The sequence below is a fragment of the Metallosphaera sp. D4-4 genome (assembly GCF_046245145.1).
Classification (GTDB): domain Archaea; phylum Thermoproteota; class Thermoprotei_A; order Sulfolobales; family Sulfolobaceae; genus Metallosphaera; species Metallosphaera sedula.
Window position 1 is genome coordinate 611,398 of record NZ_CP176412.1, and the last position, 53,727, is coordinate 665,124.

Genomic DNA, 53,727 nt, shown 5'->3' on the forward strand with positions numbered 1-53,727 from the left:
TTGACGTTTGGAGGTCTCATTGTTGCCGGTTCCTTGGCAAGATATGTTATATCCAGGAAGGGAAAAAAGAGGCTCGGCCAACGTAAGCTCACCAAGAAAAAGTTGAGATAGCCGAACTTATTTTAGTTATTTATGCTTAACTACTAAATGAAGTTCTAATTCAGGTGAATCAATAAGCTACGTGAGAAGTTGTAGAAAGTACACTACAGTGCAAGCTAATAATTACAATAATTCATCGAAAAATAAAATGGACCGGCCGGGATTTGAACCCGGGGACCTCTCGGTATCCTGCCCGTGGGTTGCAAGCCGAGCGCTCTTCCAGGCTGAGCTACCGGCCCACATACTTCATCTAACCGTTTGACTAAAAATGTTATCGCCAGTAACGACCAAGGACATTCCTATCTATTCTCGTGGGTTCTTCATCTTTATAACAGGTAGTTACGTTACTTACTGCATGAGAATTGCCATTAATACTCAAACTCCCCCAATCCGTTTCAACTTCACCTACAAGGAACTCTTGGAGAGATACGGAGAAGTTCTAATCCCACTGGACCTGAGCTCACTTTCTGACCAAGATTATCAGATCTCAGTAGGCGGAGTAGCTAGGATGATGATGTCCCTAGTCAAAACCTCAGGATTTGAGAGGAGCAGGTGGGTAGCCTTAGGACCTGGATACCCTCCTCAGGCTGTGCTGGAAGGAATAGATATTCACTTCATCGATTTACCTCCAACTCTTCTATCCAGTTACACTAGATTCAAGGAAGGATTATACAATGAAGCCCATGGCATGTACAACTATAATATCGTTGGCTCAGACTACATAGCTTATGCCTCCTACAACTGGCATTCTGCCCTTAAACTCCTGGAATTCTATTCTGATACAGACGTATATCTGATAAATGATTTCCAGCAGTTACTCGTGGGAGGGATAATTGGCCCATCAGCTCCTGCAGTCCTGTGGTACCATATTCCCTTTGTGCCAGAGAGGTTAAGTGATAGGGTCAGAGAGTTCCTAGTTAGGGCATTTGAGGGTTTCGATCTGATCATATCCAGTACAAAACGTGACCTAGAGGGCTTAGTCAGATCAGGTGCCAAGGTGAAAGCGAGACAAATATATCCCTTCATAGATCCCTCAGCTTACTCCCACGTAAGCAAGAGCGAAGTCGAATCTGTTTCAGAGAAATTTGGGATCAAAGAGGATGATAAGGTAGTCCTGTTAGTGGGAAGAATGGACCCGATAAAGAGTCAGGACATAGCGATTAAGGCTATCAAAAACACCAACTTGAAGCTGGTGGTGGCAGGGAACGGAAGTTTCACCAGTAAGAGCCTTGGCCATGATAAGGCTAGTATTTGGGCAAGAAAGCTAAGGGACTTAGTGGTGGAGCTAGGAGTTCAGGATAAGGTCATTTTCACAGGATATGTGAGCGACCATGAACTAATGGCTTTATATCAAAGAAGCGACGTGGTCACTTTGACCTCAAGAAGCGAGGGGTTTGGGTTAACAATATGTGAAGCGTGGAATTACAAGAAGCCAGTGGTAGTAAGTGAGGGAGCCGGCGTAAGTGAGTTGATCATAAATGGGGTGAATGGTTACACTTTTTCGCCTGATAAACCAGATCAAATGTCATGGGCTTTGATGGAAGCGGTAAAGAATTACGACAAGTTAGGTCAAAGAGGTTATGAGACATTGCCACAATGTTCCGTGCAAACAGCGTCAGGAAAAGTAAAGGAAGCATTAGAGGAGGCTCAAAGAGGTTACATTCATAGCAAGTAAGGGGACTAAATAATTAGAGAGAAAACAGGAATTTATTGAATTGGAAGCCCTTACATCTGTCTTTCTAATTCTAAGATACTAACCTGGCATTAACTCTCGTCAAATCCACATAAACCTTGATCTCACACCTTACAATTCCAAGGTTCATAACAAGGTAAATGGTCCAATTCTGCACACCCAGTTCATCTATGATCCGTCATATCGTAAACTAATATTATTGAAATTACGTGGACCCTAAGAAGTTAACAGTGATACAACTTTTGGCCTTACTCTATCTTAGTAGAGCTTTAAATGGTATATTGTCAAATGTATAATTGAAATGTTCGATTCAATTCTCGTACCATTCGATGGATCTGAACACTCAAAGAGGGCTCTTCAGGTTGCCATAGACATTGCGAAGAGGTATGGTAGTGTGATATATGTTATAGAAGTAGTAGATGAGGCCATATTCTACGGCTCCGGCGTCTTACCTCCTTTGAATGCCGTAAAGGCCATGGAGAAAAAGGCAAAAGACGACTTAGATTATGCGTTAAAGGAGATAACAAATGCGGGACTGAAGGGTGTAGGTGAGGCATTGGAAGGGGATCCGGCTAGCGTTATACTTGGTTATGTTCAGAAGAACGATATAAAGCTGATAGTGATGGGAAGCAGGGGACTATCTACGATGAAAAGAGTCCTGTTGGGGAGTGTCTCTACCAGGGTTGTCCAGGAGTCTAAAGTCCCAGTCTTAGTAGTTAGATGATTTCACGGTGAGTAATTTTTACGCAAAATATTTCTAAATGAAGAATGCCGGGCATCACATTAAAACTTATTTATAACCTCAACCTACATAATTTATTCTAATGTTCGAGACTCTTCTTCAAATAGCTGATGAACTGAATAAGGGAAATGTAACTAAGGCTGGTAAAATGATTTTAGAATTAACGAAAGAGGAGGAAGATGAGAAAATACTTAGGGTTTCTTCTGAAATAGAGAAAATACTCAGGGATCTAAATTCAAGAGAGTCGGTTCTAGATGAATTTGAAGATGAAGATTTGGAATTAAGGAGAATAGAAATGGAAATGGACGATCTGAGAAAGAGAAAGTTGAAAGTGCTATCAATTTACATTCTTAGAAAACTTAGCAAGGGAAACATGATCATTGAAAACATGATAAGGAAATCTCCAATAGCTCAACAGCCCCAAACTTATATGTGAGGAGCCGCGGCCGGGATTTGAACCCGGGGCCTCTGCCTGCCCGGGTTGGTTACCAGGGCAGCGCTCCAGCCAGGCTGAGCTACCGCGGCACAGATAAGTAGAGCATGGAGTAGTTCAAAAATTTTATTCATGACTATAGCCTCGCGATTATGACCTGGTTGTCTTGCGATAGGAAGCGAGAGATAGAAAGGGGGAAGAACTAGATTTTTCCATTCACAAGGGTAGAGAATTAGAACGAGAATAATCCCTTACCCAACAGAGCCTAAACTTCTCGAACTCCGCTACATGACTACACTCGATATAGGACAACACGGCTTGGCTAAACTATTATTAGTAACGTTATTCTCCCCCTATTATATAGCTTTCAAAATATTACGATGGATGTAGAAAACGTAGGCCTAATAAGGAAAATAGTTAACGAGCTTATCTCGAGGCTCCCAGAGGACTGTGCGGAAATTGCTAACGAGCATTTCAATTTCATGTTAGAGGAGATAAAGGAGAAGGGAGTAGAGAAAGCGACCAGGGATTGGTATATAGGCGATTCTGAGGATTTAGAGTACAGCTTAAACCAGTAAAGGATTTACGTCAAGTTAGTTTTTCGGTCAGATCTTATGTGAGTGTTAGTTAAGTGCAGAGAAGCAATATTTCTTTTCATTTTTGTACTTTTTAAATATTATATTCAGTTGATGAGATGAAGAAAATGTTTCCAAATGACAGTATAGGTGTGAAACAAGGGTAAGATATCCCTCATTTTATTGAGGGTACTTTGATTAAGCTACCCTCAAGTTCCAGAAGTTTCCTTTTCAGCTCTACACCCCTGGAATAACCACCTAAGCCGTTTTCAGCTACAACCCTATGGCAAGGAATTAGTAGTAAAATTGGATTCTTCGACAGTGCAACCCCCACTGCCCTAGGTGAAGTTCCTACAGCATCCGCTATATCCTTATAAGTAACTACTTCACCCCATTTCACTTTCCTCACCTCCTTGTAAACCCTCATCCTGAAGCTGTTCGTGTTAAGCCTGATTGGTATATCGTCGAAGTCAGTCCTCTTACCCTGGAAATAATTGTCAAGTTTTTTGAAGAGACCTACAAAACTATTGTTATCCACTAGGCTTTCTTCGGCGCACTTACAAAAATCCAGCATAACTATCTTTTCATCTTCCGAAACCAAGGTAATAGGGCCAAAGGGGCTCATGTATGTCCCATATCTTATCATTTATCCAATCCTCTTAATCAGAGTATTTTCAGCGTCCCTGTTCCGGATTTCTAGGGAGAGCTCATCCACAAATCTGGAAAGAGGAACTCCCTTTATCTCCACGTTTCCTCTGGTCCTAATGGTTACCTTTTCCTCAGAGGCCTCTTTCCTACCAACGATGACAAGGTAAGGAACACCGTCATCATAACCTCTCTTTATCCTCTTGGAAAGCGTTTCCCCGCTCGGATCGATTTCCGTTCTGATACCTCTCTGCACTAGCACATCCATAACCCTCTTAGCGTAATCTAGGTTGTCCTCACTTATGGGTAGAACCCTTACCTGAACGGGAGATAACCAGGTGGGTAACTTTCCACGGAAATGTTCAAGAAGTATGGCTATCATTCTGTCGAGCGAGCCGTATATGGCCCTGTGAACCATGACCGGCCTCTTCTTGCTTCCATCCTCATCCACGTACTCCAGTTTGAATCTTTCAGGCAGATTGAAATCTACCTGAATAGTGGACAATTGCCACCATCTGTTTAAGCTGTCCCTTATGTCAAAATCTATTTTGGGTCCATAAAACGCCCCCTCCTTCTCCTTCACGACATAGGGAACGTTAAGTTCCTTTAGTACATCTAGCAATGCCTTAGTCGCCTTCTCCCACTGTTCGTCGCTTCCTATACTTTCATCTGGTCTTGTGCTCAGATTTATCCGAACGTCCTCTCCCTTAAACCCGAACTTACCAAGGACGTCAAGAGTCTTCCTAACTAGATTCTTTACCTCGTCCTTCAGCTGATCCTCCCTTAAAAAGATATGACCGTCATCCTGCGTGAATCCCCTTGTTCTAAGTAAGCCGTAAAGCTCCCCCTTCTTCTCCCATCTATAAACGTTGCCGAATTCGGAGAACCTTATGGGAAGATCCCTGTAACTCCTAACTCTAGACTTATAGATTAGTATGTGAGCGGGACAATTCATGGGTTTTATTCCTAGTTCGTCATCATCCTTTTGGAAGATCAACATCTTGTCCCTGTAAGTATCGTAATGACCGCTTATCTTCCAAAGAATAGTCCTAAACACGTGAGATGTGTAGACCTCTTGATATCCCATGGAAGCGTTAATCTCCCTCATGTAGTTTATCATCTCATTTCTAATTAGCTGGCCCTTGGGATGGAACAGGACTAGACCTGGACCAGATTCCTCGTGGAAACTGAAGAGATCCATCCTCTCCCCTATAATACGATGATCAGTCTCGGAGGCCTTCTCCAACCACTGAAGATAATCGTCCATTTGTTCCTTGGTCTCAAAGGCAATACCCCTAATCCTCACCAACTGAACGCCGGCTGAGGGATGATGCACTGAGATGTTAAGAACCTTAAAATATCTTGGCTCTCCAGAGGGTGTCACGTCCCCTTGAAGAAGTATTTGTTTTCCGTTATAGGTTACCTTTCCGTCCTTGATCTCGTACTTGTGATCTTTCCACTGAGCAAACTTCTCAGACTCCTGAAGGGAAAGAGCCGAATCTGACTGAACATCAATGTAAAAATCTCTCTCTCCTAGGCCTATCTCCACTGGAGTGAGCCCAGCCTCATACATGTTTAATGCCATTACTATTGCTCCCTTTAGCCACAATCCTCTATAGGACTCCATGTTAGCCCTAAATAGGCTAAAAGGGTAAAAATCTTATAGTTTAGCATGAAGAGGCTGCTCATTATAGCGAGCGGAGGGGGACATACAGGATTTGCCAAGGCCATCGCAGAGTATTTACCCTTTAAGGTTGACTTCGTGATTCCTGAGGGCGATGGAAACTCTAGGAAGCTCTTGAGTCCTCATGCTGAGAAGATATATGAGGTTAGTAAGCCTAGGGATCCGAAGAGCCCAAACACTTCCTTGGTAACAAAGGGGTTTAGGGCGCTCTCGCAATCAATTTCCCTTCCAAGCTATGACGTGGTCATTGCCACTGGCTCGAATCATTCAGTGATACCTTCTCTATTTCAAAGATTGAGGGGTTCCACTCTCTTTACGCTAGAAAGCCAGGATAGGATCGTGACCAAGGGAAAGGCAGTGTCCGTGTTATCGCACTTCTCCAAGGGAGTTTTCCTTCACTGGAAGGAGCAATCCACGCTTTACAAGAACGGGATAGTGGTGGGGCCCATTCTTCAAAGGAGAAAATATGATCCAGTGGACGAGGGTTTCATCCTAGTCACCGCGGGGACCGAAGGTTTCAAAGCCCTTTTCGACAGGATTTCTAGTCTAGGGCTAGCAAATCTGGTAATGCAGACTGGAAAGATATCCCCTGAGCCATACGCGAAAAGTGGCATAAGGGCATTCAGTTTTGATCCAGATATTGAGAGATTTATCTCAGGAGCTTCCCTGGTAATAACTCATCAGGGTAAAACAGCCATGGAGTCAGCCGTGCTCTATGGGAAACCCACAATCATAGTCTTTAACAAGAGCCTCACCAGGGCTGCTACCCATGAGGATGTGAAACTATACTCCGAAATAATAGGTGCAGAATTTCTAGACGATCCATCCACTTGGGAAGACGAGGAATTGCTTAAGGCCATTCAGAAGCGTAAAAAGCCCAACTATTACGAACCTGGGACAGAGAGGTTAGTGAAGGTGATCATGGATTATCTTGAATGAACTCGTTAAGCTCTTTGAGGAGAATAAGGAAGTCATAAGACACACAGGCTGGGTTATTACCGATCCCAAATCCTATGAGTGGTGGGATGGCTTCGATTCAGCCGATAAGATTGTGATCTCAGCCTTTCTTGTCCAATTGACCAAGTGGGAATCAGTGAAGAGGGTAATTGGGGCACTCGAGGAACACGGACTTGCCAAGGTGGACTCCATAGCAGAGCTGGATCTCCCGACTTTAGAGAGCTATTTCAGACCCATCAATTTCTACAGGACTAAGGCTAGAAGGGTTCTGAACTTCGCTAAATTTGTTAAGGAAATGGGTGGTCTAGACAAAGTCCTATTGCTTGAGAGGAGGCCTCTACTTCTGACCCAGGAGGGCGTCGGTGAGGAGACCGCTGATTCCATCCTTCTCTTCGCGGGTCACCAACTTGTATTCCCAAACACTGAATATTCTAGGAGGGTACTAGGGAGGGTAACTGGGCAGGAAATGAGGAAACGTGACTTACCCAACTTCGTCTACCATAATGTTCAACAGGACCTATACTTGTATAAGATTTTGCATGCTGGTTTAGGTGCTGTTGGAAAAGCTTTTTGTTTACTAACCAAGCCTAAGTGTGATAGATGCTTTCTTAAACAAGTATGCGAATATAATTATAGATAACCATGAAGCTTTACGAGTATGAGGGAAAGAGGCTTTTTTCGCTCGTTAACATCCCAGTGCCTCGCGGACAGGTGGTGAAGTCCCCTGTTCACGTTCAAGGGAAGGTGGTGGTTAAGTCACAACTACTTGAGGGCGGTAGGGGAAAGAGGGGGCTTGTTAGGGTAACTGAGGACAGTTACGGTACGATTCAAGAACTCATGAAGGAAGGTATAAACACATTCTTGATAGAGGAATTTGTCCCGCACACCAGGGAAATATACCTTTCAGCTGTGATGGATCGAGAGACTGGGAACCCGATGATAGTGGCATCCCCGTTTGGTGGGATAAACATTGAGGAGAGTAAGGACGTCAAGACTTTTGTTATCCCCATAGATAGAAAATTAATGAGGTACGATGTGGATGCGATCGAGAAATATGTTGGGTATAGGGGTCTCGGAGGGGTCATAGAAGGTTTACTTAGGCTAATCTTAGAGTACGATGCTGAATTGGCTGAGATTAATCCGCTCGCTATCACCGAGAAAGGTCCTCTGGCTCTCGACTCCAAGGTAATCCTAGATGATAACGCACTGTATAGACACGAAGAACTGTTAAAGGAACTACAAAGGGAGAAAGTTCCAGCGGATTCCTACGTCGAACTGGAGGGAGACGTGGGTATAGTGGGTAATGGCGCGGGTCTAACAATGGCAACCATGGATCTCGTGAAACTAATGGGGGGAAATCCGGCTGATTTCCTAGATGTAGGAGGTGGTGCGGATACTGAAAAAGTTGCGTCTGCAGTAATCAGAGTTGGAAGTAACCCCAAGGTGAAAAAGATAGTGATTAACATTTTCGGTGGAATAACTAGGTGTGATGAGGTAGCTAAGGGGATAGTGGAGGCCTATCGTAAGATAAACAAGCCCATTTACGTCAGGTTAACTGGCACGAATGAGGATGAAGGGAAGAAAATACTCCAAAGTCAAGGGATAAGAGTTTACGAAGATGCATTAACCGCAATAGGTGATGCCCTACGTTCATAAATTCACAGACTAGGGTTCTTGTTCAAGGAATCACAGGGAAGGAAGGAAGCTTCCATACCTCAATGATGCTGAAGTATGGAACGAAGATTGTAGCTGGAGTCACTCCGGGGAAAGGAGGAACCCAGGTGAACGGAGTTCCGGTCTATGACACTGTCAAGGAAGCTATTAAGGAGCATGAGATAGATGCGTCCATAATCTTCGTTCCTGCACGTTTCGCCAGTGAGGCCGTGTATGAGGCAGTAGATGCTGGGATAAAGTTGGTCACGGTTATCACAGAACACATACCCGTCGTTGACGTGGCTAAATTTGTTAGGTATGCTAGGGCTAGGGGTACTAGGATAATTGGACCTAACTGCCCAGGGCTCATAGTACCTGGTGAGTCATTGCTAGGAATATTGCCAGCGAAATATTTCAGAAAAGGTACAGTGGGTATAGTGTCCAGGTCTGGTACCCTAACCTACGAGGTATCCCATCTTGTCGGTGACCTGGGTCAATCCACGGTCATAGGAATAGGGGGAGATCCCATAATTGGGACTCAGCTTCAGGAGGTCGTTCAAGAGTTCGACAAGGACAATAACACTGAGGCCATCGTGATCATAGGAGAGATAGGGGGAACGATGGAGGAAAGGGTGGCACAACTGAAGAAGGAAGGAAAGATCGAGAAACCCATAGTGGGTTACATCGCCGGACTTACTGCTCCGAAGGAGAAAAGGATGGGTCATGCGGGGGCAGTGGTCTACATGGGGATGGGAACATTTGAAAGCAAGATAGAGGCATTCAAGAAAGCCGATATACCCGTGGCTAAGACACCGTATGAAATAAGAGATATCTTGACCAAAATAGTGAGGAAATGAGCTCAGCTGGTTCTAGGTTTTATTGTTATTGTTCCTGTGTCCTCGTCCACCTGTAGCATGTATCTTTTTCCGAATTTTTCTACCATTGACTTTGGAATATATAGGTTTAGAGGAAGAGTGTAGTACTCGTATTCATAAACCTTTCCTCTAACCTGTTTCTTTCCCACGAGCCTCTTTGCCTCGACCTCTCTTTCTTTCATAAGATAATAGTAAGGTCTCATTTTTTAAAACCTTTCTTTAAGCAGTTCCTTCTTTAGTTCCAAAGTAAAAGTAAAGCTAGTATAATCTAAATGTCTTGTTAAGCATATGGAACACAAGCTCGTTTTCTAGAACCGATGGGGTGATTCTGAAGACTGAGGCCTCAAAGGAGCCGTCCGAGAACCTTATCTTGAGATAGTAGATGAACCCATTTGCCGAGAAGATAGCTAGATAGACGCAGTCGTTATACTCGCAATTTGGGCCTATTGTGAGCTTTGCCCTTTCCCCATTAACTATGGTGAACATTGTCTGTAAGGACCAATCGGAGACATTGATCACCTCAAGCGAATCCACGATAAGTTTATACACCAGTCCTATCTGCGATATCTCAAAATCCTTTTGTGAGGGAGTGATCTCCTCTTTTCTTGCCCTGGAGAGGACCTCGGTTAACTCCTCTTCCGTGAGCGAGAGAACTAGTTGTTTGTCCTCGATGTAAAAATGAACTAGTCCGTCAATGGGTGGTGACACATGGATGGAGTTAACCCTAAAGGACTCTAGAACTCCGTTAAATCTAACACTATTTCCCTCAAGATCTACGACAACCTTTTCATTCTTTTCCATCACTAATTAGATTTATACGCGGTTGTATAAAATCGTATTATAAGACACGATGGGAATGGCCATATCAAGTCTACGCTAATCTTAAAAGTTCCATGAAGGGATATGCTAGATGAACCCCGTACACATCCTCGCAAAGAAGGGAGATGTCGCAGAGAAGGTTTTAGTTGTAGGAGATCCCGGAAGGGCGGAGCTACTCTCTTCATTGTTGGAGTCCCCCAAACTGGTTAACAAGAACAGGGGCTTCCTAGTATATACTGGTCTGTACCGTGATACTAGGGTAAGCGTTGCAACCCACGGTATAGGAGGACCATCAATGGCCATAGTTTTTGAGGAGTTACATATGCTAGGGGGCAATACATTCGTTAGGCTAGGGACGGTCGGAGCGCTTAGGCCCGAAATAGGCCTCGGGGAGTATATTATCCCAACAGGAGCGTCGTACAATCCAGGAGGACTTTTCTTCCAGTATGTGGGAGATCTCACATCAGTATCGGCGACGCCTGATCACGACCTTGTGTCTAGGCTCATTACTCAATTCTCCTCAGCTGGATATAGATTCCATGTTGGAAATATTTTCAGTAGTGATGCGTTTTATGCTGAAGATGAGCACTTCGTGAAGAAGTGGTCAGAAAGGGGGAACATTGGCGTAGAGATGGAATGTGCCACCCTCTTCTTTCTGAGTAGATTGAGGGGAACCAGGTCTGCCGCGGTGGTGGTAGTAAGCGATAACCTAGCTACTGGAGGTAACTGGATTTCCAAGGAGGACCTCGAAAGAAGCGTTATCAACGGTGCAAAATCGATTTTAACCGTATTTTCGGAAATGAAATAATGAAATTAATAAGAGATCCAGTTCACGGTTACATAGAGGTACCAGATAGGCTACTTCCCATCGTATCAAATCCCCTTTTTCAGCGTCTAAGATACGTGAAGCAGACTGCCTTAGCTTACATGGTGTACCCCGGGATGAACCATACGCGTTTTGAGCATAGCCTCGGGGTCATGCACCTTTCCCTTGAGTTCCTAAAGTACATCCGGGAAAATTCCTCCCTCGAGTTAGACCAGGAGGTCATGGAACTGATAGCTGTAACTGCGATGCTCCATGACGTGGGTCACCTTCCCTTCTCCCACACCTTCGAGAACGCCCTTCAGGTCGCGAGGCAGGTTTATGGCGTAGATGTGTTTGAGAAAGATAAGAAAACCCACGTAATTCTAGGTACTCAACTGATTGAGAAGGGTCTCGCATCTGACCTGGAGAAGAATTTCAAGACATTTGAGGACCCCGTCAAGTTCGTCACTAGAGTGCTGATGGAGACACCGCGTAACAGGGAAGAGAAATTAGCTCATCTAATAATTTCCAATTTCATCGACGCAGATAGGAGCGATTACCTTCTCAGGGATTCATATTATGCAGGCGTGGAATATGGACAGTTCGACATCGAGAGGATGAAGAGATTTCTATATTTTGAGAATGACATGTTGGTTGTTCTAGGCAAAGTCTTGCCTATAGTGGAGCAATTTCTCCTTGCAAGGATGTACATGTTTCAGAACGTGTATTTCCACAGTGTTGTTGGAATGTATAACGCTATTCTTTCACAGGCTATAGCCCAGTTACTTAGGGATGGGATCATAGAGATGCCAGTGGAAGTGGAGGATTTTTTAGTATTCGATGATAATTTTGTGATTTCCAAGCTACAACATGTTAGGCGTGAGTTACGCGATGCCATAATGTATAGGCAAGGTTTCAAGAGGATCAAGATGGAACCCAGTCCTAACTGCATTGGGAAATTGGAGTCGATAAAACAGGAGATACATGAGGATATGAGATCGTCGGGTGGTCTCCTCATTTATCACGAATTCAACGATGTTCCATATAGGGAGGAGAAGGATGAGGCTGTTTATATACTCACCCCTCATGGAGTGGAAAGGTTGAAAAGGGTATCTCCCTTGATTGGTTCACTGAGCGAAATAAGGAAAGTGGTCGTGGGATATCACGTGAGCAGAGACGATCTGGGAAGAAAGTATGAGAAGATACTGAGCGAATGTAAGGACTAGATATATGCCTTGGGTTAACAGAACTCTAGGGAGCTAGATCAGATAGGGACCTTTGCCTACCCTGCTTACAATGGTCTTCGTGCTCCCGACTTCGTTTAAAAATTTCAAGACCTCATCCACGTCCTTTTCCAGTACGAATATATGAGGATTAGGCCCAGCGTCAAAGGTATATGCAGCCTTACCGAACTCAACCACCCATTCCATCACCCTGAACGATTTCTCGTTAAGATAGTTCATGGGAGGCCATGAATCTAGGATTACTGCATGCATACTGTTGCTGTGTCTCATTGTTAGTTGAAAGAACTTACTAGCATTCCTAGTTCTAATAGCGTCAATGACTTCGTTGAATGTTTCCTCTATGAATTGAAGTCTGCATCTCATTAGAGCAGAACTAGTAGCAGTGTTCTCCATTCCCGTTCTCGAGGACATCTTCTTTTTCTCCTCTCCGAAAATAGGTATAATATCCACAAGATCTGGCCAATGATCAGGAGGGAAAATTTCCTCGCAGAAAGAATCATCTCCACTCTCTAGCTCACCCCTATTCCACTTTACAAATCCGCCGAACATACTCCTGCAAGCACTCCCTGATCCAACTCTGGCAATCTTGGAAAGTTCTCGATTACTTAATCCAAGTCCCAAGGCTGCATTTGAGGCATAGGTCAGAGCTGCAATTCCTGCCGCTGATGACGCTAATCCAGCTGAGCTGGGAAAATTGGTTGTGGACTCTACCCTTGCAAATAACTCTTTTCCGTATAGGTCCCTGAACCTCCTTAAGACTCTTCCAGCGTACTCCCTTACCTCGTTTTCGCTTAACCTTTTACCGTTTATGATTACCTCATCCTTATCAAGGGACTCATCAAATGTTACCCTGGATCTAACCCACAGCGAGTCCAGTGATATGGAAAGGGAGGAGTTTAAGGGTAGGTTTAGTTCCCTATCTCTTTTTCCCCAGTACTTTACTATGGCAATGTTGGATGGCGCTACTGCCTCAGCTTCTAGCTTCAATTTTCACACCTTCATCTTGTTTCACATTAATGGTTCTAATGCTCATCCTCTCCCAAGTCTCCTTGACTCTCGCAAGGTTCTCCCCTAGAGCTAGTATGAGATCTCCTCCACCTGCCCCGGGCATCAGGGATATCAAGGCGCCGTTTTTCTCGGCTAGGCTCATGAGCTTTCTGTCCTCTTCTGTTTCAATTTCCACTCCTACCACCTCTTTCGAAAGCAGGTTTAAGTTCTGTCTAGCCAGCTTTATGTGTGGAACTGCAGCGTCAATTTTCCCTAACCTCAACAGCTTTATTGCGATTTCATTATCTATCTCAATCTCACTCATTAGTTCCTTAAACCTTGGATTGTTCTTGGTATCCTCAAACCTCCTTACTAGATTCACTGTGCTGGCACTCCTTCCCGTAAAACCTAGAAGTATCTGTATGTTTTGTGGGATATCTAGCCTTTCCACCACAGAATCAACCTTGTTGATGTCATTGTATCTCCTGTATATCACGCTACCGTAGGTCGCCGCAGCTATATCGAAACCGCTACCAATTCCCTTCTGTCGTCTATAGTTCGCCCTCTGTGAAAGTTTGTACACTAGGTCCACATCAAACTTTCCAGTTACGGCGTAACTGAGGCAAGCCGTCAATGCCACTGTCCCTGCAGACGAGCTCCCTAACCCAGTTTTCTTCCCATCTATCTGAAATGCAGGATCATTTATGAGATATACCCTCAAGCGGGGAATATCGTAGATTGTTCTAACCTCGTTGAGCACACTGTCTATGAGTTCGTTCTGGCCTTCGGAGAAGTCACCATACGACGTTATAAATTCTAGTCTTTCCGACTCCTCACATCTACACCTGACCCTCTTGTCAATTGCAATGACATGCGATATCCCACCAAATACCACCGAGTAGCTCCCGATCCACAGGACCTTCCCCGGAGCACTTGCTTCAAAGCTTTGCATCACGTGTAGTAGCTTGCTTAGGCGATAAAACTATTCCAGTTACACTTTCCGCGTTTTAGGATAAGTACCTTCCTCGGGAAATAGCTAATTTCTTTATTCAAGATTATAGAATTTTCACATGGACTTTCTTGACAAGAAGCACAGGACAGTTCTGGTGGCAATAGCTAAGGAGGGTTATGGAGGAGTATCCATTGATCAACTCTTTACCACGCTATCTCCATTTCTTAGTAGGGACTCCATCGTGAAACTTATTGAGGATTTATACTTCTCCCAGTACGTTTTGGTCGTGAGGGATTCAGGCGAAATAAGGTATATAGCGAGTAAGAACGTCAGGAACGCAATGATTTCGCTGGAGTTCCAGAGGTATAGGTTAACCAAATTTCTCGAATCGCTTAAATCCCTCGGTTCAACTCAAGAGAGACCGAAGCCTGAGGAGATATCTAACCTTGTGGAAAAGGGGCTTAGAATAGTGTCCACAGGTTACATTCAGCTTCTTTCCGAAGTCCCTGAGCTCACCATTCCTGAGTACACCGAGATGATGGAGCTTCTAAGCAAGGAGTTATTCGGGAAACTGATTCAGACACTTGAGAAGGAGACGTCGAATGATGAACTAGAGAAATTAGTGGAGTTGATCGGTAAATATCGTGGAGAGAAAGACGCAGAGGTAATAAAGAACCTAATGTCCTTAACAGCGAAACAGAATCAATCCCAATCAGGATCATCGAAGACGTAAGAGATTCTTAGGTCGAGCTTGTTTCTGTCAAATAGATAGCAATTTTGATCGAAGATTAGAACAAGTCTAAAAATTTCAATGCAGTTTTTCCCATAAATATCCTTTTTGGATAACGAGTCTAACCCCTTCTTGTACTGAAACTGGCCAATCAAGATCTACTAGTCCTTTTGGAATTTTACATTTTGTTAGCCTGTCCAATCATGATGTGTAATGGAAATACTTAAAAAGAACAAAGGTAATATTCATTCATGAGATCACGAAGGACTTCTATAGAAATAATTGCCGATATTCTCGAGGTTGTTAGTAGTGGTAGTGGTAGTAAGTCCTCAATCATGAAGAATGCAAATCTGAGCGAAGGGCTAACAGAGAAATATCTATCCATACTAAAGGATAAGGGACTGATTAAACAGAAAGATAGTTCATTTGTGCTTACCGAGAAGGGACAGCAGATCCTTTCTAACTTCAGGGAAATCAGAAAACTTGAGCTGAGATTGGATGAACTCTTAAATTCAACGCTGAACGAATTATCTTAGATGGCTACAACATTTGTCCAGGAGGCGCTTTTATTTTCGCTAATAATCCTGTTGGAATTAACGCTTTCATACTACGGTCTTCAAAGACTTGTGAGGAAACTAGAACCGGCATCGCAGAAGGTTGAAGATCTGTTTCTACTATACACCTTCAAGCAAATTGTTAGTTTCGTTTCAGATAACGACCTGGTTCAACAGAGCCTAATTGGGTCACTGATTGGGATGAATGATAGGGATCTACTGGATTTCATGAGAACCAAAATTGGAGATATAAGAAGCCAGCTTAGTGAAATTGGGGACAGCATCAACAGGTTCGAGAAGGCCCGTAGGACAATTTCGAGAATATTGACAATGTCTCTTCAGGTAAGGGTCATGATTATGATCAGCATACTTGGCTTGGCCCTTGTGATCTTGTTGCCCTATGACGCCGAACTGATGGACCTAGGACTGATCTACGGAATCGAATTAGTTGCGCTCTATTACACCTTTCTATCAATCTTCCTGTATATATCCCTGTCAAGGGATTACTCTAACGTCTTAAAGTCCATAGAGAGTCTTGAGACCTCTAAATAAGCTAGGAGATCTAGAATTTTCCTCATGTAGACCTTGACGAAGTAATATACCTTGTAATTTCTAAAAACGTTCTCATCCTCCTGGAGAATGTTGATGTAGGTATCTGGATCATACCTCTTAACATTAAGATTTCTACCATCTATGGATAGAGAGTTAGGGCACTCCCTCTTCGAGACAATGAGTATTTCATTGCCATTTATTCCAGCAAGCATAACATCCCATTTACCTACCATCTCAATAGCCTGAAGCACTACCTCTTTGTCACTTAGCAATTCTGCTGGCCTCCTTTTCGAATACCTCCTTCACTTCACTTAAGGGCTTGAAGGCATTCCTGTCCATCTCGTCAACCCTGATCTTCACAATCCAACTCCCGTATGGATCATCGTTAAGCAAGCTAGCGTTATCCAAAACCTTTCTATTTACCTCTATCACCTCGCCTTGAACCGGAAACCTGAACTTACCTACCCACTTGGCGCTTTCCACCGTGAATACAGGCGTCCTAGGATTGATCTTATCTCCCACATTTTTAGCAGATACCTGGAATATCTTTCCAGTCATGTATTGTCCTAGGTCTGTGACACCAAGAGTTAGAATGTTACCCTCTAGCTTTGCCCACACATGTTTCTCCGGATCGTAGAGAAGGTCATCAGGAAATGAAAAGCCATTTATTTGCATGTGGAATTTACGGTAATCAATACTTATAAATCTTAATTTATTAAAAAACCCATGGATTTTGGGATATGGCTCGACGGTGTTGTCCTAGACGTGGATACGACGGATTCCCTCTATTCCAATTACAAGGGCGGTAATGTACCAGTCCCCATGACCACTAGAGTGAACGTAGATTGGCCTGGGTTTTACGAGAAGGTTAGGCCTAGGGCTCGGATTTACCTTCTCTCCCCTTACTCATGTGAAGACACTCAAGAGATATTGAGGAAAGTGGGGCTGGCCGAGAAATTTGTGTGTAACACAGGAAGAACTAAGCCATCCAAGGAACCAACGGAGAGGCTTGTAACGGAGAACGGGCTGGATCCCCTGAACCTAGTGATTATAGGCTCGTCTCCTCTGGATCTCCTTTCAGCGAGATTCTACGACTCCAGAATAAAGGTAGTATGTGTGGTGAGAAGGGCAGATTGTTCTAGGTACAGTCCTTTCATTCAGGGTAAGAATCTTAACGAGGTTCTAAGTTCTCTAGAAAGGCTGAAATTACTGCCATAGGTACTTGGTCTTATCATCTACTCCTGCGATCTTAAATGCCATTTTTCTCGACTCGCATTGGGAGCATCTTCCGCAGTGAACCCTATGACCCAGTAGGCATGAATAGGTATTCAGGGGATCCATACCATGCTCAATCCCCATCCTCAAGACGTGGGCTTTGGATAGCCCCAAGAATGGGAAGATCAGACCTATGCGGAGAGCCTCGGCAAGTTTCCGTAGAGCAGATATAATCTCAGGCTTATTTGATTCATACTGGCACTCCTCACTTACTGTGAAAACGTAAACAGCCGAGTAACCCATTTCCGAGGCATATGTTAGTGCGAAGGGGATGGTCACGGCATTCCTGTGCCTGATGGGTTCATGCGGAATAAGGGACTTTCCTTCTCTGAAATAATCTCCCACCTTTTTCATGTTCACCTCGATTAATCTCTTTCCAAGTTTCTCGCAGTTAATCCTCGCGTACTTCACTTGCTCCTTGAATGCTCTTTGACCGTAATCGATAGTCATGCAATCGTAATCCATTTCCCTGAACCTGTACATTCCCGCTGTCGAGTCGAGACCACCAGATACCAGGAAAAGGGACTTCATGCTTTTTTAAATAATATGAAACGAAAATAAGTTAATGGAAAGCAAGGAGAATGAGGCTAAAAAACTTGCAGCCACATATGCCAGGTGGCTGCGAAATCCAGAGGAAGCTCTGTTTGGGAAAACCGGGAAAGGCGTCGTGATGCAAATGTATAACGCCATAAAGCAGGCTAAGACCAAGGAAGAACTGATTCAAATCTTAGACCTATCCAAGTACGAGTTGACTAAACAAACTTTCAACGATATGACTAGGTTCGTTAACGAACTTAGAAATAAAATATCTCAAATGCCTGACCAGGAAGCTATAAACTTTACAATTGAGGTAATGAGATACTTTCAGATATCACTGTTTACTAAGCTCGAGGACATGAAGAGGGGGCTTTGGGCTTGATCTGAATATTTTATTCTTGCAATAATCACGAGATACATTTTTGCTAAAATAAGCAAAGATTTATATATACGTTTTTACCACATATTATGTGAGTTAGAATGGAAGTCCAAAAATTAAAAGCTAGACTCCCTTCCGGAAGGGAAGTAGGATTGGTGGAGGCACTAAGCTTCTGCTACGACATTTCTGACACGGATTTTCAGATACTTAAGGCACTGATAAATATGGGACCGAAGACCGAGGATGATTTAGCCTCGGTGTTGAAGCTCAGCAAGGCATCCATAAACAGGTCGGTGAATAAATTAATCTCCATTGGATTCGTGGAGAGGGTTAAGGATCAAGGATCTAAGGGAGGCAGGCCTAGGTACATATATAAAGCAGTTGATGCGGAAGCTCTTACTGATAAGATAGCAAAGGACTTCGAGTACTGTGCTCAGCTCTTTAGTGGTCTAACTCCTGCAGAGCTCAAGAGCTTTCCGAAGCCTTAGGGCACTTGTAGCGGAATCTCTCGGGCTCTCTCATAAAAGTGAGCTGGCATATCTCAGTATCAAAATAGTACACAGTTTCCTCATACTTTTGCTGATAGGGGGTGCATTCAGCTTCAAATAGCCTGTTGCAGACAGGACATACAACTTTCATGGTTTCTCTCATGATTAAGAAGACTTTTTAGCTTTTTGGGATTCATTAAGTTGCATGGAGGAGCTAAATCTTTTGGATCTAGAATGTCCTGAACCATTCATGAAAGTAGCTGCAAAGTTAATGAAAATGAAAGAGGGCAGGCTAAAGGTCATGTTTAAGGATCCCAAATGCGACGACATGATAATGGAGGCTGTTAAGTTGATGGATTGCAAGGTTATAGAGCACGTTTCTCAGAATGGAACCTACACTCTAGTTCTCGAAAAGAGATCCTCATCCGGAAATGAAGGTAAAGTACAGGAGTTAGGAGGTTGCTGACAGTATTTTTTCAGCACATCTCTTGAGGTCTGCTTTGACTCTCTCCTGAAAGCTGTCTGAAATGACGTAAAGGAATTTTGGCCTTCCAATCTTCTTGCCATCAACCTTGATCCTTTCAACTAATCCAAGTTCTATTAGCTTCTTCATACTATTTTCCACCGTAGTCTTACTTAGCCCCATTATCTTTCCGAGCTCCACTGACGTCTTTGGCTCGCCAAGTTCAATTAGTTTAAACAGGCACTCAACGTCGGTATCGCTAATCTTATAGCAACATCTTATGCTCTCTTTCCTTTCTTTTAATGTGTCCTTGAACGTGTCGAAAGCTTCCATCATAAATATTTATAAAGTATGTCCATTAAAAACTTTTTCTATTTTTTCAGACATCATCCCAAAACCGCGACATTATTCTCCAAAGAGTTTTACGTACTCCTTGTACATGCACTTATCCTGGATAACTATCAGACCTTCGGCCCTGGCCCTCTCGGCGGATTTATCATCCCTTATTCCCTCTTGGAGCCAGACCGCCTTTACGTCATTTCTTTCCCTCTTCCTATCCAGTACTTGGTCAATAATTGCAGGGACATCCTTTGAGGGCCTAAACACCTGAACAACTTCTATCTCATCCTGGATATCCTTGAGTGAAGGATAGGACTTCCTTCCGAGGATCTCTGTTACAGTGGGATTCACGGGGTAAACTACGTATCCATGTTCCATGAGGAACTTGGGAACCCTGTGCGATGGTTTCTCTGGATCCTTGGAAAATCCAATTGTAGCGATTCTCTTGAAGTTGGTTAACACATATCTTATCTGGCTTTCTTCCATCAATTCATATAAGGGTCTAACATTTTAAAAGTTAATACTAGGTTTCCAACTCAATTATCGAATTTTACACGGTATTTGAAGAGATACAGGTTACCTTTCGCTCAGCAGGAAAATGAAGAACGCAATGGTTATGGTCCCAATAATGACGTCCAGAACCCTATCGAGGTTTCTAGGCACACGCAAGGTTACCACACCAACAAGTATGATTGAGAGACTAGTCACCACGGCGAACCAGGCTATCACTCCCGCTCCCAGAAGGACTGACCCCGTATTCATGGCCAGAATTATGGTAACTATCTTGGAAGGGGTAACGTTAAACATGCCCTGAAGAAGGCCTGTACTCTTGGGTTCAACTTCAAACTCCATTCCGAATATTCCTGAAACCAAGAGAAGAACGCCGAATATTATCCCCACTAGGTCAGACGCTACCTCTATCTCGGCTTTCGCGTAACTGAAGTAGATTAGAACAAGAGAAATTGGAACTGCTATCAAGGCGAAACCCGCAGAATGAAATACCGCCATCTCCACCAGTTTCCTACTCTTTTTAACCAACCTTGCTGACGAGATGTGATCTGGTTCGAGGCCGTGAGCTATAGCGATTAAACCCACGGTCACCAGTATCCCTATAACGTTTATCACGCCTTTCCCTAGTCTTACCTTAAAAAATACCTTGTTGACACCTTCACCCTAAACTATTGCCACCCCTTGCTTAAAATAAACAAAAAGTAAAAAGATACTTATAATAAGTTTTTTGGGGAAAATCTTTATATATAATATCCTACATTAAGTAAACGAAATGCCCAATTTTAGGTTTATTGTGGAGAGGGGACCTCAGCACAAGATCCTTGCCGGCGAGGAGGCCCTACTGGATTCCATTGCTGAGGGATCAGATCCCATTCTCAGGTTTGTAATCTTTGATCCCACTGCTGTCCTCTTGGGATATCACCAGTCTGCAGAGCAGGAGGTTAACTTGGATAAGGTAAGGGAGAGGGGATGGGATGTGAGTAGAAGACCTACGGGCGGAGGAACAATTATCATGGGCCCCGATCAGCTGGGCTGGGAGATATATTCGGAGTCATCACTTTTGGGAGGTTCAGTGGAATCAGCCATTAGGCGCTCGGCTGACGCTGTTATATCAACCCTCTCCAGGTTTGGGATCAAGGCTAATTTCAGGCCTAAAAACGACGTTGAAATAAATGGTAGAAAGATTTCAGGTTTGGGAGCGTTCTCCGTGGGAAAGTACATCTCGGTGACTGGAACTATTCTACTGGACTTTGATGTACAGGCCATGGTAGATACGCTAAAGTTGAGCACCGAGAAGATGAAGGACAAAGTCTCAAAGGACTTCAGGGAGAGAATAACCTGGTTAAATAGGGAACTGGGTTTCTCTGTTCCCATGGAGGAACTCATAAAGGAGGCTAGATTAGCCTTTCAAGAGTCGCTTGGTGTGGAACTTCTCGACGGGAAATACTTACCCAGAGAGGAAGAAAATATCAGGGAACTCGAGTTAAAGTATAGATCGCAGGAGTGGGTTTTCGGTCTAAGGAAAACCTTGGAAGGGGAGGACGTTAGGCAGGGAGAGATTAAGCTTCCGGGAGGGCTCTTCAGGGTTCAGGTTAAGATGGCGGGGAAGGGACTAATACAGTCGGTTCTAATCACGGGAGACTTCTTCGTTGAGCCTAGGAGGAGCATTTACGACCTTGAGGCTAGGTTGAAGTGGTCCAGGGTGGAGGACCTTAGGAAAGAGGTTTCGGATTGGTTTCAAGGGGTTAAGTTTCTAGGGGTGGACAAGGAGCAACTTATTCAATTTCTGGAGGGATTAGTGAGATGAAACCCATATTCTTCTATGCTCCATCACTTAAGAGGTACGAGACTGATTACCTTAGCTCGGAGGAAGGATGGAAACCTATCTCGGTGACAGGCACGTCCTGCGCCTTTAGTTGCAAACATTGCGAAACTAGGGTCCTTGAGGGAATGGAGGACGGATCCACGAGAGAGAAGTTCGAGAAAATACTTGAAAGCGTCAGTAAGGCAGGCCAGAAGGGCGTAATCCTGTCTGGAGGATCTTCACCAAGGGGGGACGTCCCCGTGTGGAAGTATAGCGACGTCCTCAAGAAGTACCCAAACGTCACTGTGATAGCTCACACTGGAGTTGTGAAATCCAGAGAAATAGCTAAGAGGTTCAGGGATAGCGGGGTAAAGATCGCCTTACTGGATATGGTCGGGGACCAAGAGACCATAAACGAAGTTTTAGGTCAACCCTTCACGGTTGACGACTATCTTAGCTCCTTTAAGTACCTTAAGGAGGTAGGAATAAAGATTGCGCCTCACGTAATAGTTGGACTTAGCAAGAGGGGAGTAGAAGGAGATCTTCACGCACTGGAACTCCTGCAGGAAGTTAATCCGGATGCCGTGATTGTTGTGGGCCTGATGCCCCTGGTAGGAACCCCCTACAGAGGAGTCAAGGAACCCTCCCCAGAGGAATTAGGAAAGGTTCTCATGAGAGCTCGCGAGCTCTTCACCTCCCCCGTTATGTTAGGCTGTGCCAGACCTAGGGGGAAAGCCTACCTTGATGTGGAGAAAATGGCAGTAGATCAGGGAATAGACGGTATGGCTTTTCCCTCGCAAGAGACCATAGAGTACGCCATGGGAAGGAGGGAGGTGGTTCTTAGCCACGCATGTTGTGGCAATGTGATACATGACTTCCTATTACGGGTGTCCCTATGAATCTAAGAATAAATGAAGTAAAATCCATAAGCAGTCCTGATTGGGTAAGGCTCAGCTTCGGGGCAGACATGGTACTAGGTTTTTCACCTGGAAAGTTTCTGAAGGGAGCTCTGAACACTACCATCAACCTTCTCCAGTACTATCCAGATGGTTGTAAGGCAAACTGCATCTATTGCGGTCAAGCTAGGGAGGTCAGTCAAGGCCCTGAGTGCAAGACCCTAATAAGGGTGGAGTGGCCATTGCGTCCCTTGGATACGGTCCTTGATAGGATAAAGGAGAGACAGGGAGATCCGAACTACGGACTACAGAGGATCTGCGTTGGCCAACTAGCTCATCCCAGGGCATCTCCCGACTCTGTGGAGATAACAAGGAGAATCAGGGAGAAGGGAATAGAACTTCAAATCTCCGAGTTAGTTACAGCCACCTACACAAGCAAGGACGATATGCGCAAGATGAAGGAGGCAGGTGGAAACATGATAGACGTTGCCATAGACGCTGCTAGCAAGAGGGTATTTGATGCCGTGAGAGGAAAACCCGTGAGAAGCATGCACAGCTGGGAAAGATATATCCACGCTATAGATGACGCAGTTGAGGTCTTTGGTAAGAAGAACGCTGGAATACATCTAATAATTGGGCTTGGCGAAACCGAGCAGGAAGCGGTTTCCCTTATGCTCTACGCCCATTCCAGGGGTGCCAAGATAAGCCTCTTTGCCTTCTATCCGGAGGAATCCACACCCATGGAGAATAGGAAGCCAGTTCCTGTTCATGTTTACAGGAGGATGCAGATCTCCAGGTGGTTAATAGAGAACGACTTGGTTAAGCCTGAGGACTTCGTTTTTGACGAAAAGGGGCAGCTGGTGGACATCAACCTGAGTTCCGACATCACTCTCCAAGAACTATCAGGTGCATTCCTCACTAGCGGATGCCCTGGGTGCAATAGGCCCTACTCGAACGAGAGACCTGGAGATAGGTTGAGGAACATTCCATGGTATCCAAACGAGAAACAGACGTTAAATGCGATTAAGTCCTCAAGATTACCTCTGGCGAAGAGGTTCCTGAACTAAATGAACTTTCCTGAGGGAAGCCTAGTCAGTTTTTTCACCAGTGGTTTTCCTTCTCACGTGAATGCGTCTGCTGTGGATGTAGGCTTTTACGATAAAGTGGAGTTCATCTCCTTTTTTAGCGGGGTAGTTCTATCCGTGGAGAAGTTTAAGGTGGGGAGACCCAACAGATTTGCGGAAACGGACCATGACTTCCTTATCCTGGTGAAAAGTAATTCCAAGATCCTAAAGATACTTCACGTTGATCCCTACCTCGAACCAGGAGAGGAGATTAAGCCAGGTGAGGCACTAGGGAAGATGATATCCTCTCCCTACACGGGAGGAGATTTCAGGCACGCCCACATTGAAGGACTCAGAATTTCTTTTCCTGCGGTTGAGACACCAGAGGAGAAGGCCATAGGTAACGTTGTTACAGTCACCGAAAATTTCATAGACGTGAGGCTATCCACCTACGCCAGTGCCGGTAACTTCACTGGTCTAGGTTGTTGCGGTGGCATACTAAACGCGAGTCTTCCATACACCGGTTACGGTGGGTTAATCGGGATCGAACGTAAAGGGAAAATCCTTGTGGGGAAGAGGGAGTACCGCATAGCTAGAACAAGGCGTAATCTCAGCCTCTTTGAGGGAAGGAGAGGACTCATTAAGAACTGGGAATATGACTCAGTATTTAGGGTGATGGCCAACAAACCTGTGGACGGTCCACCTCTCCTGGAGAGCATCCTCGCGTTCAGGGGAAAACCCATGGTCAGGATATTTGGCAAACTTGACCTTAAGGAGGGAGACGAAGTTGACGTATGGGCACTCATTAGGGATAATCTGGGATGAAAGGTTTAGGGAGATCTCCTTCTCCCACCCCATGATAAGGGACGTTTCCAAGAGCAGAATCGTGAGGTTTAGGGAGCTGGTCTCAACTCTTAATGTCTATTTCATTTCTCCTAAACCCGCCTCGTATGAAGATCTGCTTGAGGTCCACGATGAGAGCCTTCTAAGAAAGATCAAGGAAGTTAGTTCCCTCCCTTACATTGGCTTCCTAGATTCGGGGGACACGGTTCATTACCCTGGCATGTTTGACGATATTCTTCTGGTTGCGGGATCTACTCTCACGGCAATCTCCATGTCAAGGTTCTTCGACTCAATTTATATTCCGCTGGGGGGATTTCATCACGCCACGAGATCAAGATCCATGGGTTTTTGCCCCATAAACGACGTTAACTTAGCGATATCGAGACTCATGAAAATGGGAGAAAGGGTAGCTCTGGTTGACGTAGACGCCCACCACGCGAATGGAGTGGAGGAAATGTTCTATGACAAACCAGTGCTCAAGATCAATATTTTCGCTTATGATGGCAAATTCTTCCCGGGAACCGGTGATTACAGGAGAAGGGGGAAAGGAGAAGGGACGGGTTACAACTTCAATGTCGGGTTACCTCTGGGCTCTGCTGACGACTCGTTTCAGGAGGCATTAAGGTTGCTCGATGTAGTTGAAGACTTCAAACCATCAGTCCTACTCGTGGTTGCCGGGGTAGATGGGCATAAGGATGACGGACTCAAATCCCTCAATCTGACCACGAACTCCTTCAATTTACTGGGTCTTAAGGTGAGCAGGTTAGCTAGGAGGGTTAACGCAAGGATTATTTCCTTTGGAGGAGGAGGCTACGGTCCAGGTTCAGCACCTTCCATGTTTTCCTTTGTGAAGGGACTCATGGGAAACAGGTCAGAGGATGAAATACCCACACAAGATGAGGAAAAAAAGGCTTATGTGAAAAAATTAGTGGATTTACTCCTTGAACGCCTTCCCAGTAGCCTTGAGTAGGGAGGTCATTATTCCAAGGGCATACTTGGAATCTGGGTCCCTTGTCAGGCCTGCTAGTCCTCCTATACCCACTGGTTTCACGTTTGGCAGATCGCTAGCCCATATCTTCATGGCCTTGGCGAACTTCTCCATGACTGAAACCATTGTATCCACCAGTTGTGGATCTGCCATTACGTCCATGAGTTTGTACATCCTATCCATAACTCCAGTTCTCTGCAGTTCAGCAAACTTCATCATTAGGTTGATCATGGAATCCATGTCCATCTGAGCGAGAGCCTTAACTGTTTTCTCGTCGGTCAGCTTCTTAAGTATGGGCATTGAGGCCTCAAAGGCTCCCAGCATGCTCTCCACATCTAGTTGCTGGATCAGTTTAATTGCCCTATCACTTGTGAGCTTTTGCATCATGGGCATTAAGGAATTCATAGCCTTGAGTAAACCGTCAATGTCCATCTTCTGAATCATGTTAATCGTATCCTCGCTGGTCATCTTCTCCAGGAGAGGCCACAGAGCCTGAACCTTCCCTATCTGATCCATACCAAAGGCTATCAGGGTATTTACTAGGTCGGTCTTCTGGACAGTGTCAAGTAGAGCAAGTCCCTGTTGCATTAGGTTCATGAGATTATCCAGTTGGCCAGACTTCTGCATCTCGCTCATCATGTTAGCTAGTTTGGTGAGGGTTGGTGTCATGGTTTCGGCAGCGCTCAGAAGCGCGTCCATATCTAGGCTTTGTATTATCTTCAAAGTTTTCTCACTCGTCAGCTTACTAAGTAGTGGTGTCAGGGATCCCATATACTCTAGGAGAGAGTCGTAGTCTATACTTTGTAGTACCTTTATCGCCTTATCGCTAGTTAGTTTGTTAAGTACTGGGGCGAGCTTCTCAAGAGCTCCTAGGGTGGAGTCTATATCGAGTTGCTGGATAATGTTAATTACCCTATCACTGGTCATCTTCTCCAGGAGAGGCCACAGAGCCTGAACCTTCCCTATCTGATCCATACCAAATGAAACTAGCGTATTCATCAGGTCAGCCTTCTGCATCGCATCAGCAATGCTCACAACTTGCCCCAGCATATCCAACATGAAGTCTAGTTCCCCTTTCTTGTCCATCTCGCTTAGTTTCTCAGCGACCTTCTCGAATGTAGGGAGAACATCCATTAGTTTAGTGACTTTTTGTAAATTTTCTTCCTTGAGCAAAATTTCCAATGGATCCTGTTGCGACATACTGTTTCACTACTCCTTATATATCATTACTTAAATAATTTTAATGAATATGTTTGCCGTAATCTCACCGAGTTCCTACCCTAAGCTAGCACTTATCCTCGAGAAGTTTTCAGGGTATAAGTTAATCGTCACCACGTACGGTGTCTCCTACGCACTCCAGAATCACATTAACATCGATTACGCTCTGGATAGGGGTGTGTGGGTCAGAGCTTACTCGCATAAACCTGGGACCTTTTCTGGCCTACCCATGCATGAGGCAGAGGCGATAATGGTTGCGTCAGATTTACAGGCAATATTAATTGCTTCAGATGAAAAGGTAAAGAAGGAGGCCGAAAGGCTAGGGGTTAAGGTTGTGTCCCCTGACTAGAGCTTGACTTAACTAGCATCTTCAGGACAATGTTAGGAGGAAATCCGCCAGGAATTTCAGTTTTTTCGTTAAGGACGATCTTTGGAACGCTCAAGACGTGATATTTCTTAGCTAGATCGTCGTAAGTTTCACTATCTATGATCTCCAGTTCTACGTTCTGGTTAACTAGGGCAACTTGGTAGAGAAGCTCAGCTGCGATGGGGCACTTGGTGCAATCAGGTGTAACAAATAGCTTCACGTTACCTCTTACCATTTTAGCCATGTCCAGCTCCTGCGGATCCAGTTGAACAGTGTTGGTGGATATCCTGAGCAGGGCATTTAGGAAAGGCCACAGCTCATTTACGGCGGGAATACCGAGATACGAGAAGTGCTTTCTGCCATTTGACCACACATGAATCTGAGGTTTTTCGCATCCTTCATTTTCCTCTACCTGAATATTAGCCCCGCTAAGTTGAGATATCAGTTCAGAGGCCTTACAGTGGTTTATCTTAAGATCTTTTATAACCTTGAGATATTGCTTAACAATGCTATCGTAACTCACATGAAATACCTCAAACTCTCAATTCCCTCAAGGGCTTTAATTAACTTTTGTTCCAATTCATTTCGATCATTAAAGTGAACAATCACTTCCACTGTCGTCTCCCTTAGCGCATAGGTTACCGGCATACCTATCCCTTGAACTAACCTTGATGCCCTAGCGTAATACGTTCCCATGGTTACTAGATCGTCAAGTTTCTCCTTGCCTGTGGGAAGTGGTATGGGTATATGAACGTCTGTACCCTTAACGTAAAAGGAATAGTCATCCATAGTTATCATTTCAACGTCACCGCTCTTTGAGTAGGAGAAGTTCTTCTTCTCTAGGTATTCCTTAAGTTCCATTTTTATCCTTGAATACATCTACATCCAAGTTAAATAATGCTTTAGCTGTATTGCTTACGCTCTCTGAGATGGAGGGATGAACAAATGGAACTAGGGCTAAATCCTTTGCCCTCATTCCGGCCTTAATTGCAATTGAAACGATGTTAATTATTTCTTCCGAATAATGAGACACCACTTCGCCAAAACATATCCTATCCTTCTCGTCAAAACCCAGCCTCACGTACCCTTCCCTGATACCATGGATGATGGCTCTGGTCGAGGCACTAAGCGGGAAAGTACTAAACTTAACTACGTTTCTCCTATTCCCCACCACTGCAACTTGAGGATCTGTGTAGATTACCTGCGGTACAACCGAGTAATCAACCTCCACAGGTTGTCCAAGGATAGAAAGGGACGCAACAATTCCCTCCATCATCGCAGAGTGGGCTACCTTCCTTTCCTTATCCACAACGTCACCTACGGCCCAAATCCTTGGATTGCTGGTCCTCATGTACCTGTCGACCACTATCCCATTGCAGTTAACCTTCACTCCAACGGAGCTAACGTCTTCGGGAATGTTTGGTCTCCTCCCGGTGGCGTAAACTACCTCCCCCCTAAACTCCCCACAGGTGGTTTTCAGAAGCTTGCCATCCTGATACACAGGTTCGCAATTTTCCTTCACTGTAACTCCATCCCATTCCAGCGAATCTAGGATGATCTTCCTTGCTTCTTCACTCATTTCCTGGAGAATTCTCCCTCGGGTGATGAGGGATACAGAAGATCCTAACCTGGCGAAGAACTGGGCTATCTCAACGCCTGCAAAACCACCTCCAACCACTACCATCTCCTTAGGGACATAATTCAGGTTTACGGCCTGATCCTCAGTAATCCCACCCTCTACTCCCTTGATTCTGGGCAGAAGAGGGGAAGAGCCCGAGGCAATAATCATGTTATCGTATTCTATCTCCTTCCCGTTAACCTCAACCACCGAACCCTTAACTCTAGCTTCCCCTATTAGCGTAGTTCCACCGGCATTCTCCACTAGTTTTTGTCCAGCGTCAGAAAGGTATTCTATTAACATGTTTCTAGATGCAAATATATCTCTCGCTCCAACATCTATTGTCAATCCCTTATAATTTCCAATCTCTGAGAACCTAGAGAGGGAAAAAGAAACATCGTATAAAAAAATACTTGGAACACATCCTGACCTTACACAGACCCCTCCGAACTTCTCCTTCTCCACCACGAGCACATTTTTCCCATTTCTAGCTAGTACAGATCCCGCTACGTAACCGCTAGAGCCACCGCCTATTACCACGACGTCAAATTTCATAGGAATCAGAAGAATAGTGTTCTGTCCGCATCCAGTGTTAAATCTATTAGGGTTGATCCTCCCACAAGCTCTATTCCGTCCACAACGTCGCTTTCATTCATGTGGCACATATCCTTAAGGCTTTGGACGCACACATACATCTTTACGTTGTTGTCCCTTGCCATATCGAAGAAGTGTATGAATGGGTTTCCTCCCTTCTTTCTTTCATCTTCCTGCCATTTCTTGGACAGCAGTAATGGACCCTTTATCATGAAGAACACAGATGTCTCATATTCCATCGAGGCGGAGATTGATGCCATGAAGAGGGGGGCGTAGGTCCTGTCCAAATCCTCCGGTCCGTGGGTCACAACTATGAGTATTTTCTTTTTCTGTTCCTCCTGTGTTTGTTCAGTTTGGGTTTGCGCCAAGTCTATCCCTCATGATTATTTAATTTAGCTTACTTATATTTTTTATCAAACATATTCATCTAGGGATCTCTAGGGAAAAGAGGGTAAGTATCTTACATACCTATCTAATTGATAATTAAAGAATGTTTTTACAAATTATAAACAACACCACAAAGCTTAAATATTTTTGATATAAAAGATATTTTGGTGAAAGTTTGGCAGGAAAGAAGTTATCCATAATAGTCTTCTCAGGAACAGTAGACAAGCTGATGCCTGTGGGCATTCTCGCTTCAGGCGCAGCTGCCTCAGGATATGAGGTTAACCTTTTCTTCACCTTCTGGGGCTTAAACGCAATTAGCAAGAACGGAATGCAGGCACAACCACAAGTCGATAAAAACTACGAGCAAATGGGTCCAATGATGATGAAGAGGATGATGGACATGAAGTTCCCCATGTGGCATCAGATGGTTAGAGAAGCCAAGGAGGTTGGTGAGGTAAAGGTCTACGCATGCTCCACAACCATGGAATTCTTCGGTCTAAAGAAGGAAGATCTAGCTGACTTCGTGGACGACGTGGTTGGCGTTGCAACCTTCCTGGATAGAGCTGAGGGAGGGACAACCCTATTTATCTAAACTCTTAAGGTGGTATAAATGTCACAAGAGGTAAAAATAGCCAAAACCCTAGATGTAAAGGGAATGTATTGTCCTGGCCCTGTAATGGAGACAGCCAAGGCAATAAAGCAAATAAATGTGGGCGAAGTCCTTGAGGTCCTCGCAACTGATCCAGCTGCTAAGCCAGATATTGAGGCGTGGGCGAGGAGAACAGGACACCAAATTCTGGACATTCAACAACAGGGCGGTGTAACTAGGATCCTCGTGAAGAGGGCCAAGTAACTTATTTTATTTTAGATTTTTTTTAACAAAACTTATAAGTCACCTTTTGTCATTATTTACCTGTGGAAAGATGGCACAAGCAAAGAGTATACTCCAACTACCCGATGATCCAAGATTTCTAGACATGGCATACGAAGTTCAAGGTGCGGTACCGGAGGAGGATAGAAACCTTCTCTCGAACCTATCGCCTCAGGATAGGGAGACTGCCTTAAAGTTCTGGCAGGCCGTAAAGTCAGATTTTAGATACGATGAATATCTAAGAGGTTGCTTGAACTGTGGGGTCTGCACTTCGGGTTGTCCCGCAGCCAAGTTCTACGACTTCGGTCCCAGGGAAATGATACAGTACATGATGAGGGATGAGGTAGACAAGATATGGGAGTTCACAAACAAGAAGGTATGGGCATGCGTGCAGTGCTACACGTGTTCCATGAGATGCCCCTTCAACAACGAAATAGCCGGGCTTATCATGCTCCTAAGGGAGTACTCAGTTCAATTCGCACTACCCTCTGCCAAGGAAATCCTTGCCCCATATAGAAGGGTCCTCTACACCGTGTTAACCATGGGTAACCAGGTAACTCCAGACATGATCCAGCCGGATGCCTTCCCAGACTGGGGTCCACAGGCCGTCGAGGAGTCCAAGAACATGGATGTTTACAGGAAGGCCATTCCAGTGGACTTGATGCAGAGGACAGATATAGGATGGCACCCCTCACTTCAGACCGCAGTGGAAATGATGACAATAATGATTGAGTCGGGAGTCATGGATTCACTCAAGGGAGTTGACAAGGACCTCTACGACATGATAATGGACATCTATGAGGACAGGAAATCCCAGTTAGAAGAGATTAAGGAGAAGTGGCAGAAAGGGGAACTGGACGAGAACGAACTTCCAGACAGCTGGTTAGATCTTTAATCTTTCTTTTTACCTTATTTTCCCTTTTTCTCGCTATTTGCTAGAGTATAGAAAAACCTTTCATAGTTACATAAAATGTTTAATAAGTAAAGTATATAACCCTGAGGAATAATAATGATTGAAGGTGTAAAGTTTGGCTACACAGGAAATGGATAAGAAAATGGAGGAAGAGCTCAAGGAAGCCTTCCCCATGGCTGACAACGTCGACTGGAACGAGGTATATCAGAGGATTATATACAGGTACAGCACCCCTCACGGCCTACAGCACGTAAAGGAAGAGCTTTACAAGCTAGAGGACAAGGGCGAAATAATAGTACATCACATAAAACCCTATAACAACCCCGTGAAGATGCAGACCCTCAACGGTACTCCCAAGGTCATTCCAACCACCAAGCTATGGCAACACAAGAGCTGTGGTCAGTGTGGTCACATCCCAGGTTATCCAACTTCCGTGTTCTGGATGATGAATAAGATGGAAATAGACTACATGGACGAGCCACACCAAACCTCATGTACTGGATGGAACTATCACGCTTCCGGTGCTTCCAACCCAGTAGCGTTAGCTGGAGTCTATGTCAGGAACATGTGGAGGGCTTACGAAATAGATTACTTCCCACTCATTCACTGTGGAACTTCATTCGGTCACTATAAGGAGATCAGGAACATGCTAGTCCTTCACAAGGAGATCAGGGACAAGTTAAGGCCCATAATGAGGAAAATGGACATGGACATAGTGATTCCAGAGGAGGTAGTTCACTACTCAGAATGGTTATACACCATGAGCAAAAAGGCAGCCCAGCAGAAGAAGTATGACCTTAGCGGTATAAGGGCTGCAGTTCACACCCCATGCCACGTTTACAAGTTAGTGCCCGAGGACACAATATATGACCCCGAGGTATTCCAGGGTAGGAGGCCGGCAGCTCCCAGCGGTACTGCCCAGAACTTTGGTGCCAAGCTAGTCGATTACTCCACATGGTGGGACTGCTGCGGCTTCGGTTTCAGGCACATCTTGACAGAGAGGGAGTTCTCGAGAAGCTTTGCGTTATTCAAGAAGGTTATTCCTGCAGTTGAGGAAGGAAAGGCTGACATATTCGTGACCTCAGACACTGGATGTGTGACAACTCTTGACAAGAGCCAGTGGGCAGGAAAGGCTCACGGTTTCAATTATAACCTACCAGTATTGGCAGATGCTCAGTTCGCGGCAATTGCAATGGGTGCCGATCCCTACACAATTGCCCAAGTTCACTGGCATGCCACTGACGTAGAAGGATTCATGAGGAAGATAGGTGTGAACGTGGACGATTACAAGGAGAAGTTCATTCAGTACTTAGCCGATCTAAGAGAAGGTAAAGCCGAGCCTGAGTATCTCTACAAGCCCCACAGGAAGATTGACTTCTATCTCTCAGTCCCAGAGAGGGTCAAGTGGTACAAGGGCGATAAGGCCCAGGTGCCAAACACTTCTAAGTAAACCTTTTTAATTATTTTTATTAAAAATGATCTGAGAGTGGGAATTTGGCAGGAGAAAGGGTTCTTGTAATAGGGTCAGGCCCAGCCGGTCTCTCGGCAACTAAGGAGCTTAGAAACCTTGGCGTAGATGTTGTCTTAGTTGAAAGGGAATCATATCTGGGAGGGACTCCCAAGAAGCTAAAGTACAGTTTACTTTTCCCAGAACTTAGGCCAGCTTCAGAGGTATTAGACCCCCTGATAAAAGGTGTTGAGTCCAGTGGAGTAAAAACTTACATGGAGAGCATAGTTGAGGGAGTTAAGGATGAGGGAAAAGGCTTTACCGTCTCCATTAAAGATAAGTCGGGAAAAATAACTAATGAGAAAGTAAACGCAATAATTGCAGCCTCTGGATTTGAGCACTTCGATTCCAGGAGAAAGTATGAGTATGGTTACGGTATAATTCCCAACATCTACCAGATCTCCGATATTGAGAGAATGCTGTCTGAGAATAAGCTCGTGACAACTAAGGGCGTGCCACCCAAGAGGGTAGCTATTCTTCTGTGCGTAGGATCTAGGGACGCTACTGTAGGCAACACCTACTGCTCTAGGGTCTGCTGTGCAGTGTCCACGAAGCAGGCCATGGAGATAAAGGAGAGAGTACCAGATGCGGTGGTTCACATTTACTACATGGATATCAGGACGTATGGTCTCATGGAGGATAAGTTGTACTGGAAGTCTCAGCTAGAGTACAGGGTTGGTTACATAAGAGGCAGGATATCTGAGTTCATGAGAGGACCAAATGACACAGTGATAATCAAGGGTGAGGATACCATGAACCTGAACAGGGCTCTCGTGGTTCCGTATGACATGGTGATCCTGGCAAACGGTATGGAGCTAGGACTAGGCTCAAAGCAGGTAGCTAAGGCCCTAGGCCTTGAGCTAGAGGAGCACGGGTTCGTGAAGCCCATCGACCCAGACAGGTTACCAGTACAGTCCACCAAGAAGGGAATATTCCTAGCAGGTGCCATAACAGGTCCCAAGACCATCTCAGACTCCATTACTGAGGGATATGCCGCTGCCATGAAGGCCTACGAGTACGTAACAAAGGGCGTATGGGACGAGTCGGACTTCGCGAAGAAGAGGGTCGAGGTGGCCCATCATTAGCACAGTTTTTTTGAGCGTTGATTTCGTTCGTGAAATTTACAATGCAATGTTGAATGTAGATGTAAATAACACTGCCTCAGGAGACGCTAAGAAGTCCCTCAATCTCATACTTGAGGCGATGAAATTAAAGACCGAATTCCTCAGGACCGTAAAGGTTGATACTGAGGAGGAAATGAAGCAGGTTTTCGATTCTGTCTTCTACGCTAGGAAGCATTATGACGACGTGTTAAGAAATACTGGTGTAACTGCGTTCTCCAAGGCTTTAGATACCCTTAGAGATGATAATGTTCCTTACCAGGAGAGAGTGGAGAAGTTTGTCTCAACTGTGAAGGCCTCTGACCAAGAGGATATTGAGGACATGGCCAGAGAGATAATTCACTACCTATATCCTGAGGAGTATCCCCTATGGACCAGATGGATCTGGAATCCGAAGAGGAATACTGGCTCCATTAACTATGTCCTAAAGGAAAACTTAACGCTCAAGTCCACGGAGGAGTTCCTCTCCTCAGTAAACGAGCTCAAGAAGGTCCTTGAGGTTTTCGGTCTGTCCACAGGCAACTATTATCCAACTTCCATTTTTCTTGTGTACGCGTATGTGAGGTATTTAGACTATACCACACACCTCGCAGTCGATAAGAAGGCTGCGGGGTTAATCCCCACACACCTCACAACCACGGCCCTGGTTATGGGCCTAAAACCATATATAAAGGTGATAAAACTTGCCCATACCTAATTTAGAAAAACCCATTATAAAGGGTTTAATTCAAAAAGATAAGGTAATAGTAGATGGAGTAGAGTTAGACGGCACATGGAATGCCTTCATGATAGAGAGAACCCAGACAGGCTACGATCAGTCAGTGTGGGACGAGATTGCCAACACAGTTGAGGGCGCCACAATAAGCCTCTGCTGGCAATGTGGAACCTGTACCTCCGGCTGTACCATGAGGGAGTACGATCCAAACTACAGCCCTAGAAGATTTATCGATTTAGCCAGAAAGGGAGACAAGCAGTCATTAATAGAGTTACAGGACAGCATCTGGAGATGTGTGTCTTGCCAGAAATGCACCCACAGATGTCCCAAGGGAGTGTTAGTGGAGGAAGTTGTACACAGCATTCACAACTACTTACTGAAGCATGGCCTCGTGAAGACCGATCCAGGCACAATTTTCGATGAACTCTTCTTGGACACAGTAATGAAGAACGGAGGGAGGATAAGCGAACTTCTGCTAGGAGGAGCCTCAGCCAAGGCTGGGTTTGTTACCATGAGTCTAAGGGATTTACTCACCATGATGGGACCATTGCTTAAATCTGGGCTAATAAAAGACCTCATGAAGCCCAGTAGGGTTAAGGAGTGGGACAGGATAAAGCCTGTCCTTGAGGAGGCCATGAAGGAGGAGGTGACCCCAGAATGACCGAGATAGCTAACCCTTACGGTAAAGTAGCACTGTATCCAGGCTGTGCCCTTGACGGGTTAGGAAAGTCTTACGACGTATCACTACAGCTGGTAGCGAGGGATCTTGGAATTAACTATGAGAAGATTGAGGACTACAACTGCTGTGGAGCTCTAGAGGTTAAGAACGTAAATACCATGACAGGACTATTACTTCCTGCCAGAAATCTGTCCCTAGCAAGGCAGATGGGAGCCAACGCTGTCATGTCAGCCTGTCCAGGATGCCACTACTCCCTATCAAGGACCCAGTACTTCATGACCAGGTATCCTAAGCTCAGGGAGAAGGTGAACTCCTATCTAGAGAAGATGGGTGAGAAGCAGTACGACATGCAATTGCTCATGATACATGCAGTAGAGTTCATTTACAACACTGTGGGACCAGAAGGTGTAAAGGCTAGAGTTAAGAGACCACTGCAGGGACTCAAGGTAGCTCCATACTACGGCTGTCTATATTCGAGGCCAAAGGCTTACACTCTCACTGGATACATGAAGATGAAAGATGATCCGGAGAGACCAGTCTTCATGGATGAGTTGCTTAGGGCTCTCGGCGCTGAGGTAGTTCCATTCGAGTCCAAGACAATGTGCTGCGGAGGACCCCACGTTTACTCCGACGTTACCACTTCACTGCATCTCGAGGCCAGAATACTGAAGGATGCTAAGAGGAATGGCGCAGAACTCCTAATAACCGATTGCCCATTGGGACACGTGGCCATAGAGACCAACATGAACAAAATAGCTGAGAAGTACGGCGAGGACTTGAGAATGCCACTGGTTTACTTCACCCAGTTGTTAGCGTTCGCCTTCGGCCATAGCCCAGACGAGGCCTTACTAACTGCTAATCTCTCGAACCCCATGTCTGTCCTTAAGAGATATCTCTAAGCTTTTTTCTTTCCCTCATACTTTCTTTTCATGGTTTCTCCATCGGATCATATGGCAAACGAGAGAACATTTTTGGCCTGGGTAAGAACGGGAATTGCGCTTATAGGCTTCGGGTTTGTGATAGCAAAATTCGCTCTCTTCCTCCAGATTCTGAAAGGCGTAAAGGGAGTAGGACAGTCAGTGTTGTTGGGAGAAGTAATGATTGTTCTCGGAGCGGCAGTAATAGTGTATGGACTACTAATATATCATCTCACGGAAAGGGACTTGGAAAACAACACGTACAGATCGAGGCACGTTCTCAACTCAGTCTTCGCGGCAGTGGTACTCATAGTCGCAGTAAGCCTAGCACTTCTTGTGATATAGACTTCTTGGACTTACTATTTTGTGGTGCACTGGTGTACTGATCAGTACATTTACCATGTAGTCAGGAAGTAGATTAACATCCACGGTGATAGTGCACTCAACCACTCCTCTGCAATGGCTTATTACATACACGATTTCAATTTGGGGTAATGTTACTATCCACTTTGATAGTAGAGCTCGTAATAGTTCTAGCTCTAATGTCGCTATCAGCTGAACTCCTAGCAAAGGGTGTGGAGGAACTAGAAGAGGTAATGGGTCAAGGGCTTGCAGGTGGAGTGGTACTGGGAACCCTTACGGCGCTTCCTGAAACCCTGATCGTCATAACGGCGGTATTGGAAAATAAGGGTGAAGTTGCCCTTGGATCAGCCGTTGGCGGTAACGTGGTTCTATTTACGTTAGGCGTTGGCCTGGTTGCCATGCTCTATCAATGGAAGTGGGGTAGGCCATTAACCATGAAGGGCGATTATGGGCATGAACTCACGATCATGGGCATTACCTCCGCTGTCTTGGTTATACCCCTACTACTGGGTAACCTAAATCCCCTGATTTCAGTGGCACTTTTTTCCATTTATGCCTACTATGTCATTTCAAGGATAAGGAAGGGATCAAGGGGAAAGATCAACATCAAGAGCATGATTCAGGTAATAGTTGGAGGATCCATTGTAGTGGTACTCTCACCCTATTTCGTTAACCTTATCTCAGAACTTGCTCTATACAGCGGGATCTCTCAAGCCTGGATATCCCTCGCACTCACCCCAATAGTGGCTGAGCTGGAGGAGGGAATTTCCTCCATAAGGTTAGCCCTGAAGTATCCTGCTGGCGGTTCCACAGCCGTGGTAAGTTACTTTGGTAGCAAAATACAGAACGCTACTCTTCTCCTGGGACTAGTTGGATTAGACTTTGTTAACGTGAGGGGACCGTTTCTACTGTTAGCCCTGATCTCAAACCTGATCGGAATAGCAATTGTGAAGGACGGGAAATTGACCTTCACCGAGGGGTTATTGTTGTCGGTTATATATTTTGCAATGTTGTACGTAGCTTTCATCTTTCAATTTTCCTCGATTTAGCCTATTCTAGTAATTCGCCAGTAACAGAAAGCCTGGATACCGGTGATGAAAATTAGATTATTGGAGATCATTTCTCTTCTGTGATCTTCTGGTTGGTTTTCTCGACTTTCCTCATCTGCGCCTTTTCTTTCACTACCTCGGGATAGGCAGTCTCTCCATGCACAGCGTAATCTCCTTGCAATATCTCGTCTCTGCTCAACCTCAACTGAGTTATCCTCCCTATCAATTTAGCTAGGCCAAAGCTCACCATGAAGGAGTAAATCCCAACCACCACAACTGCCAATGCCTGAACCAGAAACTGATGCCAGTCTCCAAACAGGGCACCCCTGTATCCAGGAAGGAAGTACTGAGATACCGCAGGATCTATCATGAGACCAGTTAGCAAGCCTCCCACAGTTCCACCAATACCGTGAACAGGGAACACACCTAACGCATCATCTACCCTGAGCCTAGGCAGTAATTTGTACAGGCCCAACCAAACTACTGGCGCTGTGACTACCCCCGTTACCAACGCCTCGCTGGGATTGACCATTCCTGCCATGGGAGTTATTGCCACTAAACCTGCGAAGGCTCCATTGGCGAGACCAGTAAAGGATGATTTCCCAAACACCTTCATATCTATCGCCATCCAGGTTATTGCTGCGGCAGCTGCAGCCAAGTTGGTGTTGAACACTGCTATGGCCGCATCTATGGTAGCACCTCCAGCGTCTCCACCATTAAACCCGTTCCACCCCATCCAGTCAAGTCCGAAACCTAGGGCAGTCAAGAGAAGATTATGGGCTTCGATCTTTCTTTCGTGCGGTAGCCTTTGCCCGATTGCCATGGCTAAGGCTAAAGCAGAGTAACCTGCTGTCATGTGGATCACGTACCCGCCAGAGTAGTCCACTGCTCCCAGCTGATTTAACCAACCACCGGCAAAAAGCCAGTAGGCAACAGGCGCATACACCAGGATAATCCAGATGGGAGAGAACATCATCCACGCCTTGAAGTTAGTTCTCTCCACAATCGCCCCTACCATAAGTCCAGGGGTTATGGCAGCGAAGGCAAACTGAAACATAACGAATGTGAGGAAGGGAATGTTGAGCTGAGTCCCTGAAGGTCCGTATACCGTTTCCCCAAACATGGGCAAATTCCAGATTGGGAGAGGTAACCCCAGGAAATTTAGTCCGCCCACGTGTATGGAGGACGAGTAGAAACTGAGCGAGTAACCAAGAATGGTCCACACAAGGAAAGTGGAAGCGAAGGAGTATAGAACCATCATCACTGTATTCATGGAAAATCTTCTTCTAGTCATGCCAGCGTAGAATAGGGCTAACGCTGGAACCGATTGTATCATGACCAGAGTTGTAGCAGTTAGTATCCATGAGTTAGACCCCAAACTCAACCATTGGGGTACCGCCGCTGGGGGATACGTCGCTAGGTTTCCCAACGCCATAAAGCTTAAACTCTAGATTTATCATATAAGTTTGATGGTTTTCTGCGTTAAAAATGATCAATCATAAGAATAGATAATTAAAAAATAGACACCTTATTTCCCTGTGATCTATCATTATATTTGACCACTTTTTATTCAACCAACGGGATAAGTATCTTCGGGGACTTAGTAAACTAGCTGGAATCAAGGCTAAATTTGAGCTCCCTCCTAGATATGTTATTCCGGGCGTTTCCAAGTTGTCTGATTTTGATGTCATTATTTTAGAACCAATAAAATATTTCTTTTTAGTCGCTGAACAGGAACGGATCAGCACGACCTCTAGACTTTTCAGTCTAGAGATGGAGGGAGTTTATCTCGTGCTGAGTGCTGTGAAATATATTAAATCTGGATGCATTCAAGTTTTATATCATTGTTGTTCGGATCTGGAGTATAAATCAATAAATCTCTTCTCTCTCACTCTTTTTACGTTATCCATAGGAAATGGTCCCCTCGCGAAAAATCTCCTTAACCGACGTGCTTTCCGGTTACCCCCTCACTTTACCACACTGCATTCCAACCCCTTCCACTGTCAAGTTAATCTCGAGTTAACTATACCAAATATTACTGGGGTCAAGGCGAGCCCTGGATTTATCGTGTTCTCCACATGAAGCCTTGGTATTCTGATTCTTCTGTAAAATTGAAAGTATTACGTTAATGGGTGTTACTCCCTTGATAGTGCTCAGAGGAGCTATATCCAGAGAGCAACTCCATTGTTGAGTTAAAAACATAAATAGAAGAAAAATATGTCCATCCTTTATTCGCGAACTAAAAGAGATGCTAACGAAGTAGGGTGGAAACGTCCTGGGACCAATGAAGAGATTTAAGAGCGTTAGGCTACCTGAATAACATGTTAGATCGGAGCGAGTACGAGCGTTGGATGAGGGCGTCACTTAGCACCTTGAAGAGTGCAGAGAAAGATAACGACTATAACTGGGCGTGCTTCAAGGCAGAGCAGGCCGCGCAATTATCTGTTAAGGCTTACCTTATCTTAGTGGGCAAACAGTACTTCGGGCACGACTTACCTTCCCTTCTCAAAAGATCGGAACTCCCAGTTCCAACCTCAATTCTTGAGTGCGCTCAGTTCCTAGCCCGTGTTTACGTTCCATCTAGGTATCCTGATGCTCTCCCTGATGAAGCTATCCCTCAGGAGTCCTACAGTGAGGGGGATAAGCAAAAAGCTATTGACTGTGCATCCAAAATAATAAATCTGGTGAGAGAGGCTGGAGAGGATCTTAGAGGAAAGGAGAAAGCAGAGGGAGGAAGTTCTCAATCAGGTTAGGGAATTCACCGAAGAACTAAGAAGAGATCTAGGTAAGGTTACAGTCGTGCTTTATGGTAGTTACGCCAGGGGGGATTTCAATCTCTGGAGCGACGTGGACGTTCTCCTGGTCTCGGAGAGGTTTGATGGGATACGTTTTCTAGATAGGTATGAGCTGTTCAAGGCGAGGGAAGGGTTTGAGGTGAAGCCATACACTCCTCAGGAATTTTCGAAAATGAGGAACAAGATTGGATGGAGGGAGGCCCTTAAGGACAAGGTTATCATTGCCGATGACTACTCGCTTTTCACATGAGTTACGTTATTGATGCTCTAACAAGTAACTCACAGTGAATTAAGTTAAACCTTATTAGCCTATGAGTTAAACTTCTCATATGGTACTTACAAAAGTTCATAAGAAGGGGATAGTGGTGATTCCCAAGGAAATGAGGGAACTCCACAACATAAGGGAAGGTGACGAGGTTATAATCTACAGTGATGAATTCGGCGTGCATATCCTTCCCAAGAAAACTCCTGAGGAGCTCTTTGGAATGGACAAGAGACTGGGTTTGGAGGAGCTAGCTAAGGAGCAAGTTAAGGAAAGGGAAGAGGAACGTGCAAAGGTACATTCTTGACGCTAACATCATTTTTCAGTTCTTTTCAGGTTCCCCATCGGTCAGGAAGTACTTCCTTAACTCAGACGAGAAGGTCATCAACCTAGTCAACCTCTCAGAGTTCGCTTATCACTACTCAAGGAAATTCGGGATAAAGGCGTCGGGTGTCAGGTTAAATTACCTCTTAACATTTGTTAAACCGGTGAACGTGGATCGCGAGTTGGCTGAAATCGCATATAAGGCAAGGGTGAGGTACAATCTATCCTTGGGGGATTCCTTCCTTGTGGCCACAGCCGACAAGATAGGTGGAACCATTGTAACGTCAGACCATGAGGTAGCTGAAAGGGTATCAGGAGACTATAAGGTAGACTTTATACCTCTTTCCTAGGGAGTAGGTTCAGGGCCGATGAATACAAGTTCTTCATATTTAAACTCGATCTGGTTATGATCTGAAATCAAGTAGATTTATATTGTCATTAGAATATATTAGACTGTAAAATACTTTTATTCAACATAGTTCATCAATCTGTTAACTAGAGGCTGTACCAGGATATTACGCTTCATCAGTATTACTCGTAGAGATTGTTTGTTTGGGCTATCCCCAGAGAGTGATAGCATTTTATTGTTAATATCTAGCTCAATTTATTAACGGAACGAGATGATGGAGGAGATAAGTGGATTGACCGGTACATTGATAGGTACATCAGGCTTAGCATAGAGTAACTAGTAAAAAGATGTTTTCAATTGGTCACAGATAATTACAAGGGAAGACATGATGTAGAGACGTTAATAAACAGGGCAGAGTGAGGGGACGATAGATTAACACGATTCAGGTTCACTCTCTTGGCCTCTTATCATGTCTGAACGACACCATGTTAACTGACCAAGGGGTAATGGGGATGTCGGAAACAAGATCACCACTACCCCTCCTCAGTGCAATATCATAACTTGTAGAAGGTCAATGTATTTCCGTGGTGTTATACCTGCCCTGACGCTTATCTAGACGTAAATGTTTTACCTCCCTTCTTGCCTTAACTTGGTACATCACAAGTTGCCAGGAAATGTTATTTTCGGTCAAGCACAAGGCCACTCTACTACTCCTCATCATCCTGGTAAGCATAAGGAATTATCACTAGGCAATTTTCTTTTCTCACCCGGAGTTCGTGACTTGGCGTACATGAATTGGAGTTGGCCATATCGCTCAAGAGGTTCTTAGAGGATCTAGTTCACGAGAGAGTAAACTTCTCACCCGGAGTTCGTGAACATAAAGATAAGCCTAAGAATGATCGAAAATCTTATATAGAAAATATTACCTATTTTTCTGTATGAAAAAAGTTAAGCGCGGTCTCTCAGATTCAATAGCGGTGTTAATCTTAGTTGTGGTAGCAGTTACACTGACTTTGACTGTCTCCGTTCTTGGCTTTACACTGTTCAAGTCCTATGGGTCTCAGAACTATGTGGATGTTAAGGGAGTCCCAACTCTATCTGAAAACGGCGGAGTACTTGTACTAAATCTGACCCTTGAGAACATGGGAACCACTACAATAAGAGTGGAAAGCATAAGTGTGGGCAACCTAGTGAACACGACGACTTTCGTGTTACCGGCTGGTTCCACTACCGCATTACACGTGGAGTTCCAAGGCCAAGGGACGTCAGTCCTTAACTCGACGATAGTTAAGGTGACGATAACCACATCTTCTCAACTGGAACCAGTTATTTACGCCTATGCACAGGTTCAGAGCTAGTCTAGCTTCTCCGATTTCGCGAGATCGGATTTTGCCTCCTCCTCCCTCCCAAGTTGGTGATAGGCCTTGGATCTTCTAATGTAAGCCTCCTTGTAGTTTGGCTTTAGGTCTATGCTCTTGGTATAGAGCTTGATGGCCCCTTGAATGTCTCCCTTCTTCTCCGTGAGGATTCCCTTGTTTAGGTAGGCCTCAGCGTAATAGGGATTAAGGTTTATGGCAATGTCCAGATCCTTCTCAGCGTTTTGTTCATCCCCTAGCGATATCCTGGTGAGGGCTCTGAAATAGAATAGATCTGCATCCAAGGGATAATACGAGATGGCTCTACTAAGATCCCTAAGTGCCTCATAAAATCTCCCGGTAAAGTACTCGGAAATCCCCTTTACCTTCAGGAGTAGGGCATCCTTGTCCTCTATGTTTTCTATCTCCCTAAGTGCCTCATCGTATCTTTCCTTCCTGAGAAGTAACATGGCACGAATTATCTTGGCTTCCTTGCTCTGCTTATCCCTTAGAAGGTCCAGGGTTGTATCTGGATCCTTGAGGGCTAACAATCTGGAAGCGCTAACGTAGTCTTCCCCCTTAATGAAGGCATCAATTGCCTCCTCGTCTCTCCCTAGTTCTAGGAGGACCCTACCAAGGAGTTGATAGTTCTCTTTGGAGGGATTTTGTTCTACCATTTCTCTTAGTTTTAAGAGGGCCAGATTCAGGTTCCCTGACTGTAACAGATTTGATATATCCATTGAAGATTATTTTGTCCAGCTTTCTTATAAACGTGGATAGGCTATCTCCTCCAGGTCAGGATGGAGACAGAGAGTACAATCATCCCTCCCCCCACTATCTCAAGCGGAGTGGGGACTTGATTAAATATAGGCAATGCCAGAAGTGTCGCAACCACAGGCTCCAGAAGTCCAATTACCTCGATGTGCTGAGGTTTAACGTGTCCTGAGGCGTATATCACTGAGGTATGTCCCACAAGCGTTGGTAAGGCTATGAGCCCTAGAAGTGAAAGAATTGAAACCAGGTCTACCCTTCCTGGTCCCTCAACTAGGGCTATTGGAAAGCTGAACACGCTCGACATAAGGTAAATGTAGGAGGTTAGGAGGAGTGGATCCTCGTTCTTGGTTTTAGATAGTAGAATGGTGTAAAGAGCAATGGTTAAGGCGGAGATTATTGCCATCACATTTCCCAGTAGATAACCCTGATTTACTGGGAAATTCATCAGAATAACCCCCATGAATGCCACAGCTCCCGTTATGATTTCCTTTTTGGTCGTGGGTATCCCAACCAATGGAGCAAGGGCTAACGAGAAAAGAGGAGACGTTGAGACCAGGACCGTGGAATCAATGATTGTAGTGTAATAGACGCTAAAAATGAAAAGTATCATGTGAGCTGATAAAAGGAGGCCGACCTTCCATTGCGAAAGGATCCTCCTAAGGTGTAGCCTCCCCCTTGATAATATGAGACCGGCAATGAAGAATCTGGTGAAGGCAATCATTCCGGGCGACATTCCTGAAAGTTTTATGAATATTGCAGCAGTACCGAAGGTTATTCCACCCAAGATAAGGATAAAGTAGTACTTGTTCAACTTCAGTGTAAAGGAGATCCACGTGTTAATAGCGGTTTTCCTTTAGACCTACATGGAGAGTTTAGTTAAGGTCTTTCAGTTTTCACTACGTCCGTGTAAATGTGTAATCGTATCTCATAAAAGGTAATCAAGGTCTGTGAAAGCGGCTCCACTAACCTGATTAGCTTTTAGTGTCAATCTATTTTCTCTATTTGACCATCCCTGATGTGTACCTTTCTTCCCGCTATGGCAGCCACATCTGGATCGTGTGTAATGATAACAACAGTGGTCTTGAACTCCCTATTTGCCTGCTGAAAAGTCTTTAACACTGCCTCACCGCTCTTACTATCGAGGTTCGCTGTTGGTTCGTCTGCAAGAATTATCTTTGGGCTCTGCGCCAAGGCCCTGGCGATGGATACTCTCTGCTGTTGTCCGCCAGAAAGTTCTGTGGGTTTCTTGTAAGCCAGTTCCCCTAGACCCAGCTTGGAAAGTATGTCTAACGCTATCTCTCTCCTCTCTTTTTTCGGTAAATTACGGGCTACCAGGGGCAACTCAACGTTCTCTAAGGCAGTCATCCTATCAATTAAGTTATAATTTTGAAACACAAACCCAATGTACGTGTTCCTTATCTTTGAAAGTTCGTCATCGTTTAGTGATGTCGTGTCATGACCATAAATATAGACCTTGCCTGTAGTTGGTCTAGCTAGGGTGCCCATAATCGTAAGCATGGTGGTTTTCCCGCTTCCAGAAGGTCCAACTATGGCCACGAACTCACCTTCCTCTATGCTAAGGTTGATGTCCTTGAGTGCTGTAACCTTAACCTTGGTTCCATAAATTTTGCTCACGTTCTCAAGCTTTATAACTTCCATAAAGCATGGGTCTAGCTCTATCTTTAAAAAGATATTCCTGAGATTGCTTAGCTAGTATAAATGTTCCCATGAAATCGTATAGCTCTCGTGTGCTACTTAAGCTGGAATCCTGAACTTAATCTATAGGTTTATTAAGCTCTCCACACTCATTTGCTAATGTTGAAGTTTTTATGTATCAGATCCTAGAGAGACAGGACTTACAAAGATATTCGATATTAAACATTATATGGAAAAGTCTTATAAAAGACATATCGATTAACCGAGTATGAAAAATTTCATTGTTTTACTACTTATAATGGTATCCTTATCACCGCTCTCTTTTCTTTTGGCTACTGCTACTCCTGCTTCTCCAACAGTCTCTGTCTTGGGATATGGTTGGGGTAGTCCCAGTTCGCCCACGAGCGCCTATCCAGGATATACCGACTTCCCATTCTATGTGGAAATAGGGGCAGTTGGTTCTGCGACTCCACTCAGCGCATCCATTTCCTTCCCTTCAGGATCTCCGTTTATTACAGTGGAAGGGAATCAAGCAGGCGTTATCCAAGGAAGCGGATATTACCTCGCCATCTTCTACTTAACCATTCCTAGCTCAGTAACTCCCGGTTATTACTCTGCGAAGGTCGCAGTGGACTATAGCGTTCCCATCGCAGACCAGGTTTGTGTTGAAAGTAAAACGTTCAACATTCAGATTCCAGTGTCGGCTGTTGACTTTCCAATACCTGTGGGAATTCAGGGAGGAACAAGTGGGGTTTCGCAAAACTTGGTTACAGGAGAGGGAGCTTCGCCCTTAACCATCTCGGTCTCAAATCCCTCCAGCAACATAGTGGACAACGTTCTGGTTAACCTGACGCTCCCTTCAGGTTTGATGAGCGAGACGGGAAAGAAGTTCCTTACATTTACGATTCCCTCAATCCCTCCTCAGGAGACCATTCAATCCACTCAGTTAGTTAACGTTACGCAAAATGCGATCCCTGGTACCTATTCTCTCAACTACTCAGTAACATTTACCAACTACCTCGGATACAGGTATTACGCAACTAACTCCAATATAACTTCAGGTAATGCCAACGTAACCCTGGTTAACATACCCTTAACCCTTACTATCTATCCGAAAACGCCAATAACCTTCTACGTAACCTCTGCTTCAGCTACTCCCTCCTCGCTTGTCTCTATTACTTTACGGGCCAACTCGTCATACAACGCATTCATAGAATCCGTAACTCCACAGACTAGTTTAACCCTTCTCAGTTCTAACTTCACGCCCACGACATTTCAGGGAACTGCCAACTTCAACTATACATTTGAAGTTCCGCAAACTCTAGCGCCAGGAGCATATCCAATAACCTACACAATCACGTATGAGATCTTCGGACAACAGCAAGAAACCGCCGTAACCACTTTCGTACAGGTTAACTATTACAACGCAATGCCTACCCTATCTGATCCTACCTGGTCCACGCTAGCTACTCCTGGGACTGCGGGGGTTACGCTAACGTTTCTGCTTACCAATCCACTTCCTTATCCCATTTCAGACGTTAATGTAACAATTCTTCCACCAGCGGGAATGAGTTCAACCTATACCTCGTACGTCGTTCCCACGCTCTCAGCCTCAGGACAGGGCGTAAACTATGCCCAAGTGCCCTTCACCATAACCTTAGCACAGAACGTAACACCTGGGTATCATGAGATACCTTTCGTGGTAAGCTACTTCAGTAGCTACGGTTTTCATCAAGTGAGGTCCCAGATACCCGTTTACGTTTACCCGCAGAGCCAGCTTCTTGCCTTAGTTAGTAACGTCACAGTTTATCAGGGAACTCAGGCTGAATTACCCATTGTCTTGGTGAATTATGATCCCGTACCAGTATCTTCAGTTTCTGCAGAGTTGAGGCTTACAGGTCTCAGCGTTGTGGGGTTCTCAAATCAGACTTTTAACATGGGTCCCAATTCTAACGCAACAGTAATTTTCACCATTTCCGCTCAGGGAGTCGGTGCAGGGAGCTATCCAGCTACATTGACCCTCGTGTATAATTACGAGGGCGTTACCAAGACCGTAACCTATACGATTCCAATTAATGTGCTTCCAGCTCAAAATATAGTGGACGTCTCCATTACTCCAACCGAGGTTTACTATGGTACGATCAATAATGTTACCGTAAGGCTAATTGACACGGCTCAAACTCCGCTTAATAATGTCGTACTAAAGTTGTTTGGACCATCCTCTGAATTTTCTCTATCCCAGAACACGGTGGATATTGGGACCCTCTCTCCAGGTAAGAGTTATACCGTAACCTTGAACCTGTTACCAACTGTTTCCTCAACTACACCATTGCCCCTTTCTGTAGAGGTACAGTATCTCTTACCCGGAAGTGGCGTCATTACGCAGAGTTATAACTTCTCGTTGATAGCCACCGGACTAGTGGATCTGGTTCTACAGCAACCCACAATATCGTTCTCAAACGGCACGCTTACAGTTACCGGAGTTCTAAATAATTTCGGCACAGCGTCAGCTAACTTCGTTACAGTATATGTGGATGGCAATTCCACTTACATAGGAAGCGTACCGCCCAATAGCCCTACACCCTTCTCGACAACGTTAGTTATACCCTTCGCGAGTGGAAATACCTCTACAGCGAGACCTCACCAAGTTAAGATAGTTGTGTCCTACGAGGACTCCATATATCAAACCCATAACTTGACTTACGTTCTAAGCTTCTCACCATCTGCGACCCATTTTAATACCACGTTCACCAATTTCAGGCACTTCAAAAGTAGCAATTCCCTTCTACCAGAAATCGTGATAGCTATCCTCCTTGTAATAGTTATAGTTCTGGCTATCCTCTTAGTCCTTAGGAAGGGGAAAAAGTGAGAATAGCAAGGAGGGTTTCGAGATGAAACTTTCAGATGTTGTGAACTTTTCCTTTAAAGCCTTAACCTCGAAGAAGCTAAGAACGAGCTTAACAATCTTAGGAATACTTATTGGGCCAGCTATAGTTGTGGGATTAACGGGTCTAACCCTAGGATTTTCCTCGGTTCTAACTCATCAGCTCTTCTCCAGTCTATCTCCTACCGACATCTTTGTGACTCCGGGTACAAGCACAATTACCCCCTATACCATACAGGAGATATCACACATACCAGGAGTTAAGGCGGTAGTTCCGTTTTATCTCATCTCTGGTACAATTGAAACGCCTAGTGGTCCTGAAGCCACGGAAATTCTCTCTATTAGTACTAGCCAAGCTTCCGAGGTATTTCCTGGGCTAACCCTGCAGCAAGGTCAATATCCCTCACCCTACTCCTCATACGGAGCAGTAGTTGGTTATTATATAGCGCATCCGCAGTATCCAGGCCAGCCCACTTATCAGGTAGGCCAGACCATAACCGTGGTGATGAATACCCCAGACGGGAAAATTACCAAAACGTTCCTGATCACTGGTAGTTTTAACGAGTTTAGTAGTGCCTTCGCGGATATAGATAGGGCCTTAGTTGTGCAGAATATAGTGGGCTCACAGTACTATGGGGATCAATACAGCGGTTTAATAGTAGAGGCAAGTAGCGTTTCACAGGTAAACAATGTTGTAAATTCCATACATAACGAGCTCGGAAGATCAGTAAGTGTTACATCCGTGGAGCAGTTCATCACTCTCATCAATAACTCCCTATCTGCGGTCAGCAGTCTACTTTTCGTAGCAGGCGCATCATCCTTCATTGTGGCCTTCGTGGGAATATTGAGTACTATGTTTACCACAGTGGTGGAGCGAACAAGGGAAATAGGAGTTCTGAGGGCAATAGGCTTCACCAGGAGGGGTATAATGGTGATATTTGTAACAGAGGCCATATTGATGGGCCTACTTGGAGGCATAGCTGGAGTGGGTGCAGGGGTTGGGATGGGATACCTTCTTACCACACTTACCAATTCTGGAGGACCTGGGGCTGGAAGAGGAAGCGCTGCAGCGTCCGGTGGCCTCGGAATCAGCGCACATATTACTCCAGTATTTGAACCAACATTCATTGCGGAAGTGATACTTATAACAGTCATTTTCAGTCTCTTCGCAGGAATCATCCCTGCATATAGGGCGTCCAGAATCGAACCAGCTGTGGCATTAAGATATGAAGTGTAGAGCTATAGATCTTTTTTAAAGGCCATTCACTGTTTTACTTGTGAGAAAAGAACTTCTCACTCCTGAAATTCCTGTCCTTGATAAGCTGTCCATAAATCCATCAAAAAGTGCAGTGGTAGTCGTGGATATGCAAAATGATTTCGTCAGGAAAGAAGGGAAACTTTACGTTCCTAACGCCGAGTCCACTATCTCTCCCATAAGGCAGTTGATAGCTAAGGCAAGGGATTCGGGTGCTCGTGTTATATATACTCAGGATTGGCACCTTAAGGACGACCCTGAGTTTAAGATTTGGGGTGAGCACGCCGTTGCCGGCTCCTGGGGAGCAGAAATAGTAGACGAACTGAAGCCGGAAAAAGATGATTACGTCGTCAAAAAATTGAGATATGATGCGTTCTTTGGGACCTCCCTGGATTACTACCTCCAGGTCAAGGGAATAGATACGCTTGTGATCACTGGAACGGTGGCCAATATCTGCGTTCTTCACACAGCTGGGAGCGCCGCATTGCGGTGGTACAACATCGTTGTACCTACTGACGGGATATCGGCCATAACGGAATTCGATTATTACGCTACCCTAAGGCAAGTCGACTTCCTCTATAGAGGGAAGATAACAACCACTCAAGGAATTACTTTTAAGTAACAACCACTACTGGAACCTGAGAAAATGGATTACTACGCCATAGTGCATAACGACTTTGATGGGACTGCCTCGGCCAGCGTTTACGCGAGAGCTGTCAATTCCCTTCCGAGAAACATCTGGTTCACTGAGCCAACGAAACTTCACGAGGTTTTAGCCAAGTTAGAGTTGAGGGGAGTCTCCAGCGTGATGATAGCAGACCTAGGTATCAATGAGTCCACCTTTCCTTCGATAGTTGAGGCTGTGAAACGTCTTAGAAGCGAAGGTGCCACAATACAATGGTTTGATCATCATGTTTGGAAGGAGGAGTGGAAATCGAAGCTCAAGGAGGTAGGAGTGGAAGTTTACCACGATGTTACTACCTGCGGTGCAGGCGTAGTAAACAAGGTCATGAACCCCAATGACGAGGTATCCAGGAGACTGGCCTCTGCGGACTGCTCCGTGGATATATGGCTTCATGACGATCCACTTGGTGAAAAATTGAGAAGGATTGTAGAGAATGACAGAAGGTTTGAATGGAAGAAGAAATTGCTTGAGACCTTTTATGGTGGAACCCTTTGGAACGACGAGTTCCAAAAAATCTTGGAGACTAGAATTAACGAGGAATTGAAAGGATATCAAAGGATCTGGAAATATGTGAAGGTGTTGGACGTTGAAGGTGCTAAGGTAGTGGTTGCGATAAGGTGGAAGGGTCCGCCTGACATAAGCTATGCCTCTCAGTTCCTTATGACGAGAACAGGGGCAGACATATTCGTTTCAGCTAATGGGAAGGCAGTTTCGTTCAGGAGCAATACGATAGATGTGAGGAGGTTTGCAGCTGGACTAGGTGGCGGAGGACATCCTCTTGCCGCTGGAGCATCCCTTAGAATTCCCCTGCTCTATAGGTTTTTAAGGTGGATAGGAATTAGGGGGCCTGTGATTGATTGGGTCTCAAGAGTAGTAATTGACGTAATAAGGAAGGAGGGGCTAGTTAAGTACGAGAGAAAACCAGCCCATTAGACTATGATTGCCAATCCAACTAGGTCGTTTTCGCTACCGTAAAATATAGGAATTGGCAGAACGTTCGTCTCTATGTAGTGAAGCCCAGTACAGAGTCTCTATAAAAAGTAACTTCTAGTTAATAGCGACAACGATTTAATCTTCTCAGCGTCATTTATCTCAGGTGTTAAAATGGTCAAAACATATCAGAAATTCCCGGACGTTCAAGTTATGACAACGGCTGGCCCAATAGACTTTTACAAGGATGTGTTTGGAAAGGGGAAGTGGTTGTTCCTGTTCGCTCACCCAGCGGACTTCACTCCAGTCTGCACCACCGAGTTTGCCGAGTTTGCTAGGAACTACTCGGAATTTGAGAAGTTAGGGGTGCAGTTGGTGGGTTTGAGCGTTGATAGCATTTACTCGCACATTGCCTGGCTTACTGATATAGAGCAGAGATATGGTCTAAAGATCCCCTTCCCCGTGATAGCGGATCCTGAGAAGAAACTAGCGAGGTTACTGGATCTAGTTGAGGAGAACTCTGGGTTAACCGTAAGGGGAGTCTTCATTGTGGATCCTCAGGGCACAATAAGGTTCATGGCCCAATATCCCATAGAAGCTGGAAGAAATATACAAGAGCTGATCAGAATAACCAAGGCCCTAATAGTTTCATATAAGGCCAAGGTCTCCACTCCAGTGAACTGGGAGCCAGGGAAGGAAGTAGTAGTTGGGGCCCCAACCACTCTCATGGAAGCCGAAATGAGGATGAAGTTACCCAACGCAAAGGCTTGGTATCTAATGTTCAAGAAGTATGAGGAGCTACCCCCAGATCAAAGAGTCTAACTTTTTTCAAGTCTTATGGTTGTAAATCCCCTAGTTGCTGGTAAAGCAACGTTGTAAACTTCCACCCCCTCTACAACTGCGTGAGTAACGGTGGACTTGTGGGCATGACCATGTATCGCGATGTCAGGCTTACATTTCAACTCCTTAACGAGTGGATAACCTAGTTCTGGATAAGCCCAGGTCTTCTCTCCTTTCAAGGTCTCATATGCAGGGGAGTAATGGGTGATCAAAACTGTTAAGTCGCCTTCCTTTCTGCAAAGAAGATCCTCGAGTCTCTCTTTTCTCTTTAAGTAGAACTCCCTGTTAATACCCCTCTCGAATTGCCACTTTGTGGGTCTCTCAATCACGCCTTCGCTTCCCACGAAGTAGATCGTGGAATTCCCCACCTTCAGCGAAGTGGCCTCCTCCTCAAGCCAGGTTATGCTGGGGTAGAGTCTCCTATACTCGTCCCGAAGTTCCCTGAAGTCGTCATTGCCAAATACCGCGACGACCTTTCTAGATGAGAGGAGTCTATAGATCGGATCGAAGTGCAGAACCTTTCCCTTGTCCACTAGATCTCCCGCTAGAATGTAAAGGTCGTATAGTGGTGCAGTCCTGAAGGCCATGAAGAAATCGTTTAGATATCTGGGGGAGTGAATGTCAGAGATCGCTCCAAGTATCATGGGTTTTTAATCACTGTAACCAATAAATATTTCATGGAGATCACGGGCATCAGCGACCTACCGCTTCACTATGGCAGAGTTCCGCAATGGCTTATCCCTATCATGAAGAGATTATCGAGAGCCATCCTGGACGTGATGCTTCTAGAGTGGGGTCCAGATAAGGTGATAGAGAGGCTGTCTAATCCTCTCTGGTTTCAGGGTTTTAACAACGTTATAGGGATGGACTGGGACTCCTCTGGTTCGACTACTGTTACCCTAGGTATCCTGAAGGAGGTGATAAACCCGGCTCAGGACGGATTAGCCGTGACGGGCGGAAAGGGAAAGAACTCATTGAACGTGCCCAAGGAACTAGAAACCCTCCCATCCAATTTCAACGTTGACGCTCAAGGACTATCCAGGATTAGTAAGCTTGTGGCCAAGACTGATACCACCCTTCTTCAAGACGGCCACGAACTATATCATCACTCCCTCCTGGTTTCAGAGTCCGGTAAGTGGGCAATAATTCAGCAGGGGATGAACCCCACCACAAGGTTTGCCAGGAGATATCACTGGAGCTCCATTAAAGACCCGGTAAATGAGAAACGTGCAGGATTAGCTGGACGAAAGGAGAAGGTGGTTCTTAACGTTCACGAGTCTGTGAACGCCAAGAGGGTGATAATGGATCTGCTAAGAGAGGATCCTTCCAAGATAGAGAAACAATACCTCAGGTCAATGGCCTTGATCAGGGGCACCTCTCTGGACTCTTGGATCAGTCTTGGAACCGTGGGTGCCATTTCGTCTGAGGCAAAGATGGTCTACATGAAGCCCGTGGATGTGAGGAGAGTGGTGAAGACACTCTCGGAAGTAAGGGAGAAGTCACCCACCAGTTTAGAGGAAGCTCTCCTTCTAGGTATAGGTCCCTCAACCATGAGGGCGTTAAGCTTGATATCTGACCTCATTTATAACGAACCTCCCTCATACCAGGATCCCGTAAACGTGCCCTACGACCCCTTTAAGTACGCCTTCGCAATAGGTGGGAAGGATGGAATCCCCTTTCCGGTACACAGGGAGATCGCCTTTGAGGTCATTCA

67 protein-coding genes and 2 tRNA genes (2 of these 69 cut by a window edge) are annotated in these 53,727 nt (G+C 45.0%); 45 read left to right on the top strand and 24 right to left on the bottom strand.

From position 1 onward, the window contains the following. Positions 1 to 111: the final stretch of a phosphate-starvation-inducible PsiE family protein gene (locus ACI49J_RS03475; protein WP_240252593.1), read on the top strand. It extends 324 nt beyond the left edge of the window; only the last 111 of its 435 coding nucleotides appear in the window; the start codon falls outside the window, past its left edge; its stop codon occupies positions 109 to 111. Positions 112 to 248: 137 nt separating this feature from the next. Here the strand turns inward: ACI49J_RS03475 and ACI49J_RS03480 are convergent. Further along, positions 249 to 338: transfer RNA gene (locus tag ACI49J_RS03480), tRNA-Ala, on the bottom strand. A 116-nt stretch (positions 339 to 454) separates the two neighbouring features. On the opposite strand from ACI49J_RS03480, the gene ACI49J_RS03485 reads away from it, so the two are divergent. From ACI49J_RS03485 to ACI49J_RS03495, 3 genes are all read left to right on the top strand, one after another. After that, the gene (locus tag ACI49J_RS03485; protein WP_240252594.1) at positions 455 to 1,774 is read left to right on the top strand and encodes a glycosyltransferase family 4 protein; all 1,320 of its coding nucleotides are present in this window, start codon (positions 455 to 457) and stop codon (positions 1,772 to 1,774) included. A 319-nt stretch (positions 1,775 to 2,093) separates the two neighbouring features. After that, the gene (locus tag ACI49J_RS03490) at positions 2,094 to 2,516 is read left to right on the top strand and encodes a universal stress protein (RefSeq protein WP_240252595.1); all 423 of its coding nucleotides are present in this window, start codon (positions 2,094 to 2,096) and stop codon (positions 2,514 to 2,516) included. Between the two features lie 100 nt (positions 2,517 to 2,616). Continuing rightward, positions 2,617 to 2,970: a hypothetical protein gene (locus tag ACI49J_RS03495; RefSeq protein WP_240252596.1), complete on the top strand. Its 354-nt coding sequence runs from the start codon at positions 2,617 to 2,619 to the stop codon at positions 2,968 to 2,970. A 2-nt stretch (positions 2,971 to 2,972) separates the two neighbouring features. On the opposite strand, the gene ACI49J_RS03500 is transcribed toward ACI49J_RS03495, so the two are convergent. Then, positions 2,973 to 3,059, bottom strand: a tRNA-Thr gene (locus tag ACI49J_RS03500). A gap of 288 nt (positions 3,060 to 3,347) precedes the next feature. Here ACI49J_RS03500 and ACI49J_RS03505 point away from each other — a divergent pair. Beyond that, complete coding sequence (locus tag ACI49J_RS03505) at positions 3,348 to 3,545, top strand: hypothetical protein (protein WP_240252597.1); 198 nt, start codon at positions 3,348 to 3,350, stop codon at positions 3,543 to 3,545. 172 nt (positions 3,546 to 3,717) lie between these two features. On the opposite strand, the gene ACI49J_RS03510 is transcribed toward ACI49J_RS03505, so the two are convergent. Next, positions 3,718 to 4,188, bottom strand: coding sequence for a methylated-DNA--[protein]-cysteine S-methyltransferase (locus tag ACI49J_RS03510; protein ID WP_240252598.1), 471 nt, complete (start codon positions 4,186 to 4,188; stop codon positions 3,718 to 3,720). Next, positions 4,189 to 5,814 (bottom strand): threonine--tRNA ligase, encoded by a 1,626-nt coding sequence (gene thrS, locus ACI49J_RS03515; protein ID WP_240252605.1) that lies wholly within the window; start codon positions 5,812 to 5,814, stop codon positions 4,189 to 4,191. Between the two features lie 45 nt (positions 5,815 to 5,859). Between thrS and ACI49J_RS03520 the strand changes: the two genes are divergently transcribed. From ACI49J_RS03520 to sucD, 4 genes are read left to right on the top strand one after another with little or no spacing between them, the layout of a single operon-like run. Further along, positions 5,860 to 6,810, top strand: coding sequence for a glycosyltransferase (locus tag ACI49J_RS03520; protein WP_240252606.1), 951 nt, complete (start codon positions 5,860 to 5,862; stop codon positions 6,808 to 6,810). Beyond that, positions 6,803 to 7,468 (top strand): endonuclease III domain-containing protein, encoded by a 666-nt coding sequence (locus ACI49J_RS03525; protein ID WP_240252608.1) that lies wholly within the window; start codon positions 6,803 to 6,805, stop codon positions 7,466 to 7,468. Before ACI49J_RS03520 ends, ACI49J_RS03525 begins: the two co-directional genes overlap by 8 nt. Before the next feature lie 2 nt (positions 7,469 to 7,470). Continuing rightward, the gene (locus tag ACI49J_RS03530; RefSeq protein ID WP_409366463.1) at positions 7,471 to 8,484 is read left to right on the top strand and encodes an ATP-grasp domain-containing protein; all 1,014 of its coding nucleotides are present in this window, start codon (positions 7,471 to 7,473) and stop codon (positions 8,482 to 8,484) included. A gap of 29 nt (positions 8,485 to 8,513) precedes the next feature. After that, positions 8,514 to 9,338, top strand: a complete 825-nt coding sequence (gene sucD, locus ACI49J_RS03535; protein ID WP_240253473.1) for a succinate--CoA ligase subunit alpha — start codon at positions 8,514 to 8,516, stop codon at positions 9,336 to 9,338. A 2-nt stretch (positions 9,339 to 9,340) separates the two neighbouring features. Here sucD and ACI49J_RS03540 read toward each other — a convergent pair whose 3' ends face one another. Next, on the bottom strand, positions 9,341 to 9,538 hold the full coding sequence (locus tag ACI49J_RS03540; RefSeq protein WP_048060116.1) for a hypothetical protein: 198 nt from the start codon (positions 9,536 to 9,538) through the stop codon (positions 9,341 to 9,343). A 76-nt stretch (positions 9,539 to 9,614) separates the two neighbouring features. Beyond that, positions 9,615 to 10,157, bottom strand: a complete 543-nt coding sequence (locus ACI49J_RS03545) for a hypothetical protein (protein ID WP_240252612.1) — start codon at positions 10,155 to 10,157, stop codon at positions 9,615 to 9,617. A 109-nt stretch (positions 10,158 to 10,266) separates the two neighbouring features. Here ACI49J_RS03545 and ACI49J_RS03550 point away from each other — a divergent pair, with 109 nt between their 5' ends. Next, complete coding sequence (locus ACI49J_RS03550) at positions 10,267 to 10,983, top strand: purine-nucleoside phosphorylase (RefSeq protein ID WP_240252614.1); 717 nt, start codon at positions 10,267 to 10,269, stop codon at positions 10,981 to 10,983. Beyond that, positions 10,983 to 12,206 (top strand): HD domain-containing protein, encoded by a 1,224-nt coding sequence (locus ACI49J_RS03555; RefSeq protein ID WP_240252616.1) that lies wholly within the window; start codon positions 10,983 to 10,985, stop codon positions 12,204 to 12,206. Before ACI49J_RS03550 ends, ACI49J_RS03555 begins: the two co-directional genes overlap by 1 nt. Before the next feature lie 33 nt (positions 12,207 to 12,239). Here ACI49J_RS03555 and mvaD read toward each other — a convergent pair whose 3' ends face one another. Then, on the bottom strand, positions 12,240 to 13,211 hold the full coding sequence (gene mvaD, locus ACI49J_RS03560) for a diphosphomevalonate decarboxylase (RefSeq protein WP_240252617.1): 972 nt from the start codon (positions 13,209 to 13,211) through the stop codon (positions 12,240 to 12,242). Beyond that, positions 13,195 to 14,163, bottom strand: a complete 969-nt coding sequence (locus ACI49J_RS03565; RefSeq protein WP_240252618.1) for a phosphomevalonate kinase — start codon at positions 14,161 to 14,163, stop codon at positions 13,195 to 13,197. Before ACI49J_RS03565 ends, mvaD begins: the two co-directional genes overlap by 17 nt. 118 nt (positions 14,164 to 14,281) lie before the next feature. Between ACI49J_RS03565 and ACI49J_RS03570 the strand changes: the two genes are divergently transcribed. The 3 genes from ACI49J_RS03570 (at position 14,282) to ACI49J_RS03580 (ending at position 15,999) form a co-directional block, all read left to right on the top strand. Further along, complete coding sequence (locus ACI49J_RS03570; protein ID WP_012021516.1) at positions 14,282 to 14,896, top strand: hypothetical protein; 615 nt, start codon at positions 14,282 to 14,284, stop codon at positions 14,894 to 14,896. A 248-nt stretch (positions 14,897 to 15,144) separates the two neighbouring features. Then, the gene (locus ACI49J_RS03575; protein ID WP_012021515.1) at positions 15,145 to 15,429 is read left to right on the top strand and encodes a winged helix-turn-helix domain-containing protein; all 285 of its coding nucleotides are present in this window, start codon (positions 15,145 to 15,147) and stop codon (positions 15,427 to 15,429) included. Beyond that, entirely contained in the window at positions 15,430 to 15,999 is a 570-nt protein-coding gene (locus ACI49J_RS03580) for a hypothetical protein (protein WP_240252620.1), read from the top strand. It begins immediately after the preceding gene. Here ACI49J_RS03580 and ACI49J_RS03585 read toward each other — a convergent pair. Next, positions 15,951 to 16,271: a hypothetical protein gene (locus ACI49J_RS03585; RefSeq protein WP_012021513.1), complete on the bottom strand. Its 321-nt coding sequence runs from the start codon at positions 16,269 to 16,271 to the stop codon at positions 15,951 to 15,953. The genes ACI49J_RS03580 and ACI49J_RS03585 overlap by 49 nt on opposite strands. After that, positions 16,261 to 16,674, bottom strand: a complete 414-nt coding sequence (locus ACI49J_RS03590; protein ID WP_240252622.1) for a glycine cleavage system protein H — start codon at positions 16,672 to 16,674, stop codon at positions 16,261 to 16,263. Before ACI49J_RS03590 ends, ACI49J_RS03585 begins: the two co-directional genes overlap by 11 nt. 51 nt (positions 16,675 to 16,725) lie before the next feature. Between ACI49J_RS03590 and ACI49J_RS03595 the strand changes: the two genes are divergently transcribed. Beyond that, positions 16,726 to 17,217 (top strand): HAD family hydrolase, encoded by a 492-nt coding sequence (locus ACI49J_RS03595; RefSeq protein WP_240252624.1) that lies wholly within the window; start codon positions 16,726 to 16,728, stop codon positions 17,215 to 17,217. Here the strand turns inward: ACI49J_RS03595 and ACI49J_RS03600 are convergent. Then, a complete protein-coding gene (locus tag ACI49J_RS03600) occupies positions 17,206 to 17,805 on the bottom strand; it encodes a 7-cyano-7-deazaguanine synthase (protein ID WP_240252633.1) in 600 nt (199 codons plus the stop codon). The genes ACI49J_RS03595 and ACI49J_RS03600 overlap by 12 nt on opposite strands. A gap of 34 nt (positions 17,806 to 17,839) precedes the next feature. Here ACI49J_RS03600 and ACI49J_RS03605 point away from each other — a divergent pair, with 34 nt between their 5' ends. From ACI49J_RS03605 to ACI49J_RS03615, 3 genes are all read left to right on the top strand, one after another. Beyond that, positions 17,840 to 18,193, top strand: a complete 354-nt coding sequence (locus ACI49J_RS03605; RefSeq protein WP_012021509.1) for a hypothetical protein — start codon at positions 17,840 to 17,842, stop codon at positions 18,191 to 18,193. Between the two features lie 98 nt (positions 18,194 to 18,291). Beyond that, complete coding sequence (lrs14, locus tag ACI49J_RS03610) at positions 18,292 to 18,678, top strand: HTH-type transcriptional regulator Lrs14 (RefSeq protein WP_193453293.1); 387 nt, start codon at positions 18,292 to 18,294, stop codon at positions 18,676 to 18,678. A 205-nt stretch (positions 18,679 to 18,883) separates the two neighbouring features. Then, complete coding sequence (locus ACI49J_RS03615) at positions 18,884 to 19,144, top strand: sulfurtransferase TusA family protein (RefSeq protein WP_012021506.1); 261 nt, start codon at positions 18,884 to 18,886, stop codon at positions 19,142 to 19,144. Here the strand turns inward: ACI49J_RS03615 and ACI49J_RS03620 are convergent. The 3 genes from ACI49J_RS03620 to ACI49J_RS03630 form a co-directional block, all read right to left on the bottom strand. Beyond that, positions 19,130 to 19,477: a helix-turn-helix domain-containing protein gene (locus ACI49J_RS03620; RefSeq protein ID WP_012021505.1), complete on the bottom strand. Its 348-nt coding sequence runs from the start codon at positions 19,475 to 19,477 to the stop codon at positions 19,130 to 19,132. The two genes, ACI49J_RS03615 and ACI49J_RS03620, sit on opposite strands and share 15 nt — an antisense overlap. Before the next feature lie 69 nt (positions 19,478 to 19,546). Next, positions 19,547 to 19,966: a CoA-binding protein gene (locus tag ACI49J_RS03625; protein ID WP_240252634.1), complete on the bottom strand. Its 420-nt coding sequence runs from the start codon at positions 19,964 to 19,966 to the stop codon at positions 19,547 to 19,549. A 90-nt stretch (positions 19,967 to 20,056) separates the two neighbouring features. Beyond that, on the bottom strand, positions 20,057 to 20,605 hold the full coding sequence (locus tag ACI49J_RS03630; RefSeq protein ID WP_240252635.1) for a hypothetical protein: 549 nt from the start codon (positions 20,603 to 20,605) through the stop codon (positions 20,057 to 20,059). A 157-nt stretch (positions 20,606 to 20,762) separates the two neighbouring features. Here ACI49J_RS03630 and ACI49J_RS03635 point away from each other — a divergent pair, with 157 nt between their 5' ends. From ACI49J_RS03635 to ACI49J_RS03655, 5 genes are read left to right on the top strand one after another with little or no spacing between them, the layout of a single operon-like run. Continuing rightward, a complete protein-coding gene (locus ACI49J_RS03635) occupies positions 20,763 to 21,797 on the top strand; it encodes a lipoate--protein ligase family protein (RefSeq protein ID WP_240252636.1) in 1,035 nt (344 codons plus the stop codon). Continuing rightward, entirely contained in the window at positions 21,794 to 22,693 is a 900-nt protein-coding gene (locus ACI49J_RS03640; protein ID WP_240252637.1) for a radical SAM protein, read from the top strand. Before ACI49J_RS03635 ends, ACI49J_RS03640 begins: the two co-directional genes overlap by 4 nt. Further along, the gene (locus tag ACI49J_RS03645) at positions 22,690 to 23,757 is read left to right on the top strand and encodes a radical SAM protein (protein WP_240252638.1); all 1,068 of its coding nucleotides are present in this window, start codon (positions 22,690 to 22,692) and stop codon (positions 23,755 to 23,757) included. Before ACI49J_RS03640 ends, ACI49J_RS03645 begins: the two co-directional genes overlap by 4 nt. Continuing rightward, positions 23,758 to 24,579: a hypothetical protein gene (locus ACI49J_RS03650; protein WP_240252639.1), complete on the top strand. Its 822-nt coding sequence runs from the start codon at positions 23,758 to 23,760 to the stop codon at positions 24,577 to 24,579. It abuts the gene before it with no gap. Then, positions 24,542 to 25,567: a histone deacetylase family protein gene (locus ACI49J_RS03655; protein WP_240252641.1), complete on the top strand. Its 1,026-nt coding sequence runs from the start codon at positions 24,542 to 24,544 to the stop codon at positions 25,565 to 25,567. The genes ACI49J_RS03650 and ACI49J_RS03655 overlap by 38 nt, the downstream gene beginning before the upstream one ends. Here ACI49J_RS03655 and ACI49J_RS03660 read toward each other — a convergent pair. Then, a complete protein-coding gene (locus tag ACI49J_RS03660; protein WP_240252642.1) occupies positions 25,532 to 26,785 on the bottom strand; it encodes a DUF1641 domain-containing protein in 1,254 nt (417 codons plus the stop codon). The two genes, ACI49J_RS03655 and ACI49J_RS03660, sit on opposite strands and share 36 nt — an antisense overlap. Positions 26,786 to 26,828: 43 nt before the next feature. On the opposite strand from ACI49J_RS03660, the gene ACI49J_RS03665 reads away from it, so the two are divergent. Next, positions 26,829 to 27,152 carry a PIN domain-containing protein gene (locus ACI49J_RS03665; RefSeq protein ID WP_012021496.1) on the top strand — a complete coding sequence of 108 codons (324 nt, stop codon included), beginning with the start codon at positions 26,829 to 26,831 and terminating at the stop codon, positions 27,150 to 27,152. On the opposite strand, the gene ACI49J_RS03670 is transcribed toward ACI49J_RS03665, so the two are convergent. The 4 genes from ACI49J_RS03670 to ACI49J_RS03685 are packed head-to-tail and all read right to left on the bottom strand — an operon-like array spanning position 27,130 to position 29,750. Beyond that, the gene (locus tag ACI49J_RS03670; protein WP_240252643.1) at positions 27,130 to 27,693 is read right to left on the bottom strand and encodes a thioredoxin family protein; all 564 of its coding nucleotides are present in this window, start codon (positions 27,691 to 27,693) and stop codon (positions 27,130 to 27,132) included. The genes ACI49J_RS03665 and ACI49J_RS03670 overlap by 23 nt on opposite strands. Continuing rightward, the gene (locus ACI49J_RS03675; RefSeq protein ID WP_048060113.1) at positions 27,690 to 28,031 is read right to left on the bottom strand and encodes a hypothetical protein; all 342 of its coding nucleotides are present in this window, start codon (positions 28,029 to 28,031) and stop codon (positions 27,690 to 27,692) included. Before ACI49J_RS03675 ends, ACI49J_RS03670 begins: the two co-directional genes overlap by 4 nt. Further along, positions 28,021 to 29,343, bottom strand: a complete 1,323-nt coding sequence (locus tag ACI49J_RS03680) for an NAD(P)/FAD-dependent oxidoreductase (protein WP_240252647.1) — start codon at positions 29,341 to 29,343, stop codon at positions 28,021 to 28,023. The genes ACI49J_RS03675 and ACI49J_RS03680 overlap by 11 nt, the downstream gene beginning before the upstream one ends. Positions 29,344 to 29,348: 5 nt before the next feature. Then, positions 29,349 to 29,750 carry a DsrE family protein gene (locus ACI49J_RS03685; protein WP_240252649.1) on the bottom strand — a complete coding sequence of 134 codons (402 nt, stop codon included), beginning with the start codon at positions 29,748 to 29,750 and terminating at the stop codon, positions 29,349 to 29,351. A 248-nt stretch (positions 29,751 to 29,998) separates the two neighbouring features. Here ACI49J_RS03685 and ACI49J_RS03690 point away from each other — a divergent pair, with 248 nt between their 5' ends. The 10 genes from ACI49J_RS03690 (at position 29,999) to ACI49J_RS03735 (ending at position 37,904) form a co-directional block, all read left to right on the top strand. Then, on the top strand, positions 29,999 to 30,361 hold the full coding sequence (locus tag ACI49J_RS03690; protein ID WP_230842420.1) for a DsrE/DsrF/DrsH-like family protein: 363 nt from the start codon (positions 29,999 to 30,001) through the stop codon (positions 30,359 to 30,361). A gap of 18 nt (positions 30,362 to 30,379) precedes the next feature. Continuing rightward, positions 30,380 to 30,622 (top strand): sulfurtransferase TusA family protein, encoded by a 243-nt coding sequence (locus ACI49J_RS03695; protein ID WP_240252650.1) that lies wholly within the window; start codon positions 30,380 to 30,382, stop codon positions 30,620 to 30,622. 70 nt (positions 30,623 to 30,692) lie between these two features. Continuing rightward, on the top strand, positions 30,693 to 31,535 hold the full coding sequence (locus tag ACI49J_RS03700) for a 4Fe-4S dicluster domain-containing protein (protein ID WP_240252652.1): 843 nt from the start codon (positions 30,693 to 30,695) through the stop codon (positions 31,533 to 31,535). A 148-nt stretch (positions 31,536 to 31,683) separates the two neighbouring features. Continuing rightward, positions 31,684 to 33,003 (top strand): CoB--CoM heterodisulfide reductase iron-sulfur subunit B family protein, encoded by a 1,320-nt coding sequence (locus ACI49J_RS03705; protein ID WP_374108054.1) that lies wholly within the window; start codon positions 31,684 to 31,686, stop codon positions 33,001 to 33,003. 44 nt (positions 33,004 to 33,047) lie between these two features. Beyond that, the gene (locus tag ACI49J_RS03710) at positions 33,048 to 34,145 is read left to right on the top strand and encodes a CoB--CoM heterodisulfide reductase iron-sulfur subunit A family protein (protein WP_238025039.1); all 1,098 of its coding nucleotides are present in this window, start codon (positions 33,048 to 33,050) and stop codon (positions 34,143 to 34,145) included. Between the two features lie 46 nt (positions 34,146 to 34,191). Further along, on the top strand, positions 34,192 to 34,878 hold the full coding sequence (locus tag ACI49J_RS03715) for a hypothetical protein (RefSeq protein ID WP_240252653.1): 687 nt from the start codon (positions 34,192 to 34,194) through the stop codon (positions 34,876 to 34,878). Then, positions 34,865 to 35,557, top strand: coding sequence for a 4Fe-4S dicluster domain-containing protein (locus tag ACI49J_RS03720; protein WP_012021485.1), 693 nt, complete (start codon positions 34,865 to 34,867; stop codon positions 35,555 to 35,557). The genes ACI49J_RS03715 and ACI49J_RS03720 overlap by 14 nt, the downstream gene beginning before the upstream one ends. Then, positions 35,554 to 36,474, top strand: coding sequence for a CoB--CoM heterodisulfide reductase iron-sulfur subunit B family protein (locus ACI49J_RS03725; protein WP_240252655.1), 921 nt, complete (start codon positions 35,554 to 35,556; stop codon positions 36,472 to 36,474). The genes ACI49J_RS03720 and ACI49J_RS03725 overlap by 4 nt, the downstream gene beginning before the upstream one ends. Before the next feature lie 30 nt (positions 36,475 to 36,504). Then, complete coding sequence (locus ACI49J_RS03730) at positions 36,505 to 36,837, top strand: YidH family protein (protein ID WP_240252657.1); 333 nt, start codon at positions 36,505 to 36,507, stop codon at positions 36,835 to 36,837. A 149-nt stretch (positions 36,838 to 36,986) separates the two neighbouring features. Beyond that, complete coding sequence (locus ACI49J_RS03735) at positions 36,987 to 37,904, top strand: sodium:calcium antiporter (protein WP_240252659.1); 918 nt, start codon at positions 36,987 to 36,989, stop codon at positions 37,902 to 37,904. Between the two features lie 67 nt (positions 37,905 to 37,971). Here ACI49J_RS03735 and ACI49J_RS03740 read toward each other — a convergent pair whose 3' ends face one another. Further along, on the bottom strand, positions 37,972 to 39,339 hold the full coding sequence (locus ACI49J_RS03740) for an ammonium transporter (RefSeq protein ID WP_240252660.1): 1,368 nt from the start codon (positions 39,337 to 39,339) through the stop codon (positions 37,972 to 37,974). A gap of 886 nt (positions 39,340 to 40,225) precedes the next feature. On the opposite strand from ACI49J_RS03740, the gene ACI49J_RS03745 reads away from it, so the two are divergent. From ACI49J_RS03745 to ACI49J_RS03765, 5 genes are all read left to right on the top strand, one after another. Continuing rightward, positions 40,226 to 40,657 carry a HEPN domain-containing protein gene (locus ACI49J_RS03745; protein ID WP_240252662.1) on the top strand — a complete coding sequence of 144 codons (432 nt, stop codon included), beginning with the start codon at positions 40,226 to 40,228 and terminating at the stop codon, positions 40,655 to 40,657. Positions 40,658 to 40,703: 46 nt separating this feature from the next. After that, on the top strand, positions 40,704 to 40,949 hold the full coding sequence (locus tag ACI49J_RS03750; protein WP_012021479.1) for a nucleotidyltransferase domain-containing protein: 246 nt from the start codon (positions 40,704 to 40,706) through the stop codon (positions 40,947 to 40,949). Between the two features lie 79 nt (positions 40,950 to 41,028). Next, on the top strand, positions 41,029 to 41,268 hold the full coding sequence (locus ACI49J_RS03755) for an AbrB/MazE/SpoVT family DNA-binding domain-containing protein (protein WP_240252664.1): 240 nt from the start codon (positions 41,029 to 41,031) through the stop codon (positions 41,266 to 41,268). Continuing rightward, positions 41,249 to 41,635 (top strand): type II toxin-antitoxin system VapC family toxin, encoded by a 387-nt coding sequence (locus ACI49J_RS03760; protein ID WP_240252665.1) that lies wholly within the window; start codon positions 41,249 to 41,251, stop codon positions 41,633 to 41,635. Before ACI49J_RS03755 ends, ACI49J_RS03760 begins: the two co-directional genes overlap by 20 nt. A 937-nt stretch (positions 41,636 to 42,572) precedes the next feature. Beyond that, positions 42,573 to 42,992: a hypothetical protein gene (locus ACI49J_RS03765; RefSeq protein WP_240252666.1), complete on the top strand. Its 420-nt coding sequence runs from the start codon at positions 42,573 to 42,575 to the stop codon at positions 42,990 to 42,992. Here the strand turns inward: ACI49J_RS03765 and ACI49J_RS03770 are convergent. The 3 genes from ACI49J_RS03770 to ACI49J_RS03780 form a co-directional block, all read right to left on the bottom strand. Then, entirely contained in the window at positions 42,989 to 43,729 is a 741-nt protein-coding gene (locus ACI49J_RS03770) for a tetratricopeptide repeat protein (RefSeq protein WP_240252667.1), read from the bottom strand. The two genes, ACI49J_RS03765 and ACI49J_RS03770, sit on opposite strands and share 4 nt — an antisense overlap. A 41-nt stretch (positions 43,730 to 43,770) precedes the next feature. Next, positions 43,771 to 44,574, bottom strand: coding sequence for a DMT family transporter (locus tag ACI49J_RS03775; protein ID WP_012021474.1), 804 nt, complete (start codon positions 44,572 to 44,574; stop codon positions 43,771 to 43,773). Positions 44,575 to 44,747: 173 nt separating this feature from the next. After that, positions 44,748 to 45,422, bottom strand: coding sequence for an ABC transporter ATP-binding protein (locus tag ACI49J_RS03780; protein WP_240252668.1), 675 nt, complete (start codon positions 45,420 to 45,422; stop codon positions 44,748 to 44,750). 265 nt (positions 45,423 to 45,687) lie between these two features. Between ACI49J_RS03780 and ACI49J_RS03785 the strand changes: the two genes are divergently transcribed. From ACI49J_RS03785 to ACI49J_RS03805, 5 genes are all read left to right on the top strand, one after another. Beyond that, on the top strand, positions 45,688 to 48,288 hold the full coding sequence (locus tag ACI49J_RS03785) for an NEW3 domain-containing protein (protein WP_240252670.1): 2,601 nt from the start codon (positions 45,688 to 45,690) through the stop codon (positions 48,286 to 48,288). 22 nt (positions 48,289 to 48,310) lie between these two features. Next, positions 48,311 to 49,540 (top strand): ABC transporter permease, encoded by a 1,230-nt coding sequence (locus tag ACI49J_RS03790; RefSeq protein ID WP_240252672.1) that lies wholly within the window; start codon positions 48,311 to 48,313, stop codon positions 49,538 to 49,540. A 67-nt stretch (positions 49,541 to 49,607) separates the two neighbouring features. Beyond that, positions 49,608 to 50,180 (top strand): cysteine hydrolase family protein, encoded by a 573-nt coding sequence (locus tag ACI49J_RS03795; protein ID WP_404809758.1) that lies wholly within the window; start codon positions 49,608 to 49,610, stop codon positions 50,178 to 50,180. A 24-nt stretch (positions 50,181 to 50,204) separates the two neighbouring features. Continuing rightward, positions 50,205 to 51,176 (top strand): DHH family phosphoesterase, encoded by a 972-nt coding sequence (locus ACI49J_RS03800; RefSeq protein WP_240252676.1) that lies wholly within the window; start codon positions 50,205 to 50,207, stop codon positions 51,174 to 51,176. Between the two features lie 171 nt (positions 51,177 to 51,347). Further along, on the top strand, positions 51,348 to 51,995 hold the full coding sequence (locus ACI49J_RS03805; protein WP_240252678.1) for a peroxiredoxin: 648 nt from the start codon (positions 51,348 to 51,350) through the stop codon (positions 51,993 to 51,995). Here ACI49J_RS03805 and ACI49J_RS03810 read toward each other — a convergent pair. Further along, positions 51,992 to 52,657, bottom strand: a complete 666-nt coding sequence (locus ACI49J_RS03810) for a metallophosphoesterase (RefSeq protein WP_240252680.1) — start codon at positions 52,655 to 52,657, stop codon at positions 51,992 to 51,994. The two genes, ACI49J_RS03805 and ACI49J_RS03810, sit on opposite strands and share 4 nt — an antisense overlap. A 33-nt stretch (positions 52,658 to 52,690) precedes the next feature. Between ACI49J_RS03810 and ACI49J_RS03815 the strand changes: the two genes are divergently transcribed. After that, positions 52,691 to 53,727, top strand: partial view of a DUF763 domain-containing protein gene (locus tag ACI49J_RS03815; RefSeq protein WP_240252682.1) — the 5' portion only. 106 nt of this gene lie beyond the right edge of the window; 1,037 of the gene's 1,143 nt are visible here — the first part of the coding sequence; it begins with the start codon at positions 52,691 to 52,693; the stop codon falls past the right edge of the window.

Bases quoted from the DNA above. Each gene is read 5' to 3' on its own strand.
- ACI49J_RS03485 (WP_240252594.1), top strand. From the start codon at position 455: ATGAGAATTGCCATTAATACTCAAACTCCCCCAATCCGTTTCAACTTC.
- ACI49J_RS03490 (WP_240252595.1), top strand. From the start codon at position 2,094: ATGTTCGATTCAATTCTCGTACCATTCGATGGATCTGAACACTCAAAG.
- ACI49J_RS03495 (WP_240252596.1), top strand. From the start codon at position 2,617: ATGTTCGAGACTCTTCTTCAAATAGCTGATGAACTGAATAAGGGAAAT.
- ACI49J_RS03505 (WP_240252597.1), top strand. From the start codon at position 3,348: ATGGATGTAGAAAACGTAGGCCTAATAAGGAAAATAGTTAACGAGCTT.
- ACI49J_RS03510 (WP_240252598.1), bottom strand. From the start codon at position 4,188: ATGATAAGATATGGGACATACATGAGCCCCTTTGGCCCTATTACCTTG.
- thrS (WP_240252605.1), bottom strand. From the start codon at position 5,814: ATGGAGTCCTATAGAGGATTGTGGCTAAAGGGAGCAATAGTAATGGCA.
- ACI49J_RS03520 (WP_240252606.1), top strand. From the start codon at position 5,860: ATGAAGAGGCTGCTCATTATAGCGAGCGGAGGGGGACATACAGGATTT.
- ACI49J_RS03530 (WP_409366463.1), top strand. From the start codon at position 7,471: ATGAAGCTTTACGAGTATGAGGGAAAGAGGCTTTTTTCGCTCGTTAAC.
- ACI49J_RS03540 (WP_048060116.1), bottom strand. From the start codon at position 9,538: ATGAAAGAAAGAGAGGTCGAGGCAAAGAGGCTCGTGGGAAAGAAACAG.
- ACI49J_RS03545 (WP_240252612.1), bottom strand. From the start codon at position 10,157: ATGGAAAAGAATGAAAAGGTTGTCGTAGATCTTGAGGGAAATAGTGTT.
- ACI49J_RS03550 (WP_240252614.1), top strand. From the start codon at position 10,267: ATGAACCCCGTACACATCCTCGCAAAGAAGGGAGATGTCGCAGAGAAG.
- ACI49J_RS03555 (WP_240252616.1), top strand. From the start codon at position 10,983: ATGAAATTAATAAGAGATCCAGTTCACGGTTACATAGAGGTACCAGAT.
- ACI49J_RS03565 (WP_240252618.1), bottom strand. From the start codon at position 14,163: ATGCAAAGCTTTGAAGCAAGTGCTCCGGGGAAGGTCCTGTGGATCGGG.
- ACI49J_RS03570 (WP_012021516.1), top strand. From the start codon at position 14,282: ATGGACTTTCTTGACAAGAAGCACAGGACAGTTCTGGTGGCAATAGCT.
- ACI49J_RS03575 (WP_012021515.1), top strand. From the start codon at position 15,145: ATGAGATCACGAAGGACTTCTATAGAAATAATTGCCGATATTCTCGAG.
- ACI49J_RS03580 (WP_240252620.1), top strand. From the start codon at position 15,430: ATGGCTACAACATTTGTCCAGGAGGCGCTTTTATTTTCGCTAATAATC.
- ACI49J_RS03590 (WP_240252622.1), bottom strand. From the start codon at position 16,674: ATGCAAATAAATGGCTTTTCATTTCCTGATGACCTTCTCTACGATCCG.
- ACI49J_RS03595 (WP_240252624.1), top strand. From the start codon at position 16,726: ATGGATTTTGGGATATGGCTCGACGGTGTTGTCCTAGACGTGGATACG.
- ACI49J_RS03600 (WP_240252633.1), bottom strand. From the start codon at position 17,805: ATGAAGTCCCTTTTCCTGGTATCTGGTGGTCTCGACTCGACAGCGGGA.
- ACI49J_RS03605 (WP_012021509.1), top strand. From the start codon at position 17,840: ATGGAAAGCAAGGAGAATGAGGCTAAAAAACTTGCAGCCACATATGCC.
- lrs14 (WP_193453293.1), top strand. From the start codon at position 18,292: ATGGAAGTCCAAAAATTAAAAGCTAGACTCCCTTCCGGAAGGGAAGTA.
- ACI49J_RS03615 (WP_012021506.1), top strand. From the start codon at position 18,884: ATGGAGGAGCTAAATCTTTTGGATCTAGAATGTCCTGAACCATTCATG.
- ACI49J_RS03620 (WP_012021505.1), bottom strand. From the start codon at position 19,477: ATGATGGAAGCTTTCGACACGTTCAAGGACACATTAAAAGAAAGGAAA.
- ACI49J_RS03625 (WP_240252634.1), bottom strand. From the start codon at position 19,966: ATGGAAGAAAGCCAGATAAGATATGTGTTAACCAACTTCAAGAGAATC.
- ACI49J_RS03635 (WP_240252636.1), top strand. From the start codon at position 20,763: ATGCCCAATTTTAGGTTTATTGTGGAGAGGGGACCTCAGCACAAGATC.
- ACI49J_RS03640 (WP_240252637.1), top strand. From the start codon at position 21,794: ATGAAACCCATATTCTTCTATGCTCCATCACTTAAGAGGTACGAGACT.
- ACI49J_RS03645 (WP_240252638.1), top strand. From the start codon at position 22,690: ATGAATCTAAGAATAAATGAAGTAAAATCCATAAGCAGTCCTGATTGG.
- ACI49J_RS03650 (WP_240252639.1), top strand. From the start codon at position 23,758: ATGAACTTTCCTGAGGGAAGCCTAGTCAGTTTTTTCACCAGTGGTTTT.
- ACI49J_RS03660 (WP_240252642.1), bottom strand. From the start codon at position 26,785: ATGTCGCAACAGGATCCATTGGAAATTTTGCTCAAGGAAGAAAATTTA.
- ACI49J_RS03665 (WP_012021496.1), top strand. From the start codon at position 26,829: ATGAATATGTTTGCCGTAATCTCACCGAGTTCCTACCCTAAGCTAGCA.
- ACI49J_RS03675 (WP_048060113.1), bottom strand. From the start codon at position 28,031: ATGGAACTTAAGGAATACCTAGAGAAGAAGAACTTCTCCTACTCAAAG.
- ACI49J_RS03680 (WP_240252647.1), bottom strand. From the start codon at position 29,343: ATGAAATTTGACGTCGTGGTAATAGGCGGTGGCTCTAGCGGTTACGTA.
- ACI49J_RS03690 (WP_230842420.1), top strand. From the start codon at position 29,999: ATGCCTGTGGGCATTCTCGCTTCAGGCGCAGCTGCCTCAGGATATGAG.
- ACI49J_RS03695 (WP_240252650.1), top strand. From the start codon at position 30,380: ATGTCACAAGAGGTAAAAATAGCCAAAACCCTAGATGTAAAGGGAATG.
- ACI49J_RS03700 (WP_240252652.1), top strand. From the start codon at position 30,693: ATGGCACAAGCAAAGAGTATACTCCAACTACCCGATGATCCAAGATTT.
- ACI49J_RS03705 (WP_374108054.1), top strand. From the start codon at position 31,684: ATGGATAAGAAAATGGAGGAAGAGCTCAAGGAAGCCTTCCCCATGGCT.
- ACI49J_RS03715 (WP_240252653.1), top strand. From the start codon at position 34,192: ATGTTGAATGTAGATGTAAATAACACTGCCTCAGGAGACGCTAAGAAG.
- ACI49J_RS03725 (WP_240252655.1), top strand. From the start codon at position 35,554: ATGACCGAGATAGCTAACCCTTACGGTAAAGTAGCACTGTATCCAGGC.
- ACI49J_RS03730 (WP_240252657.1), top strand. From the start codon at position 36,505: ATGGTTTCTCCATCGGATCATATGGCAAACGAGAGAACATTTTTGGCC.
- ACI49J_RS03735 (WP_240252659.1), top strand. From the start codon at position 36,987: ATGTTACTATCCACTTTGATAGTAGAGCTCGTAATAGTTCTAGCTCTA.
- ACI49J_RS03740 (WP_240252660.1), bottom strand. From the start codon at position 39,339: ATGGCGTTGGGAAACCTAGCGACGTATCCCCCAGCGGCGGTACCCCAA.
- ACI49J_RS03745 (WP_240252662.1), top strand. From the start codon at position 40,226: ATGTTAGATCGGAGCGAGTACGAGCGTTGGATGAGGGCGTCACTTAGC.
- ACI49J_RS03755 (WP_240252664.1), top strand. From the start codon at position 41,029: ATGGTACTTACAAAAGTTCATAAGAAGGGGATAGTGGTGATTCCCAAG.
- ACI49J_RS03765 (WP_240252666.1), top strand. From the start codon at position 42,573: ATGAAAAAAGTTAAGCGCGGTCTCTCAGATTCAATAGCGGTGTTAATC.
- ACI49J_RS03770 (WP_240252667.1), bottom strand. From the start codon at position 43,729: ATGGATATATCAAATCTGTTACAGTCAGGGAACCTGAATCTGGCCCTC.
- ACI49J_RS03780 (WP_240252668.1), bottom strand. From the start codon at position 45,422: ATGGAAGTTATAAAGCTTGAGAACGTGAGCAAAATTTATGGAACCAAG.
- ACI49J_RS03785 (WP_240252670.1), top strand. From the start codon at position 45,688: ATGAAAAATTTCATTGTTTTACTACTTATAATGGTATCCTTATCACCG.
- ACI49J_RS03790 (WP_240252672.1), top strand. From the start codon at position 48,311: ATGAAACTTTCAGATGTTGTGAACTTTTCCTTTAAAGCCTTAACCTCG.
- ACI49J_RS03800 (WP_240252676.1), top strand. From the start codon at position 50,205: ATGGATTACTACGCCATAGTGCATAACGACTTTGATGGGACTGCCTCG.
- ACI49J_RS03805 (WP_240252678.1), top strand. From the start codon at position 51,348: ATGGTCAAAACATATCAGAAATTCCCGGACGTTCAAGTTATGACAACG.
- ACI49J_RS03810 (WP_240252680.1), bottom strand. From the start codon at position 52,657: ATGATACTTGGAGCGATCTCTGACATTCACTCCCCCAGATATCTAAAC.